The 57,671-nt window shown below is 41.3% G+C and carries 50 protein-coding genes (2 of these 50 cut by a window edge); 14 read left to right on the forward strand and 36 right to left on the reverse strand.

The features are described 5' to 3' along the window. Positions 1–1,138, forward strand: partial view of a glycoside hydrolase family 78 protein gene (locus tag EZ444_RS11020; protein WP_205945255.1) — the 3' end only. 1,547 nt of this gene lie to the left of the window's left edge; the window shows 1,138 of its 2,685 coding nt (coding positions 1,548–2,685); its start codon lies beyond the left edge, outside the window; the stop codon is at positions 1,136–1,138. 64 nt (positions 1,139–1,202) lie between these two features. Here EZ444_RS11020 and EZ444_RS11025 read toward each other — a convergent pair whose 3' ends face one another. The 19 genes from EZ444_RS11025 to EZ444_RS11115 all read right to left on the reverse strand — a co-directional run bounded on the left by EZ444_RS11025 (position 1,203) and on the right by EZ444_RS11115 (position 20,501). Then, positions 1,203–2,720 (reverse strand): RagB/SusD family nutrient uptake outer membrane protein, encoded by a 1,518-nt coding sequence (locus tag EZ444_RS11025; protein ID WP_131608803.1) that lies wholly within the window; start codon positions 2,718–2,720, stop codon positions 1,203–1,205. A gap of 18 nt (positions 2,721–2,738) precedes the next feature. Beyond that, a complete protein-coding gene (locus EZ444_RS11030) occupies positions 2,739–6,167 on the reverse strand; it encodes a TonB-dependent receptor (protein WP_131608804.1) in 3,429 nt (1,142 codons plus the stop codon). A 202-nt stretch (positions 6,168–6,369) separates the two neighbouring features. Beyond that, positions 6,370–7,527, reverse strand: a complete 1,158-nt coding sequence (locus EZ444_RS11035; protein ID WP_131608805.1) for a FecR family protein — start codon at positions 7,525–7,527, stop codon at positions 6,370–6,372. A 100-nt stretch (positions 7,528–7,627) separates the two neighbouring features. Further along, a complete protein-coding gene (locus EZ444_RS11040) occupies positions 7,628–8,212 on the reverse strand; it encodes an RNA polymerase sigma-70 factor (RefSeq protein ID WP_131608806.1) in 585 nt (194 codons plus the stop codon). Positions 8,213–8,428: 216 nt separating this feature from the next. After that, positions 8,429–9,049: a cysteine hydrolase family protein gene (locus EZ444_RS11045; RefSeq protein ID WP_205945256.1), complete on the reverse strand. Its 621-nt coding sequence runs from the start codon at positions 9,047–9,049 to the stop codon at positions 8,429–8,431. Between the two features lie 2 nt (positions 9,050–9,051). Continuing rightward, the gene (locus EZ444_RS11050) at positions 9,052–9,615 is read right to left on the reverse strand and encodes a hypothetical protein (protein ID WP_131608808.1); all 564 of its coding nucleotides are present in this window, start codon (positions 9,613–9,615) and stop codon (positions 9,052–9,054) included. A gap of 16 nt (positions 9,616–9,631) precedes the next feature. Beyond that, on the reverse strand, positions 9,632–10,717 hold the full coding sequence (locus EZ444_RS11055; RefSeq protein WP_131608809.1) for an NAD(P)H-dependent flavin oxidoreductase: 1,086 nt from the start codon (positions 10,715–10,717) through the stop codon (positions 9,632–9,634). An 11-nt stretch (positions 10,718–10,728) separates the two neighbouring features. After that, positions 10,729–11,100 carry a nuclear transport factor 2 family protein gene (locus tag EZ444_RS11060; RefSeq protein WP_131608810.1) on the reverse strand — a complete coding sequence of 124 codons (372 nt, stop codon included), beginning with the start codon at positions 11,098–11,100 and terminating at the stop codon, positions 10,729–10,731. A 2-nt stretch (positions 11,101–11,102) separates the two neighbouring features. Then, complete coding sequence (locus tag EZ444_RS11065) at positions 11,103–11,837, reverse strand: SDR family NAD(P)-dependent oxidoreductase (protein WP_131608811.1); 735 nt, start codon at positions 11,835–11,837, stop codon at positions 11,103–11,105. A 20-nt stretch (positions 11,838–11,857) separates the two neighbouring features. Continuing rightward, positions 11,858–12,076, reverse strand: coding sequence for a tautomerase family protein (locus EZ444_RS11070; protein WP_131608812.1), 219 nt, complete (start codon positions 12,074–12,076; stop codon positions 11,858–11,860). Between the two features lie 27 nt (positions 12,077–12,103). Next, entirely contained in the window at positions 12,104–12,622 is a 519-nt protein-coding gene (locus EZ444_RS11075; RefSeq protein WP_131608813.1) for a YceI family protein, read from the reverse strand. 108 nt (positions 12,623–12,730) lie between these two features. Then, a complete protein-coding gene (locus tag EZ444_RS11080; protein WP_131608814.1) occupies positions 12,731–13,303 on the reverse strand; it encodes a Crp/Fnr family transcriptional regulator in 573 nt (190 codons plus the stop codon). A 63-nt stretch (positions 13,304–13,366) separates the two neighbouring features. Continuing rightward, positions 13,367–14,347, reverse strand: coding sequence for an alpha/beta fold hydrolase (locus EZ444_RS11085; protein WP_131608815.1), 981 nt, complete (start codon positions 14,345–14,347; stop codon positions 13,367–13,369). A gap of 121 nt (positions 14,348–14,468) precedes the next feature. Then, positions 14,469–14,975 (reverse strand): TlpA family protein disulfide reductase, encoded by a 507-nt coding sequence (locus EZ444_RS11090; protein WP_131608816.1) that lies wholly within the window; start codon positions 14,973–14,975, stop codon positions 14,469–14,471. Positions 14,976–15,012: 37 nt separating this feature from the next. Beyond that, positions 15,013–16,113, reverse strand: a complete 1,101-nt coding sequence (locus tag EZ444_RS11095) for a tetratricopeptide repeat protein (RefSeq protein WP_131608817.1) — start codon at positions 16,111–16,113, stop codon at positions 15,013–15,015. Between the two features lie 690 nt (positions 16,114–16,803). Continuing rightward, on the reverse strand, positions 16,804–17,952 hold the full coding sequence (locus tag EZ444_RS11100) for a porin family protein (RefSeq protein ID WP_131608818.1): 1,149 nt from the start codon (positions 17,950–17,952) through the stop codon (positions 16,804–16,806). Continuing rightward, a complete protein-coding gene (locus EZ444_RS11105; protein ID WP_225874694.1) occupies positions 17,939–18,577 on the reverse strand; it encodes an RNA polymerase sigma factor in 639 nt (212 codons plus the stop codon). Before EZ444_RS11105 ends, EZ444_RS11100 begins: the two co-directional genes overlap by 14 nt. A gap of 29 nt (positions 18,578–18,606) precedes the next feature. Then, complete coding sequence (locus EZ444_RS11110; protein WP_131608819.1) at positions 18,607–19,317, reverse strand: DUF4397 domain-containing protein; 711 nt, start codon at positions 19,315–19,317, stop codon at positions 18,607–18,609. A gap of 182 nt (positions 19,318–19,499) precedes the next feature. After that, a complete protein-coding gene (locus EZ444_RS11115; protein WP_131608820.1) occupies positions 19,500–20,501 on the reverse strand; it encodes an NADP-dependent oxidoreductase in 1,002 nt (333 codons plus the stop codon). A gap of 128 nt (positions 20,502–20,629) precedes the next feature. On the opposite strand from EZ444_RS11115, the gene EZ444_RS11120 reads away from it, so the two are divergent. The 3 genes from EZ444_RS11120 (at position 20,630) to EZ444_RS11130 (ending at position 22,763) form a co-directional block, all read left to right on the forward strand. Continuing rightward, complete coding sequence (locus EZ444_RS11120; protein ID WP_262710997.1) at positions 20,630–20,995, forward strand: winged helix-turn-helix transcriptional regulator; 366 nt, start codon at positions 20,630–20,632, stop codon at positions 20,993–20,995. Positions 20,996–21,232: 237 nt separating this feature from the next. After that, positions 21,233–22,294, forward strand: a complete 1,062-nt coding sequence (locus tag EZ444_RS11125) for a cation:proton antiporter (protein WP_225874696.1) — start codon at positions 21,233–21,235, stop codon at positions 22,292–22,294. 115 nt (positions 22,295–22,409) lie between these two features. After that, positions 22,410–22,763 (forward strand): hypothetical protein, encoded by a 354-nt coding sequence (locus EZ444_RS11130; RefSeq protein WP_131608823.1) that lies wholly within the window; start codon positions 22,410–22,412, stop codon positions 22,761–22,763. 146 nt (positions 22,764–22,909) lie between these two features. Here EZ444_RS11130 and EZ444_RS11135 read toward each other — a convergent pair whose 3' ends face one another. The 3 genes from EZ444_RS11135 to EZ444_RS11145 form a co-directional block, all read right to left on the reverse strand. Next, a complete protein-coding gene (locus EZ444_RS11135; RefSeq protein WP_131608824.1) occupies positions 22,910–24,265 on the reverse strand; it encodes an ATP-binding protein in 1,356 nt (451 codons plus the stop codon). Positions 24,266–24,665: 400 nt separating this feature from the next. Next, positions 24,666–25,160, reverse strand: coding sequence for a hypothetical protein (locus tag EZ444_RS11140; protein ID WP_131608825.1), 495 nt, complete (start codon positions 25,158–25,160; stop codon positions 24,666–24,668). Between the two features lie 208 nt (positions 25,161–25,368). After that, positions 25,369–25,725, reverse strand: coding sequence for a winged helix-turn-helix transcriptional regulator (locus tag EZ444_RS11145; protein WP_131608826.1), 357 nt, complete (start codon positions 25,723–25,725; stop codon positions 25,369–25,371). 114 nt (positions 25,726–25,839) lie between these two features. Between EZ444_RS11145 and EZ444_RS11150 the strand changes: the two genes are divergently transcribed. Together EZ444_RS11150 and EZ444_RS11155 are read left to right on the forward strand one after the other, a co-directional pair. Continuing rightward, the gene (locus EZ444_RS11150; protein WP_131608827.1) at positions 25,840–26,814 is read left to right on the forward strand and encodes an alpha/beta hydrolase family protein; all 975 of its coding nucleotides are present in this window, start codon (positions 25,840–25,842) and stop codon (positions 26,812–26,814) included. Between the two features lie 389 nt (positions 26,815–27,203). Then, complete coding sequence (locus EZ444_RS11155; protein ID WP_131608828.1) at positions 27,204–27,734, forward strand: antibiotic biosynthesis monooxygenase; 531 nt, start codon at positions 27,204–27,206, stop codon at positions 27,732–27,734. A 41-nt stretch (positions 27,735–27,775) separates the two neighbouring features. On the opposite strand, the gene EZ444_RS11160 is transcribed toward EZ444_RS11155, so the two are convergent. Then, positions 27,776–28,069, reverse strand: coding sequence for a hypothetical protein (locus EZ444_RS11160; RefSeq protein WP_131608829.1), 294 nt, complete (start codon positions 28,067–28,069; stop codon positions 27,776–27,778). 156 nt (positions 28,070–28,225) lie between these two features. Between EZ444_RS11160 and EZ444_RS11165 the strand changes: the two genes are divergently transcribed. Next, positions 28,226–28,480, forward strand: coding sequence for a hypothetical protein (locus EZ444_RS11165; protein ID WP_131608830.1), 255 nt, complete (start codon positions 28,226–28,228; stop codon positions 28,478–28,480). A 112-nt stretch (positions 28,481–28,592) separates the two neighbouring features. On the opposite strand, the gene EZ444_RS11170 is transcribed toward EZ444_RS11165, so the two are convergent. The 5 genes from EZ444_RS11170 to EZ444_RS11190 all read right to left on the reverse strand — a co-directional run bounded on the left by EZ444_RS11170 (position 28,593) and on the right by EZ444_RS11190 (position 36,570). Next, a complete protein-coding gene (locus EZ444_RS11170; RefSeq protein WP_048905418.1) occupies positions 28,593–28,784 on the reverse strand; it encodes a cold-shock protein in 192 nt (63 codons plus the stop codon). Between the two features lie 430 nt (positions 28,785–29,214). Then, positions 29,215–30,468 (reverse strand): TlpA family protein disulfide reductase, encoded by a 1,254-nt coding sequence (locus EZ444_RS11175; protein ID WP_131608831.1) that lies wholly within the window; start codon positions 30,466–30,468, stop codon positions 29,215–29,217. A 12-nt stretch (positions 30,469–30,480) separates the two neighbouring features. Continuing rightward, positions 30,481–31,920, reverse strand: a complete 1,440-nt coding sequence (locus tag EZ444_RS11180) for a RagB/SusD family nutrient uptake outer membrane protein (protein ID WP_131608832.1) — start codon at positions 31,918–31,920, stop codon at positions 30,481–30,483. 12 nt (positions 31,921–31,932) lie between these two features. Continuing rightward, positions 31,933–35,244, reverse strand: coding sequence for a SusC/RagA family TonB-linked outer membrane protein (locus tag EZ444_RS11185; protein WP_131608833.1), 3,312 nt, complete (start codon positions 35,242–35,244; stop codon positions 31,933–31,935). Between the two features lie 153 nt (positions 35,245–35,397). After that, positions 35,398–36,570, reverse strand: coding sequence for a FecR family protein (locus EZ444_RS11190; RefSeq protein WP_131608834.1), 1,173 nt, complete (start codon positions 36,568–36,570; stop codon positions 35,398–35,400). Positions 36,571–36,777: 207 nt separating this feature from the next. Between EZ444_RS11190 and EZ444_RS11195 the strand changes: the two genes are divergently transcribed. Then, on the forward strand, positions 36,778–37,344 hold the full coding sequence (locus EZ444_RS11195) for an RNA polymerase sigma-70 factor (protein WP_165503591.1): 567 nt from the start codon (positions 36,778–36,780) through the stop codon (positions 37,342–37,344). Between the two features lie 54 nt (positions 37,345–37,398). On the opposite strand, the gene EZ444_RS11200 is transcribed toward EZ444_RS11195, so the two are convergent. The 8 genes from EZ444_RS11200 to EZ444_RS11235 form a co-directional block, all read right to left on the reverse strand. Beyond that, positions 37,399–38,532, reverse strand: coding sequence for a TlpA disulfide reductase family protein (locus EZ444_RS11200; RefSeq protein ID WP_225874697.1), 1,134 nt, complete (start codon positions 38,530–38,532; stop codon positions 37,399–37,401). Between the two features lie 40 nt (positions 38,533–38,572). Next, positions 38,573–39,709, reverse strand: coding sequence for a TlpA disulfide reductase family protein (locus EZ444_RS11205; protein ID WP_131608836.1), 1,137 nt, complete (start codon positions 39,707–39,709; stop codon positions 38,573–38,575). 32 nt (positions 39,710–39,741) lie between these two features. Beyond that, positions 39,742–40,713: a discoidin domain-containing protein gene (locus EZ444_RS11210; RefSeq protein ID WP_131608837.1), complete on the reverse strand. Its 972-nt coding sequence runs from the start codon at positions 40,711–40,713 to the stop codon at positions 39,742–39,744. A 15-nt stretch (positions 40,714–40,728) separates the two neighbouring features. Continuing rightward, positions 40,729–42,108: a RagB/SusD family nutrient uptake outer membrane protein gene (locus EZ444_RS11215; protein WP_131608838.1), complete on the reverse strand. Its 1,380-nt coding sequence runs from the start codon at positions 42,106–42,108 to the stop codon at positions 40,729–40,731. A gap of 11 nt (positions 42,109–42,119) precedes the next feature. After that, positions 42,120–45,668, reverse strand: a complete 3,549-nt coding sequence (locus EZ444_RS11220; protein WP_225874698.1) for a SusC/RagA family TonB-linked outer membrane protein — start codon at positions 45,666–45,668, stop codon at positions 42,120–42,122. 364 nt (positions 45,669–46,032) lie between these two features. Beyond that, positions 46,033–47,208 (reverse strand): FecR family protein, encoded by a 1,176-nt coding sequence (locus EZ444_RS11225; protein ID WP_131608840.1) that lies wholly within the window; start codon positions 47,206–47,208, stop codon positions 46,033–46,035. 76 nt (positions 47,209–47,284) lie between these two features. Next, complete coding sequence (locus tag EZ444_RS11230) at positions 47,285–47,863, reverse strand: RNA polymerase sigma factor (RefSeq protein ID WP_131608841.1); 579 nt, start codon at positions 47,861–47,863, stop codon at positions 47,285–47,287. Between the two features lie 81 nt (positions 47,864–47,944). After that, positions 47,945–48,178, reverse strand: coding sequence for a hypothetical protein (locus EZ444_RS11235; RefSeq protein ID WP_131608842.1), 234 nt, complete (start codon positions 48,176–48,178; stop codon positions 47,945–47,947). 366 nt (positions 48,179–48,544) lie between these two features. Between EZ444_RS11235 and EZ444_RS11240 the strand changes: the two genes are divergently transcribed. From EZ444_RS11240 to EZ444_RS11265, 6 genes are all read left to right on the forward strand, one after another. Continuing rightward, positions 48,545–49,126 (forward strand): RNA polymerase sigma factor, encoded by a 582-nt coding sequence (locus tag EZ444_RS11240; RefSeq protein ID WP_131608843.1) that lies wholly within the window; start codon positions 48,545–48,547, stop codon positions 49,124–49,126. Positions 49,127–49,220: 94 nt separating this feature from the next. Next, positions 49,221–50,339: a FecR family protein gene (locus tag EZ444_RS11245; RefSeq protein ID WP_131608844.1), complete on the forward strand. Its 1,119-nt coding sequence runs from the start codon at positions 49,221–49,223 to the stop codon at positions 50,337–50,339. Between the two features lie 194 nt (positions 50,340–50,533). Continuing rightward, complete coding sequence (locus EZ444_RS11250; protein ID WP_131608845.1) at positions 50,534–54,085, forward strand: SusC/RagA family TonB-linked outer membrane protein; 3,552 nt, start codon at positions 50,534–50,536, stop codon at positions 54,083–54,085. Positions 54,086–54,097: 12 nt separating this feature from the next. Continuing rightward, entirely contained in the window at positions 54,098–55,558 is a 1,461-nt protein-coding gene (locus EZ444_RS11255) for a RagB/SusD family nutrient uptake outer membrane protein (protein ID WP_205945257.1), read from the forward strand. A gap of 101 nt (positions 55,559–55,659) precedes the next feature. Beyond that, on the forward strand, positions 55,660–56,601 hold the full coding sequence (locus tag EZ444_RS11260; RefSeq protein ID WP_131608846.1) for an ABC transporter ATP-binding protein: 942 nt from the start codon (positions 55,660–55,662) through the stop codon (positions 56,599–56,601). Continuing rightward, positions 56,594–57,671, forward strand: partial view of a Gldg family protein gene (locus tag EZ444_RS11265; protein WP_131608847.1) — the beginning only. The gene runs 1,130 nt beyond the window's last position; only the first 1,078 of its 2,208 coding nucleotides appear in the window; its start codon is at positions 56,594–56,596; its stop codon lies beyond the right edge, outside the window. Before EZ444_RS11260 ends, EZ444_RS11265 begins: the two co-directional genes overlap by 8 nt.

A 57,671-nucleotide genomic window follows, 5' to 3' on the forward strand; every position in this document is an offset into this window, starting at 1 on the left:
CGCTATAGAAACGGGTCTGTTTAATTTTGACGGGATCACTGTTTATGAGAAATGGCTGGCAGACCACAGGGATGAGCAAAAGCCGGATGGTGTATTACCAGATATCATTCCTACCGGTGGCTGGGGATATGGAACCGCAAATGGAACCGACTGGACAAGTACCATTGCGATCATTCCATGGAACATCTACCTTTTTTACGGTGATAGCCAACTTCTGGCTGATAGCTATGACAGCATGAAAAAGTATGTGGATTACATCACACAAATCAGTCCAGAGGGACTCACTACTTTTGGCCGCGGAGATTGGGTACCTGTTAAATCTAAATCCAACCTGGAATACACTTCATCTACCTATTACTTTGTGGATGCAATTATTCTTGCAAAAACAGCCAAAATACTGCACAAACAAAAGGATTTCGACTATTACAGTAAACTCGCCGAAAAAATCAAAGCTTCGATAAATAACAAATATTTTAACGCTGAAACGGGAATTTATGCTTCGGGAGTGCAGACTGAATTGAGTGTTGCCCTACAGTGGGGACTGGTACCAGAAGGACTCAAAGCTAAGGTTGCGCAGAATCTGGCTAAAAGAGTTGCAGCAGATGGCATGCACCTGGATGTTGGAGTGCTTGGTGCCAAGGCGATATTAAATGCCCTTAGTGACAACGGACAGGCAGAAACGGCTTATAAGTTAGCTGCGCAGGACACTTACCCTTCCTGGGGATGGTGGATCGTAAACGGAGCTACTACCCTTTATGAAAACTGGGACATTAAAGCAGAAAGGGATATCTCTTTAAATCATATGATGTTCGGTGAAATAGGTGGCTGGTTCTTTAAGGGATTAGGTGGCATTCATCCTGATGAGCAGTATCCTGGATTTAAGAGGATCCAGCTGCGTCCAAATTTTGTATCCGGGCTTAACCATTTCAAGGCAGAACATGAAGGCCCTTATGGTAAAATCGTCTCCGCATGGAAAAGATCAGGAAATAAGGTCGTTTATACCGTTACCATTCCAGCCAATTCGGATGCAGTGATTAGTTTTCCGGTAGCCGATGGTAAAAAAGTATACCGCAATGGTAAGGTCATCGCTTCGAAGGTCAAGCTTAATGCTGGTGTATATCAATTTGAAATCGCTTAAACATAGACCATAAAAAAAGCCGACGGGAATTTCCGTCGGCTTTTTATGTTTACAACTATACCTGTTATTGTGGGTTCTGCGGTAAATTATCCAATGTCACTTCCCGTTGTGGGATTTGAAGCAACAGTTTATTCTGCGTTACCTGGTAAGAACCTGCAGGGAACTGGGAAGGCGCTTTCAGGATTTCCCTTTGACCATGCGCATTCATTACTGCTATGGCCGTTCCTGTTCTAACAAGGTCATACCACCGGTGGTTCTCAAAAGCAAGTTCGATTTTCCGTTCTTGATAAATCGCATCTCTAAAGGCAGCCTGCGAATTCACATTCAGTGCAGGTATCGGATTACCAGAAGTTTTAAACGGAAGTCCAGCTCTTCTTCTGATTTCATTTAGCAAAGTAAAGGCCTCTCCGTTAGCAACAAATCCACCTTCGTTCAAACACTCCGCAATCATCAGCATTACATCAGCATACCGAATAACGGGAAAGTTGACATTGGTCTGTCCTGGTTGAACAAATCCCTGGTTGTATTTTTTAACATAGGGTACCGCCACAAAACCAGATGCATCTGTAAAACCCTCGCCCAGCGACACATTCTTCCTTAAGTCTCCTGCTTCATAAGCACTGATCAAATCAGTTGTTGGGGTATTCCATCCACTTCCAAAGCTAAGATTGGTCTTACTATCCCCTGTTACCACAGACCCGGAATTAAATGGGGCAAACTGGTACATAAAATTGCTCGACAGGTTAGTACCGGCAGTAGAATAATACTGGATTTCGAAAACAGATTCTACATTGTTCTTCTCTGTGGTAAGAAATATAGATGCATAGGTAGCCATTAAACTATAGCCGGTTACTTTTCTTAGCGCAATCAATGCGTCCGAAAACTTTCTTTGGGTCATGTAAACCTCGCCTAAAAGTGCATTTGCAGAACCTTTTGATACCCGTCCTTTATCTCCCGAAGGATATGAGGATGCATCAGGCAGATTGTTAGCAGCATCGTTCAGATCGGTTATGATCTGATTGTAGACTTCATCTGCACTTGCCCTGCCTTTGGACGGGGAATCGCTTGGCGACTTGGTTACCGACAGTCTTAGCGGCACGCCACCAAACTGTCTTACCAGGTTAAAGTAATGAAATGCTCTTAAAAACTTGACCTCCCCTATAGCCTGATTTTTTGCAACGGCCGACATTTCTATAGCGTCTACGTGATCCAACACATCATTACATCGCATTATTGCAGTGTAAGAATCTCTCCAATAATCCTGAAGAAGCGTATTTGAGGAGCTCGCCAGAAACTGATCTACAAGTTCCCTGTTTTCCTGGCCTCTTTGAGGGGCATTGTACTGGAAGGTTGTATTGTCAGACCTCATTTCACCAAAAAGCCAGTAACTGAACGACCCCATGCCCCGAAGAGAACTGTAAGCCCCATTTACGCCTTGTTTGAGATCAGATTCTGTTTTCCAGAAATTCGTTCCACTTAGGTTCGATTCAGGAGGTTGTTCTAAAAAACCCTTTTTACATGATTGCATATTAAGCAATAGTGTCAGTGATGCCAGGACAATATATTTTGAGTTATTTTTCATTGTTGATTCGATTAAAGTTTAAAAAGTCATGTTTATACCAGCTGTAATAATCCTAGGAATTGGGTAACTGGTAAAATCACGCCCTGGAGTTAATGCAGAAAACCCATCGTTCGTTCCTGCCTGCGGATTGGCACCGCTATACTTTGTAAAAGTGACCAGGTTCTGAACACTGGCATATAATCTGACTGCTTTTACGATTCTGGAATTTGTGATAAAAGGCTGCTTAAAATTATAACCTAGTGTAACATTTTGAATCCTTAAAAAGCTGGCATCCTCTATCCATTGTGAATTGACCTCGCGATATAGTGTCCTTCCGCCAACTGTCGTTGGCACTAAGCCGCTACCGGGCTGTGCCGTTGACCTGAACCTATCAATAACTTTGCGATCAACATTAAAAACACCATCTATATTGGTTAAAAATTCATTACCAGTCCTCATGATCTGTCCGCCTTGAACGCCAACAACAATCACATTGAGATCAAAATTCTTATAACTAAAACTGTTGGTGATGCCATAAGTAAAATCTGGCTGGGTATCTCCTATTACCGTAAAATCCTTAACAGCTTCAATAATTCCATTGCCATCAACATCCTTATAGCGAACAGAGCCCACAATAGAAGAATTGTGCTTGGGCTGGCTCGACAGTTGCTGCGCGTTTTGGTAAATACCATCAAAAACGAATCCGAAGAACTGACCTATAGGTTTGCCAACCTCCGTTTTATGGGTAAAATTACCCTCTCCACTTCTACCACTATATACTGGAGCGTTGTTATTTCCCGGGTTAAGTTCAAGTACAACATTTCTGTTCAAGCTTAAATTAAGATTGGTGTTCCATCTGAAACTACCCGTAAGGTTTTTGGAGTTGACACTAAATTCAAAGCCCCGGTTTCTTACCTTACCCAGGTTAACAATAGCGGATGAGAAACCAGAAGCAGAAGGCAGCTCGGCATTTAGCAGCAGGTCGCTTGTAATCCGGTTATAATAATCTACCGTCAAGCTCAACCTGTCGTTTAAAACGGCCATATCAATCCCCAGATCTAACTCTCTCGATTTTTCCCAGGTCAGGTTTTCATTGGCAATTGAACCAGAAACCCTTCCGCTGGCCAGTTGATCTCCAAAAGCATAGTTTGAGGGTCCTACGCTGGAGGCATAGGCATAATTTCCGATGTTAAAGTTTCCAGTTTGACCGTAACTTGCACGTAATTTAAGGTCGTTTATCCATCGGATACTTTTAAGGAACTTTTCCTGGGAAGCCCGCCATGCAAAAGCAGCGGATGGAAAAGTACCATATTGTGTATTCTTACCAAAACGGGAAGATCCATCTGTTCTTATGGTTGCGGTAAACAGGTACTTATCTTTAAAGGTATAATTAGCCCTTGCCAGGTAAGAGAGCAGAGACCATTTCTCTATACCGGCCCCGGCGCCATCTAGCAAAGTGGATGCATTTATAGTTTCGATGAGGTCATCGGGGTAATTTGTTGCGCCAAAAGAATATCCATTGTAACGTTCTTTCTGTGCTGTGTAGCCTAAAACTGCATTAACCCGATGGTCCGTACCAAATGTCTTATCGTAGCTAAGGGTTAGTTCCGAGAGCCAGTTTGTTGTTGTGGTTTGGGCAGTATTAGAACTTGGAATCGATAGACTAGGATTTGATGCTCCTGTTTCCCCGATCACAAATGTAGGATTAAACACAAAAGAGCTGTTGTTGGAATAATCCACATTGAATGCATATTTTGCCTTTAGTCCGTCGATGATCTTATACTCGGCAAAAGCTGTTGCCAGACCACGAAAGTATTTGGCTTCTGTTCCGCCATACTCCAGGGTATTCAGTGGATTCCCTGCTCCGATTGCCCCTGGTGAGTGGATAAAAATTGTCCGGTTTCCGTTTGCATCAGTGATAGGAACGATAGGGCTCAGCCACAATGTACGTGTGAGCACATCCCGCTGACCACTCTCAAATCCATTACGATTCTGTGTCCCTGCTGTTGGTGAAAGACTGATACCGAGTTTTACTTTTTTGCTCAGATCCGATTCCAGATTAAAATTGCCCGAATAACGTCTGTAATCTGTGTACTTGATGGTTCCTTCCTGCTCCAGTCGGCCAATGGACACAGAATATCTTGTACTTTCGCTACCGCCTCTTAAACTGGCATCCACATTAGTTTGTATTCCTGTACGCAGTACAGCATCATACCAGTCTGTGCCTTTCCCATATTGTGCAGGATTTCTGAACGGGGCGGGAATATCTGCATCCGTTGGAACAGCACCCCTGGATGCGAATTCATCGATAATGATATCTTTCCTGAACTGGGCATACTCAGTTCCGTTCAGCACTTTTGGACGTCCTTTCTGCGGCACTTTTTGTGCACCGATATAACTGTTTACACTTACTACCGGATCACCTGGCTTTCCTTTTTTCGTTGTAATCACAATGACCCCGTTAGAACCTCTGGAACCATATATGGCTGTTGAGGAAGCATCCTTGAGTACAGTCACGGATTCTACATCATCTGGATTAAGCAAATTCAGCGGATTATAGTCGTGCCCCCCTGTATTTGATATCGCAAATCCATCAAGGACGAATAACGGACTGTTACTAAAAGAAATTGAGCCTGTTCCCCGGATCTGAATATTGACTCCCCCACCGGGTGCTCCCGTAGGTGAGCTGATCTGGACACCGGCAATCTGACCCACTAGTTTTTGATCCACCGAACTTACCGGAAGATCTTTTATCTGTGCTGAAGATACACTTGCAACGGAGCCTGTAAGATCTTTACGTTGTGTAGTTCCATACCCTATCACCAACACTTGCTCCAGTTGAGACACTTCAGCCTTGAGCTGAAAATTAGCTTCCAATACTTTTCCATCGGAAATGAGTAGCTCTTTAACCTGCGACTCGAAGCCCAGATATGAAGCTGTCATTTTATAGGAGCCAGTAGGCACATCTTTAAAAGCATAATCTCCATTGGCATCCGTCATTTTACCAATATTGATGTTCCCGCCAGTCAGCCTTACGGTTACTCCCGATATTGGAAGGCCTGTACCTGACTCCGTAACCTTTCCTTTAACGTCTCCTGTTACTGGTGGCTTTGGCGTTACAAGGATGGTTTTATTCTTAATCGAATAGGTAAAAGGCTGGTTGCTGAAACAAAGATTCAGTACCTGCATAAGGTCAGCATCGCTAACCTTTAAACTAATTAATTTGGCATCTTTAATAATCGGATTGGTGTACAAAAAATCATACCCCGTTTGCTTATTTATTTCCTTAAACAACTGCACAATGGAGGCATTGCTTTTAGAAATTGTTACTTTTTGGCCGTAGCCAGTAACTGCGTTGGCTTGCAGAATAAAAACAGCCATGATCACGACAATTAATCGCATAATCAGTATTATTTTAGGGGGCAGCAACAGACGTGGCATACCTTGTTTAAAAGCATTTAAATTCATACTTTTGAGTTGGTTTGAGTTAACAGATATAGTTCGATAAATTATTCTCCCGGCTTTGCGTCGGGGTTGGTCACTCAAATCAATTGTCGGGTAGTGCTAGAACACTGCCCGGCTTTGTATCTAAGTAACCCAGCGCTAATAGCGCTAAGTTCGTATTGGTTTGTTCATATTTGGTTAGGTTAGGTTTAGTAATTTATATTTATTAACGTGTTACAATTATCTTTTTTCCTTCAATTTTAAAATGCCCCACTCCTGTTGCTTCCAGTAACAATAATACTTCTGAAACGTTTTTATTTCTGGAAATCATTCCTCCCATCAAGGTGGTTGAAGGTGTTTGCTGATAAATTATTTCTGCATCGTACCAGCGTGAAATCTGACGCATAACGGTAACAATATCTTGATTTGAAAAAACAAACTTGCCATTTTTCCAAGCCACGGCCTGCTCAAGGTCATATGCCTCCTGCACACTTAGTTCAAAATTACTGTTCACTATCGATTCCTGCCCAGGTACAAGCGTTCTACGCTGCATTATTCCCGGAGGGCGCGTACCAACACGTACAGAACCTTCTAATAAGGTAGTTTTAATGTCCTCTTCATCTGTATAACTGTTGATGTTGAAATGTGTGCCAAGGACAGTGACCTCCTGTCTGGCTGTTTTAACGACAAATGGATGTTTTGCATCTTTACGAACTTCAAAATAAGCTTCGCCAATTAGATCAACCTTACGACTATCCTCTCCTGTAAAACTCGAAGGGAATTTAAGCACACTGGCGGCATTGAGCCATACTTTGGTCCCATCTGGTAGATGAACCTGATATTGGCCACCTCTAGGCGTTGTTGCCGTTAACATTTGAACAACTCCCCCGACGTGGCCGCTACCCCCGATCGGAATCAACGACCCGTCGTTATAGCTCAACTTAGCAGCGTCAATTATCACTCCATTCTTAGCATCACTTAATTTTATGATTTTACCGTTCGCTAATGTTAATGTGGCGGTATTTTTACCCGGGGTCATATCATTCTTGAACCGGCCATTGATCTGAGCTATTTCTTTATCTGCTTTTTGCAAAGTAAAAAACCATAATCCTGAACCTATCGTCAATAGTATAGCCGCCGCCGCCGCTATACTCGACCAAAGCTTATGGCGTTTTAACGGTTTAATCATCCTAGTCCTAGAAATTTTCGAAAGCATTCGTTGTTTCACCAACTGCTCTTCCTCAGTCGCATCAGTTGGCCATACAATATCCTTTTCATTCTCCCTGTTATACCATTCTAATAATTCGTACTGTTCAGTAACTGTCGCAGTCTTTAGGATATACTTTTCTATGAGGTCATTTAGCCGCTGGTTCTCCATCTTCATATTTGGTCTGTACTGTAATGTACCCGGCCAGATAGGATTACCCTTAGTCTAATTGAAAATATTTTCAGTTTTTTTTTTACCTCATTTCCTCAGCGGTATTTTAGTTCTTATTTAACAACGTTGACAAGAATAGGAGCAAAGCTCCAGTATCGGTAAGATTCCCTTTTACTACTTTTATGGCTTTACTTAAATGCGCCTCAACTGTCTTTTCAGAAATCCCCATTTCCCTCGCAATTTCATGATTTTTTAATCCAGCTTCCCTACTGTATTTAAATACGAGCCTGCACTTTTCCGGGAGTGTAGTTACAATCGAATCAATCTGCTCTTGTAGAAAACGAGCAGCTATTTCTTCTTCAATCTCATAGCTTTCCTGATAAGGCATCTTGCTCACCATATGATCAATTCGTTTTCGTTTACGGTAGTAATTATTGAATACCGTAAATTTCACGGCAGTTGCTAAATAGCGATCCAAAGCATGTACGTTCAAAGCCTCTCGTTTATTCCAAAGACTGAAAAATACTTCCTGCACAATCTCTTCACTATCCGATTTATCTCTGGTATGATTGTATGCTACTCCCAATAGCATCTTCCAATACCGATTATAAATCTCGGTAAAGGCAGCTTCATCTCCTGAATTTAATAAAGCAGTCAATTTGTGATCAGAATATGTGCTGTGAACGTTCATTACTATTTGGTCATTTCTTATGTAATTTATCAAAGAAACTTAGCAAAGACAAATACACGGTTGAAATTCCTCTCTCAAGTAAGTAAAATCAGGCCATTCTTTATATTGCCAATTATACATATTGAGCCGATTATTTTGTCTAATCAGCTCAAATATAAACAAATTCTGAGCCGATTAGGTAAAATAATCGGCTATCAAGCCTCGGGCAATTGAGGTCTATTTTATGGTTAGCGCATTAATCAGTTCACTGGTCGTTAATATGGCATGGGCATAGGTCGGACCATTGAGTGCATGGGCAGCGTGCATCATTTCCGCAGTAAAAGCTGCAGTAGCATCCTTGATGAGCGTAACATGATAACCCAATTCCATCGCAAAACGAGCAGTACTTTCCACACAGGTATTCGCTAACAATCCGATAGCGATGACATGTGTGATCTCTTTTTGTTTAAGTAGCATATCCAAATCGGTATTCGCGAAACCACTTTGTGCCCAATGCTCCTTAACAATGATATCTCCTTGCTGGGGAGTAAAGTCAGGATGCCACTCTCCACCCCACGTACCCTTAGCAAAGGTGTGACGTTCCATGATGCCCAACTGTGTTGGGTTAGGATGCTTCCAATATTGATAATCTGTTGCTTCCCACCGTTTATGTGGAACAATAAACACTTGAATACCGGCTTCTCGCACCGTTTTGACAATTGCCTTTAGATTATCCAATAAGTGATTAGCCTCGGCAACTTCTTTTACCCGAGGCCATATTTTCCCACCCTCTGACAGAAAATCGTTGTAGGGATCGATAAACAGCAGTGCTGTTTTTTCTCTCTGATAAGATTGCACTTTCATTTTATCCGTCTTATTTGTTTTAGATTTTGCTTATTTTTTCCTAAAGCGTGACGCTCGATACTTTTTGCAAACAGCGGCGTCTCTGTCTGATTGTGATAGATGGAGGCCGGTTGTCGCTGAGCTTTGAACTGCTCAAAAGGAATCCCCTGCTGGTCAATAAACTTTATAAATTCTTCCGTAGCCCTTGATTGAACCCTGTTTGTAAATTCGCTGGTGTGATCATCAATTTTTTTAACGCTCAATTCCCAGTGAACATGAATAGTGCTGCGACCAGTTGGTGTAAATACATCTGAAACTGATTCCAGGACCAGATGTGTAGGTTCACCCAAATGCTCTACATAGTGCTGAACCATCAGGCTGCCTCCAATTACCTCTACATTTATGGACATACGTTTCCCCTCCGGCGAGGTCGTAAATCCTGCTGCGATATGGGCCGGAGAACACGACTGGTACTCCTTCTCCGGAAGTGTAAAGCACCATTCCGGAATGTTAATTTTTTCAATTGGGGCGTTGATCATCGCTGAAAAGCTCGATTCAACGATAATTTGTTCATTTTCCATGACAATTATAATTATTTTAAGATTTTAAATGGTCAAAGTGGGCCTGCGTTTCTTCCAAAATAGATTTCATCAACTCAGCAGCCCTGGTATGTTTCAGGATAGGTGCAATCTGACCGCCCCAAAATAATATCATATCCCATTTTTCTTGTTCAATAGCTGCTTTCCTTAAGCGCGACATAAACTGTGTTTGCAGTGGGAACGGTAAAAATCCTTCCTCCCGGGACACCAAATCCTTTGCAATGCGACTGGTTATTCCTCTGCCAAGCCGGCCAGTAAATGCCCGTGATAACGTAGTATATTTCGCTGCATCCGAAAATAGCATTTGTTTATGAATGGCTGTGGCATTAGATTCCTCAGTCGCCAGAAAAGCGGTGCCAATTTGTGCGGCATCTGCCCCGAGGGCCAACGCAGCGGCAACACCTTTTCCATTAGCAATTCCGCCTGCGGCAATCACTGGTGTCTTTACCTTCTCTTTAATCAGTTGGAGCAATACAAATGTTCCAATTGTAGATGTTTCCGCCGACGACAGAAACGATGGACGATGTCCCCCAGCTTCAAACCCGGATGCGATGATCATGTCCACCCCGGCAGATTCCAAAACAATAGCCTCATCCAGCGTGGTTGCAGCACCAATAGTTACAATACCAAGTCTATGGCACTGTTCCAGAATATCGGCTGTTGGAGCTCCAAACATAAAGCTGAACACAGGTGGCCGTTGATGCAAGATCACTTCGACCTGGTTTTCGAACCTGCTTTTGAATGGTGCTGGCTTTTCTGGAAGCGCTATGCCCAACTCCTCAAAATAAGGCTTAAACAACTGCTGAGCCCGATTAAACTGCTCGTCTGAAACAGTGCCGTCCACCGCATCAGTATCCGAAACCCATAGGTTAACATTGTAAGGCTTATTTGTAGCTAACTTGATCTGCCGGTCTACGGCTATAATCTCCTCAGGGCTCAAATTATAGGCGCCGAAGCCCCCAAGCCCTCCCAGATTTGACACTGTCGCTACCAACTCAACAGACGACAAGTTGCCTCCGAACGGCCCTTGCAGGATGGGATATTGAATGTTCAATATTTTGGATGCTTTTGTTTGATACCACATAACTTCTCTATTTACCTAGCCACATCGCTGAGCATTTTATTCACAATCAGCCATTGGTTATTGATTTTATGAAACGACAGGAACTCGTCATAATTGAAATCATACATTTTAACATGAACTTTTGCAACCGCTATTGTATTGACCACATCTATCGAGATAATAGTCCCCTTAAAAGGTTTTCCCGAATCTTTCACACTTTGTCGGTTCTTTACCGCATCAAGATACTCCTCACGGGTTTTGGCATAAGGCTGCCCCTTTACATCCCCAAACAACAGGGTTCCCGGATATATAATACGGCCTAGTTTTTCTACATCACCTTCATAAATGCCTGGAAAGTAATCGCTTTCCAGGGCAGCTGTAATAGCTAATGAATCTTCTTTCATAATTAGTTCAGATTATGGCCGGCGCCCATGCCACCGTCAACATTAATAATAGCACCATTGACAAAATTGTTTTTCGCAATGGTATAAACCATTTGTGCAACGTCCTGGGCTTCGCCCACCCTGTTCAATAAATGTAAACCAGCACTTTGATCAGCTTTATCACCATGCATAGGCGTACGAATGACACCTGGAGCTATAGTATTTACCCTGATGTTATTTTTACCAAACTCAGCTGCCAACTGTAAGGTGAGTGCGTGTATTGCACCTTTCGATGCAATTGGTGCTGTCGATGGTGCGCCACCCAATGCGTGATAGACCAAAGGAGTGCCAATATTAATGACTACGCCACCTAGCTGTTTAAGCATTTGTGGCAAGATAGCCTGGGTGGTAAAAAAAGTTCCCTTGAGGTTGGTATCCAAAAAGCGATCAAGATAGGCTTCGTCCACTTCCAGGAAGGGTTTGGTTTCATAAATCCCGGCATTGTTTACCAATACATCCACACCGCCAAACTTTTCAATAGCAGTGGACAGTAACTGCTCACCAGTGCTTTTATCTTTTACATTCCCTGCTACCTTAGCCAGGCGATCTCCTGCACCTAATTCCCGATACACCTCTTCCAGTTTTTCAGCTGTTAAAGAATTGATGATCACATTATCACCCCTTTCCAAAAAATAGCGGGCTATTTCTTTACCTATACCTGAAGAGGCACCGGTAACAATTATGGTTTGTGTTTTCATTTTATTTTTCTGTTAAAGCGTTATTTTTTATCCGCTGTAATTCCCCTTGCCCTCAGTTCTGACACCTGTTCTCCGGCATAGCCCCAGTCGTCAAGGTCATGTTCTTGTATTACTACGTGGGTCAAGTGTGGATCCTTATTCAGTACCTCAGTGATCAGGTCTGTTACCCCTTTTATCAGGGCCTGTTTTTGCGCTTTGGTAACACCTTCACGGGTTACTTCTATTTTTACAAATGGCATAGCTTAAAATTTATGCTAATGAGCCGATTACTCAGCTTTAGCGGTAATACTTACATTTAATTCAAAATCATTATATATCAAGGTGTCTCCCAGGTCTAGGAAAAAGTTTCCAGATCGGAACTTCATACCATATTTAGTGCGATCTACCAGGAGCTTAGCCTTTGCAGTCAACGTATCGTCAGTTTGACTGATAACAGCGTCAAAATCTATAGGATGTGTTATACCTTTAATGGTAAGGTCAGCGGAAATATGATTCCCGGTAACAGTGTTGATCACCAAATTTGCTTCCTGGAACTGTTCTGTACCAAAGAAATCGTCGGAGATCAGATGTCCCAGGAATTGGGCATTTGTATCAGGATCCGCAATATCGAGTATATTAATGGAGGTGGTGTCGACGATGAAATTACCGCCTGTGACTTTACCCTCATTCAAAATGATTTTACCGGCTTTAATGGCTATTGTCCCATTATGTGCGCCAGTTACTTTTTTTCCTATCCAATCAATATTGCTCTGTGCAGGATCGATGATGAATTTTTGATTTTCCATGTGATTTGTTTTTTAATTACACCACAAAGTACGGAAGGAAAAACGGTTGGCAGGCGTGACCTAGATCACATTTGAAACTGGCAATAATTATGTGATCTACATCACATTTCAGGTATGATAAAGTCTGCTTAATGTTTCCCGGGATACGCCAAGATAAGCAGCGATCAGGTTTTTGGGCACAATATTATAAAGTTCCGGATATAAGCTCAGCAATTCTTCGTATCTGAATTTGACGTTATTATTCATGAATGATAGCAATCTTTTCTGACTAGCTACATACCCCCTATTGGTTCGCCAACGGAAGAAGCTTTCTACGGAGTGGATTTCTCTGCAAATTTTTTCCCGATTCGCATTACTAAGGCGTAATACTTCTACGTCGGTAATGCAATCTAATGATATACTTGCTTTAGTATGGTTATAAAGTGCATCAAAATCAGAAGCCCACCAGGAGGGCATGGCAAACTGCAGGATGAACATCTTCAATTCGTCATTAATGAAAAAAGATTTCAAGCACCCGGAGATCACGAAATATTCATAATCGACAATGCTCCCCTCGGAAATGATTACCTGCCCTTTTTTGAAATTCTGGAGCTCAAAATGGGAAAAGAAATATTCGAACTCTTCATCCGTAAGTGCAACATTTTTTGCAACATGTTCCTTTAAAACTTCTTTAGCTTTCATCTAAATAGTCGTATTTCTAAAAACTACTGTTACCCAAAGTTAACATAAAAACGATTCCAAATATTATTTCTCATTAACAACGCTTTTCAAGAATTGTTGCATCAATCTTAAGATTTCAGGTTCGGCTTTATCTAATGCAAAGTGCCCTCCATCGACTATGTGTACTTCCGCTTTCGGAACATCATCCTTATATTTCCAAGCTCCTGCAACAGTAAATGAGGGGTCATATTTACCCCAAATAACAAGCATCTTAGGCTGATTCGTTTTTAACCATTTCTGCCATTTGGGATATGATTTAACATTGCTCTGGTAGTCGTAAAAAAGACTTAATTGAATATCTGCCATTCCCGGTTTATTTAGGAATAAATATTCGTCAACATACGTGTCAGGGTTAATTTTTTCAGGTGTCGGCGTACTTCCTATGTGTCTTTGCTTGGTCGCCTCTAAGCTTATAAAATTCTTTTTTACGGCATCATAATATTTCTCTTTATCAGCCCAAAATGCCTTTCTTGTTTCCCACAAAGGCGAAAGCCCCTCTTTATGGCTTACGGCATTCTGAACAATTATTGCCTTTACTTTTTCAGGATATTTTTCAGCAATCCGCATTCCAATCGGCCCGCCATAATCCTGTTGTACCAATACGAATTTCTCCAGAGATAATTGAATAATGAATTTACCTATATATTCCGCTAAATTATCAAAAGTATAAACAAAGCGATCTGCTGCTGGCTGGCTACTATGTCCAAACCCTATGTAGTCTGGTGCTATGACATGATAATCCGCCGATAATTTTTCCAATAAGGGTTGCCACATACGCGACGATGATGGAAAACCATGTAGAAAAAGAATTGTTGGCTTATCTAATTGCCCAGCTTCTCTATAAAAGATAACCCGACCGTCTACTTCAATCGTCTTGTAAAAAATTGAATGGTTATTTTGTTTTTCCAATAAATTTTCTGTTCGGGTCTGAGCCATAGCTTGATTTTTTGATGTGGCAGGCATTAAGGCAGTATATAGTAGTGCAATGTATATTAGTTTTCTCATAGTATTCACGATTAACAGTACAAATTTATCTGTATTTTCTCACCATTAAAAACAATATATAGTGATATATATTTATCACTAAAAACGATTGCAGGCTTATTTTGGGATGTCAATACCCAATCTAACTGCTCTTTTTGATCAAGTCTATCATTGAGGATAGTTCTGCAACCGCAGCATCATCTCCACCTGCAAATCCGGTTATTTTAAAACGGGTTTTACCTTTACCGTCAATTACGAACTTGGCAGGGATGCCCTTTACATCAAATGCACTTACGGCGGGATTGGTCTTTGTTTTCGGATCTTTTGTGTCCATATAAAGATCAAATTTATAATTGTTGCTATTCAAGTAGGATTGTGCATCTGCAAGCGGCTGATCAACCTTTTCCCAGGTATGAATAAACAAGAACTTTACGTTTGGATCATTTTTATATTTATTTACGGCCATCTGCATCGCCGGAAAGGATTTCTTACAAGGCCCACACCAGGTTGCCCAAAAATCGAGCACAATGGTCTTCCCTTTAAAATCAGCTAGTGAAACGGTTTTCCCGTTCACATCTTTAACTGTAAAATTTGGGGCCACCTCATCAATTAACATTTTGGAAACTTCAGCTTCTATTTTGGAGCTCACTCCCTGTTCTAAAACAAGCAAATAAGCTGCCGCATCCTTAAGGGGATTTAAAGCCGAGTAGGATCAGCAGCAGACAGATTGCTACTACAGATCCAGTGGAGATCAGCGTGATCTTTTTATCAACTTTCAACTGCTGGATTTCGCTATCTTTTCTTTCTACTTCAAAAAAGATTTGCAGTAAATTGATTTGCTTGCTACTTTCTTCCTTAAAGGTCTGGTGGTAATTTTTACTGGCAGTCTGACTGTAATAATAGGCGCTGTCGGTATTACCGATAAGCTTATAAGTTTGAGCAAGGTTGTCACAGGCGCTGATTAATTCTCTTTTGCTTTTGAGTTCAATTGCAAGTGATTTAGCTTGCATGGTCGCTGAAAGTGCTTTTCTGTAATCCCCGGTTTTGAGGTAGAAGTCACCAATATTATTGATATTTCCAATCTGCCCTAGACGGTTGTCCAAAGACTCATTGATTGATAGTGCCAATGTAAAATACTTCAACGCATCATTGTATTGACGCTTGCGCTCCAGAATAGATCCAATATCGTTGTATACTTTGGCCAGGCCCAGACTGTCGTTTATTTTTTTATAGTGCTGAAGAGCGAGTTGTTGATACCCAAAACTAATATCATACGTACCTTTCTTTTCAAAAAATTTCCCAAGAATGCTGTATGTTTTAGCTATTCCCTTGTCATTCCTAAGCTCCTGGAAAATTTTCAATGCTTCTTTAAACATGGGTAGAGATTTCTGTTTAAGATGGGCAGAACTATAAGTTTGGGCAATATTGTTGAGGTTTTGGGCGATAAGTAGGCGATCCTTTTCCTTTCGAAATATCTTGTCTGCCTTGAGGTAAAAGGTTAGCGCCTGGGCGTAGGCTCCCTGATAATGAAAAATCTTGCCCAGTTGCTGGTTACATACAGCCAAAGCATGCACGTCTTTCCGATCGGAATATTCTTTTCGAAGTTTTTGTATCAGTAAAAATGCCGAATCAGGATTGGTGAGTACTAATCTTTCTGCATAAGAGAGCGTTTCTTTGGGGCTGTTCTTTACATTCGCACTCAAACAGCTACTTCCACCGAAAAATGTGAATAGGAAACAGCATGCAATCGAAACACCGATTACAAAGAACTTATTATACACGTACATTTTAACAGGATTAATTGAACATTTATATAGTTGACACTATTCCATAGGAGACAAGCAAGTTTAAGCTTCTACTATGAACTTAAGTTTATCAAATGTTAAAATTCCAATCCTAATGAAATTTACTTGTCGAGACTCTGAATTAATACCTCATTTAAGAAGTATGATCTGTTATTGTCGTTTCTTTATTTCATTGGCTATCAGTTTAGGTGATTAATTTTGATATTTTTATCAGGTTATTTCAACAAACATCTCGAAACAATTAAAGATAAATCTACCCGGGCTCAAATTTGGTTGAAAACGCATCGGAATTGCATTTAACCCAAATAAAATACCTAAAAGCATCAAAAATCGAGTCAAGACCAAATTAAATAAGCTCCCTTCAAATTGATACTTTGTTCCATTTTATATTCTTTACGAGAATAATTGCTACATTTGTTAAGAGAGCGTTAATTTAACGGGGTAAGTCTTCGGATTTATCCCGTTTCTTTTAATGTTTATTTTTTAGGGTATAATATAAAAACTATATACCCTTTTTATATTATAATATTGATTTTGGCTAGCTAGAACAGGTTTTACATCAGTATATCATTCTAAGAATTGAAAAGAAGTCCGCTGGCAATATGATCAACAGCCTTTGCTATGCAGTTTATAAAAAACTGGCGATGGTCATTCAAATAAAAAAACGGCTTCCTAAAGATCTACTTTTAAGCGGATACCTCCAGAGATGAGTTTGACCTTTTCCGATGAAAAAGAATGCATCGGCAGCTTAACAAAGGGTTCAATGGTAATGTATTGTTTGTTGCTGATCTTCTGGTGCCGCCCTATAGAAAGATTATAAAAGCCCAAGTAGTCGTTTGCAGATAAATCGTCGTTTCTTACGGTCTCCTTTGTATTTTCAACAACCGTTCGGCTCTCCGTCCTTACTTCCCCCTGTTCATCGGTATAAGAACTCACAACGATTTTAGTATCAATATAATTCCGGGTCTGATGCTGTTTTAAAACTGCCATCGCCGACAAACCAAAACCAATTGCTGTATTTTTATTTAGGCTGTATTTTATTTCCAGGGGAATATCAATTCCGGAAACGCTGGTATAAACAGACGCTAGTGTTTTTTCCATGTCCGCTGCCCCCATCATTGAATTATCACTGGTCTTCTTCGATGCTAGCTGATTGTAACCAATACCCGAGGTCAATGCAATACGCTTTGTGATGTGTACATCTACTGCTGCCGCAACACCAAAGGTTAAGCGGTCAGCTGCATTATAACTATTGTTAAGCGCTGCGCTAATTTTCCAGGAGCTGCCCTGATCAAATCGCATTGCCAGATTCGGCCGTTCGTTTGCTATCGGATTATATGGCTTATTATTATTATTTCTTGTTCCCTGTTTTACTTTCTCTTTTACATCTTGTGCTATTTCATTTGCTTCAGCATACCCAGAGCCGATGGAAGCGGCCAATCGTTCAGCCACTGTACCCGGAGTCTGAGTCACCGCTTCTTTTTTTATTTGATACGGCGGCCTCCTATTTTTTTTCAGGACTATTTTTTTTGTTATTGCTTGCGCCCGTTTTGGCTGCGCGGCACCTGTCGCCGATTGACCTGTCCTCAGCGATGTAATTTTTTGTTTCACTTCAACGAAATGATCTGCCTGCGGCCAGAAATAAATCATACAACACATCACTATAACTGCCGCTGCAGAAATCATTGGAAAAAGCAAAGCACGTTTGGTTTGTTTTTCCTGATTCTTAAAACTTTCCCAGGCCCCGGCCCGATATGGAACCCGTTCCTGTTGGATTACAGCTTTCAGCCTTGCAAAAAAATCGTCTTCAATAGGTTCCATCTGAATCGACTGTTGATTTTTGATATAATAATCTTAACTTTTGTTTCGCCCGTCCCAGGTATACCCTACTGATATTTTCCTGGACATTTAACGTTCTGGATATCTCTTCGTGTGAGAAGCCCTCAATTTCATACATATTAAAAATCAGGCGCTGTGTTTCAGGAAGATTATTGATCATTTTTAAAATATCCTGAGCATTCAAATGAGGCATCACATCCGGATTAATCAGCGGATGAACATCATCATACAGTTCCTCATCCACGGTCAACAACTTGCCTTTCCTTAAAAAATCAATCGCTATTCTGCAGCTGATTTTCACTATCCATCCCATAAAGGCTTTCTCCAGATCTGCACTTTGTGTGGGTGGACAAAACTTTGATAAATTTTGGAAGATTCGGATAAAACTATCGTTCACCAGTTCCTCCGAATCATTGCTGTTCCTGGTATATCGCATAATTACAGCCATGAGGTAGCCATAATAAAATTTATAAAGGGCTTCTTTAGCGGATTCCTTTTGATCTTTGGCAGCAGCTATAAGCTCAGCAAGACCGGTAGACTTTTTTAACACTTTTAACATATATCGGAACTGGCAGACACCAGCTTCAAAATCCGGTACCATTTGCATTCAGGCGCATATGGTACCGGTTCTGATTCCTATTTGTTAGTCATCACTGCTAAACCAAGTTTGGTGTCATCAGTAGCATCTTTCAAACCTTTAACCCAAATCGTATAAACTTTTCCCTTTTCAATTTTAACCTTGTCAAGCGTAGCCAAAACAACCGTTTTACCATTCTCTACAATTTCAAATTTAAGCTCTGCAGCCGCGGCTACATTCACAAAAGCAGTAGCTTCTTTAAATGCTTTTTTAGTCAGTGCCGCTTCCGCTTTACCCCCAACAATCAGGTCAAGTGCAGGCGCATCAGGACTTAAGTTTGCGAAACGAACTTTGGCATTCTCACCTGTTGGCGCCGACAAATCATCTTCAAACAAAGCAAATACAGCCTTAGGTGCTTTTTCTGTCACAAACGCCGTGTAAGATTTTTGTTCCTTTAACGTAAACGGAGTTTTTACAATGATATCCGTAGTTCCTTTTTTAACCAGGCTCAATTGTTTATCACCGGCTTTTACATCCTGGTAATCCAAAACTGTGTTATAGGTGAATGCCTTTGGCGTAGCTGCAACATCGTTGATCAGGAATGTGAATTCAGGGCCACCTGGAGAAGCATGAACCACAGTAAGTCTGGCGGGTTTCAAGACAACGGGAGGTTTAACCTTGTCCTTTTTGCAAGAAGCAAAAATAGCGGCTGCTAAAAGTAAAACCGTCCCTTTTTGTATTAACGATGACAAATTATTTGATGTTTTCATGTTTTAATTTCTTTTGTTTTTAAATGTATTCCAGTTAAATGGCCATTAACTCTTTTCTATTAAAACGGGATGGAAATTTAAAACGCAACAGGTCTGTTACAAAATCAGTTGTAGTACTATTTGCAATAACCTAAAAAGAAGGGTTAAGGTCAAAACAATTTAAAGACGAAAGAACCTGTGGCTTACTTTATTTTCACCACTACTTTTCCCTTGGCACGTCCAGTCTCTACATATTCCAGAGCCTCATTAATCCGATCAAAAGGAAACACCTTATCCACAACAGGTCTGATCACATTCTGTTTAATCAGTTTGGAAATTTCCTGTAATTGTTTACCATCTGCCCTCATAAACAGAAATGAATAGTCCACCTCTATTTTTTTAGCCCTCTTGCGGATTCCATAACTAAGCAGTGATAAGGCAATCTTTACAAACCGGCGGGCTCCGATTGCTTTGGCAAAATCCGGTGTGGGTGGCCCCGAAATAGAGATGGCCTTTCCTCCCGGTTTTAAAATTCGTAGTGATTTTTCAAGTGTCTTGGTATCCTGGCTGTTCAATACTACATCATAATCTTTCAGGATAACTTCAAAATCTTCCTTTTTATAATCAATCAAAACATCTGCTCCGAGTTCCTTTAACATTGCAAAACTTTTTTCACTTGCAGTTGTGGCGACCGTTGCACCAAGGTGTTTCGCCAGTTGAATGGCAATTGTACCCTCTCCTCCTGAACCAGCCTGAATAAATACTTTCTGGCCTTTTTTCAGATTCGCCTTTTCTACTAACGACTGCCATGCAGTTAATGCCACTAAGGGAACTGAAGCCGCCTCTTCCATGGTGATGTTGCTGGGTTTGAGTGCTACATCGTCCTCTTTAATGGCTATATATTCGGCAAAAGTACCGATGTTAAAATCGGCAACACGAGCATAAATTTCATCACCCACTTTGAACTGTATCACTTTTGTTCCTACCTGGGTAATTATACCCGCTACATCATGTCCCAAGATGAGTGGCAACTTATAAGGCAATATTAACTTAAATTCACCGGACTTTATTTTAGCATCAAGCAGGTTTAGACCTCCAGCATGAATCTCAACCAGCACTTCATCTTCTTTTATGATTGGAACAGGAAGATCGGTAAGCTTTAGCGCTCCTTTTTTATCATATTTTTGTATTATGAATGCTTTCATATTATGGCTGTTTGGCAAGTGCCGTAGCATCTTCTACCAGCGCATGTATTTTTTTAGTATCACCAACCGGAACTTCGAACTGATCTTTCGCCAAGGCAACAAACAGCTCATCAGCCACTTCACTAGATATTTGGGGAGATAAGTGGTCATTGCTTATCGTTAGGGATCTAATGTTTTCAAAACAATGTACCTATGGTGACTTCCTGAAATCAGATGAGAAAATAGCCACCAACATTTTAGCTTCCCGGTTACAAATGTTAGAAACGACTGGCATAATTATCAAACAAGACCATCCCCAAAGCAAAGCAAAAGTATTATACAAGCTTAGTCAGAAAGGGATTGACTTGCTTCCTGTGATGATAGAGATAAATTTATGGGCCGATAAATATTTTACATTGCCTGAGGAAAGAAAAGAAATGCTTGCGGAAGTAAAAAAGGACAAAGAAGCATTTATAAAAGAAAAAACAAAAGAATTGACGGGGGATACTGAGTAAGAAATAACATAGAACATATCAGTGGAAGAATTGTTGTTTATTATTAAACACGCTGATGGACCACTATCTTCCGGTCATATTGATTGCTGGCCTGGCCAGCCTGGGTATGGCTTTTATGCCAGCAGTATCAAAACGCACAGGCATTTCTTACGCTCTGATTTATGTAGCCATCGGTATGCTCACCTATCTCCTGACTGAAGACTGGCTACCATCACCCCTACCTAATCAAATAATGAAGTGACTCTTCGTTTGACGGAGCTCATCCTAATTATATCACTGATGGGAACCGGCATTAAAATCGACCGAAGTTTTTCTTTCCGGAATTGGTCTAGCCCGCTTAGGCTAATCTCAATCGCCATGCTCTTATGCATTGCAGCTTGCGTACTTATGGGAATTCTGGTGCTAAACCTTGCATTGCCGGCTGCACTACTTTTGGGAGCAGTTCTGGTACCAACAGATCCGGTTTTAGCCTCTGATGTACAAGTCGGCCCACCGAATGAAAAATACAAATCCGAAACCAGGTTCGCGCTCACCTCGGAGGCAGGATTGAATGACGGATTCGCCTTTCCCTTTACCTGGTTGGCCATTCTTGCAGCAACGATGGGATTACAATCCGAGTCCATCATCCACTGGCTTGGCTACCATCTTTTGTATAAAATTGCTGCCGGAATATTTCTTGGATGGCTTTGGGGGAAACTAGCAGCCTACCTCATTTTCAATTTCTCAGAAAAACACAAATTACTCAAACCCACTGATGGATTTCTCGCCATTTCTTTGACGCTCTGCACTTATGGATTAACCGAACTACTTCATGCCTATGGTTTTATTGCGGTGTTCATTGCGGGATTAACGCTGCGTCATGCTGAAAAAACTCATGACTACCACAAAGAGCTGCATTTATTCACCGATCAGATCGAGCGCCTGCTGTTAGGGGTCTTACTCATCTTTTTTGGAGGAGCACTAGTTTCAGGCATATTAAAGCCGCTTACCTTTGAGATGGGTATCTTTGCATTTGCCTTTTTGCTCGTAGTCAGACCGCTGTCAGCCTACCTGTCTTTGTTAGGTACAGAAATTCACTGGAAGGAAAAATTAGCCATCAGCTTTTTTGGAATACGTGGCATGGGCTCAGTTTACTACCTGGCTTTTGCCTTTGGCCATGCCTCCTTTGGCAGCGAAAGCCAATTATGGGCCATTGTTGCCTTCACCCTGATGCTATCTATTGTGCTGCACGGACTTACAGCTACCAGTGTTATGAAGCACCTGAAAATAAACATGCCTAAGGAGCCTGTTCCGGAATAGCACTAGTCACAAAATACATCCAAAACCGCTATAGTTTCGTTTGCGGCATCACCTGGAAATAATTGGCACAATTGATGCATATCCGAAACGGGATAATTTCACATTTTATTAGCGTATGAACGGACTGATTGATTTTGACTGCCACGAATTTCTTGACAACACCAACCTAGCCATCCTGGAGATTTCTCTGCCGGAGGATGATGGCAATGAGCGCCGCTATGAATGGCTGCTCATCAACAAACAAAATCTTTGCATCAAAAGGATGCTGCTTAAAACCAGGGACAGTTCCTCATCAGTTCAGGAGCGATTTTTTGACTTAGGATTTCTCAAATATGCCTCCTCGTCCGGAGTTTTTATTGAAGCAGCGGCAAAAGACCTGCATCACCTGGAGCACAAAGGTTGCGAAGATATCCCGGAGGAATATTTGTCTGCTGTTACCGGCTACCTGCTTGAAAACTTAGTCATGTAAAACACCCAGGAAAGTGAAGCCAGGCTGTAAAGCAGAAAGGCGTACAGACTTGACCACTTGGGTGGGCCATGATGGGCGCTTCTCGAACCATTTCCTATCTGATTTATGTTTAATCAGCGATTTGGCTGGCAAATGATATATAGGATTTAAACTTCCTGCCGAACAAACCACTCCACATACCGTGGCAGAGAGGTACCAGCATAGTAAGGCAAATTCATGAGTAAATATGGTTTTTGACTCGGTGTGATCGCTTTCTCAATGTTGAAAGTACCAGCATACATACGTATAGCATAAGGATGATCTGAAGCATCTATGAACTGGTGAAGTGATTTCAGACTCCCTGTGCTCCCTGATTTTATTTCAATGGGAATAACCAAATCCTGGTGGGTAAAAAGTAAATCAACTTCTGCATTCGATTGAGATTTTTCCCTAACCCAAAAATTAGGCTTATGCGCTGAAATACTTTGAAGGGATATAAGTTCCTGTGTTACTAAATGAGGTATAACAGCACCTTTGTAAGCTCTATTCAAATCATCCATAGCGAGCATTTCTAATTGGATACCAAGAGAATAATTGACTAAACCAGTATCTAGAAACTGTAGACGTGGCGACTTCTTTAGATCTGTTTTTATAGGAGGTTGCAAATCTGTTGTAGGATAAATCAACCGTATGATTTTTGCATCATCAAGTGTTCTAAATGCTTCTCCGACCTCCCTTGATCGGTAACTGGAATTTCCAAAACCCTGAAACTTTACACGTTCGTCGAGATACAATGGGGCGGTATCCATCAGATGTTTAATAATTTTCCTTTCCGTATCATTAGATGTATACTTCTCTACATCATTTTTATAAGTCCCCCAAATACTTTCATATATCCTAGGTAAATCTGAAAGGCTCTGCTGCTGAACATCCATTTTTATTATTTCTGGCATTCCACCAATAATTGCATAACGATGGAAAGCATCCATTAACAACTTATGAGCAACTGGTTTTATTGGAACAGACTGCAAATATCCTAATAGCTCTTGTTTACCTACGGCTTCCAGATATTCCTGGAAATTTAATGGATGGAGGTATAGAAATTCTACTCTTCCCACCGGGAAGCTTTGCACCTTTTGCATTGCAAACTCTAAAAGAGAACCAGCACTGATCACATGAAGCTCCGGCAATTCTTCATAAAAATACCGTAATAACTGGATGGCTTTTGGACTTTCCTGAATTTCATCGATGAAAAGAAGCGTATTAGCCATAGCAGATGAAGGTATGGTATGAGCTAAAAACAACGCTTCTAAAATCGTTTGAACATCGTCAAAGTCTTCAAAATAACGTCGATCGCCAGGCTTTTCCAGATTGAGTATAATTCTATGCTGATAAGCCTTGGCAAAATCTCGTATCAGTGTAGTTTTCCCAACCTGACGTGCTCCTCTAATGATGAGCGGCTTACGACTATCCCTTAATTTCCAGCTATTAAGATAATTTTCAATGTTTCTTTTAAATGACATGACCGGTATGATTTTTATTTTGTAATAAAACCAACCCAAATTTACTTAAATAATGTAACAGAACAAATCCATATTATCTCATATTTTGTAACAAACCAAACTCAGTTAAAATACCGTGACATGTTTGTTACGGTTTTAGGTATAGGAAACATAAATCTTGCAGCCGACAAATAATACTTAGAAACTAAAAAAGCCGTTTTTCTTATCGAAAAACGGCTTTTTAAGCAGTGGGCCATGATGGGCTCGAACCATTTCCTACTTTTAATAGGGGCAGGTAATCCATCTACTATTTAGTTTTATATTTGTTTATGCGTGAACGTTTTCTACCAGGCATATCCCTAATTGGGAAGGTTAGATTTATTGCTATCGGTTTAGCGAGGTGTTAATAAATCTTAATATATCAATTCTTTAACATGTCTTTTCTAAAAAGAGTACCTAATCCTGTGGCATCTTTGGAAGTGAAGTTGACTGTGTCAAAGTTTTTAATTACCCTGATATGATACTGCATTTGGAATGTTATGGGTCGTGTGAGATCTCTTTTTTTTTCTTCTATTAGCTTTTCTATTAATTGTTTTGCAGACACCTGATAAGTTGTATCTAATTGAATTGGGTAGTCTGCATTTAAAATATCCTGACCTGGCGCAAGGATGATATCGTTGTGGGTACTAAAGTATTGAACTTGGCATTGATCCTGTGATTTAGTAATAGCTGCGACCACTTTACCAAACATTGTTCTATGACCGCCTACTATCTCAATTTTTATATGATCCCTTTTACTGAAACTTGGTTTTATCATATCAACAATTTGGTCGTAAACGGAGTCTATTGATGTTTTTTTATTACAGGAAAAAAAAAGAATAGTGTAAAGAGCAGTAATAAATAATCTTTTATGCATTAGATGTTATTTTATGTTCTTTAATAGGATTCAATTTCTTTTGATTTCCATAATTTCTACCTCATCTATTCAGAACCGTTACTAATCAAATAAATTAAGTATAGTCTATTATCTATGTGGTTTTAATTTCAAAATATTAGCAGCCTATATCAAACATCGAAAGCAGATAGAATCCTTTATTCATGATATGTCATTAAACCTTAGTATTCTAATCCTTATCCCTCAATTTTCTTCTGTGCTGCATTCCCCAGGCAACTATTTCGTCAACTAGAGGTTGTAACGAATTTCCATATGATGTAAGCTCATATTCAACCGTAATCGGCTTGGTGTTGTAAACAGTTCGCTTAACAAGGCCATTTAACTCCAAATCTTGCAGCTCTTTAGAGAGCATTTTTGCACCAATACCATCAATATGCGCCATTAATCCCCCAAAATGCTTTTTACCTAAACTGAGGGAACCCACAATCTGTAATTTCCATTTTCCAGACAAAATATCCATGGTATCACGGATTGCTCTGTGATGTATATCGCATGCTTCTTTACTATTCTCTAGTTTTTTTAACATATCCAGTTATAGGTTTACTCCAGGAAAGTAGTTTCCTGGAGTAAACCTATAACAAAAATAAACTTTGTTACTAATAACTTTGTCTTAGTTTAAATAAGCAAAACCTATATTTACATGATTTTTACAACGGATTCCAACATACTTGCTTCCTCCCCCATTATTTCTGTTAGCCCGATAGATATACCTTCTCCTGGACGAAGTCATACACTCCAACTTCGCGTATCTGCTCCTATTAATGGTACTTCATTACCAATTATTATTTTTTCTCACGGCTTTGGATCATCCATGGATGCATATGCTCCTTTAGTTAAGTATTGGGCTGCTCAGGGTTTTGTGGTGATTCAACCTACATTTCTGGATTCCAGAACATTAATCACTAACCCAAAGGCAGATCATCATGAAGCTGTTAAAGCATATCTGCAAAACCCTGACAAAATACACATGTGGCGGTATCGTGTTAATGATGTAAAGCGGATACTAGACCATTTAGATATGATTGAGAATTCCGTCCCTCATTTAAAAGGACGCCTGGATAGAGATCGCATAGCGGCAGTAGGACATTCATTCGGGGCACAAACCACCGCAACATTGTTGGGTACAAGAGTAATTGATGATCACGGCGGTTTGACAGAAGATCTCTCGGATGTGAGAATTAAATGTGGCGTTGTGCTCAGCATAGGGGGATGTGGCGGTGCTGCCTTAAGTGAATTTGGAAAAGAGCATTTTCCTCATCTTAATCAAAATTATACCCAAATGAACAAACCAAGTCTTGTAATTGCCGGCGACAAAGACATTTCTCCATTGACTATTAAAGGGCCGGAATGGTTTACTGATGCCTATTATCAGAGTCCAGGTGCTACTGATCTACTACTTTTGTACGGAGGTGAACATATGTTAGGAGGAATTTCAGGATACCTTGTCACAGAAACTACAGATGAAAATCCTGAACGGGTTCATATTGTCCAGCGCCTTACTTTAGCTTATCTTATAAACAAGCTCTATGATGAATCCTCACACTGGGATAAAGCATCAAAGTGGTTAAAGGAAAGCATAATACCACAAGCTGTAGTGATAAGCAAAGTATTTTAATATTGTCGCCTAGATAAACTAATTCATTCATGTAACATCGCTCTTATAGTCCGCCGCAAGAGTCGTTTATAGCTTTCAAGGGCTAGTTTTCAGGATAAGATTACTTTATCTTTTTAAATTGAATAGTTGAAATATTTTCCGGGATTATAGAGACTGTCTGCTGATTTTCAAGAAAGAAGTCAACCAGCTGATAAGCGATCAGCAAACCTTCAAACCCCTGTTTATTTCCTAGTGTTACTACAGAAAACTGTTAAGAAGCCCTCCATTTGTGCCCAGTTTTCAGGATTTTGAGTTAGTTTTTTTTCCAGACCAACCAATTACCAAAACCCTAACTGAATTAGGTTTGCTGAATCAAAGCAATTCTTTAAATTAGTAACATATCAGAAACCATGGCCATACACGTTGCAATCACGCGCAAAATCCTTCCTGGAAAAGAACAGGAATTCACAGAATCCCTGCGAAATTTTCTAGGGCAATCGTTTATCCACGATGGCGTACATGGGGCAGCAATCATTTCCTCCTTTCCAGGAGCGGACGATAACGAAATTGAAATCTTAAGAACTTTTAAAGACGAAAAAGAACGTGATGCATTTTATAATTCTGAGCAATTCAACAGGTGGGAAGCCTATGCTTCCACCCTAACTGAACCAGCTGTCTATAGGCAACTAACCGGTCTGGAGGCATGGTTTCGTTCCTCAACTCCACCGCCAAGATGGAAGATGGCAATTGCAACGTTATGCGGTGTATTTCCAACGAGCCTTTTCCTGTATTACGCTACTGGCTGGTTACTAATAGACTTGCCCGCTCCATTCAGGTTACTCATAACCGCCGCACTCATGGTCGGGATATTGACATGGATAGTGATGCCAATGGTTACTAAAATTCTGAAAGCCTGGCTAACCATTCGTAATCCACATTAATTTTCGAGAATCGAATGACATCGCAAAAAAAAGCAGCCTGGCTAACCTGCCTTTAAGGTCAAAAATTCCATGAGGTGCTGTTCCAGCAATTCGGTATTGTAAGTGCCTTCTGTAGTATGGTCTGTAATCTCAAGGTTATTGTCACCCACTGTAATCGTGTACGCATTTCCGTCAATAATTTCTGGAAAACTGATATTCACAATATCAGCTACATGGGCAAATTCCACAGCCAGGTTGCTACCAAGCTGCTCATTCACGTAAGCAGGAAATTCCGTTTTTAAAAGGTCAAATAAACTTTCAGGGCTTAAAGGTTGTACATTGTCAATCGCTATCATAGGTTTTCCTATAAGCTTCCAATAATGATGCCCCGAAATCATAAACCATCAATCAGCCACCACAGGCAGATAATGACCGTCGGCTTTCAAAACAGTGTACGATTTCGACTAACTATTTCGGCTTGCAGGTGTTTACCCTATAAAACATAACAGGTCATGCAAGAAGAAGAAGAAATATTTAACGTATCCGTAACCATCAACACCGGACTAGAACCCTTAACATTCACGATCACCACAGACCACCCAGCCTCTGATCCAAAATATCAGCGGGATTACCGCGTAACCCGTGACAACGAGATGCTCGGCGTCCTTCGTCAGGATACAGACCACCGCTGGCATTTACGGGAAGGCAACCTGGAGCAGGAAGAAATCGAGGCCATCGGACAGGCAATTGATGCACATTACGCCTAGCCAGTCCTCACATGCAAACCAATCCTTGACGCTTCCAGTCACGCAAAATTCCGGGCAAAAAAAAACACCCGCAAAAAGCAGATGTTTTCACCAATTTATGAAGGAAATCTAATTAGCTGATTTTAACATTAATTGCGTTCAAGCCTTTTTTACCTTGCTCGATGTCATAGCTTACTGAATCATTCTCACGAATATTGTCCATTAAACCAGAAGAATGAACAAAGATTTCGCTATCACCATTAGCTGGCACGATAAATCCAAAACCTTTTGTCTCATTGAAAAATTTTACTGTTCCTTGTTGCATTATATTATATATTAATTAACCAAAGATAGTTAAATTTCCGATAAATAGAATTTTATTTCAAAATTAAAATAAATATAAAATTTTATTTTACTCAATAAATAAGTAACAAAATATTTTTTCGATAAAAAAAACTATCCCGCTTTCAGATTCAGACGCTTAAATAACTCCCTTGTAATGACCTGCACATCCCTGGCCAATTGCTCATATCCGCAATGGCGAAGCTCAAGCGGAAAAAGATCACTACTATAAAAATTTAACTTACAATAAATTAAGGTAGAAATACACCCTTTTTTTGTCGTAAATCCCACTGGAAATTTCCTTAGCAACAACCATCTTTACAGGTAGATTCGTCAATTGTATCATCAATTCTTTTTTTATTGACAAAAGAGGCTATCATTTTGCTGATAGCCTCTTTCTATGATGGTAACAACTATTTCATTACCGATTCAATTTTATCCGAAAATCCTTCTCCTCCCTTTCCATTCCCTACATATTTTGCTATGATGTTCCCTTCTTTATCCAATAAAATTTTGGTAGGAAAAGCACTCACGCCAAATTGTACTACTGCATTAAATTTGTCGCGGTGCTCATTATCAAGCACCTGAATCCAGGGCAGGCCATCTTCTGCTATGGCTTTTGTCCATAATGTCCTGGCCGCATTCAAATCTGTACCCATTTCCTGTGAAATACCGATAATTTCAAACCCTTTGTCTTTATATTTTGCATATAATTCCTTTAAGTGAGGGTGGCTGTTTCTGCAGGGCCCACACCAGCTGCCCCAGAAATCTAGCAACACATATTTACCTTTCAGCCCATTGAGGTTGATCGCTTTTCCATTCACATCCCTTTTATACATAGAGAAGGCCTGGAGCTTATTACCTGTTACCTGCACCAAAGAATCCTTTAATTGCTGGTAATAGGCCTTGCCCCCCTTAAACTGACCGGACAAATCGGCCACCTCCGCTTTCAATTCTGCTGAATTGTAGATGGCACTCATATCCATTCTTGTTAATATCTTCAACGCTTCTTTTTTTCTCCCTTGGGCTGCCAATGCCTGCGCATACATATAAAAAAGATCGTCTTTGATGTTGTAATCGCCCGATTTCACACTAGCTATCGCCCGTATATCGGGCTGTATCGTGTCTTTGCCTGTCTTGTACAAAGGATCAAGGTATTTCAGGATCTGGCCCTGCAGGTTTTTCCCTCTCAGTATTTTACTAAAAACTTCTATTGTTGAGCGGTAGGTCTGGGCAACTTTACCGGTACTTACATACAGTTGGTACAGGCTATCGGCCAATGGCCGGATCTTTGAATCTGCATAATCAAAATCTCCCCGGGCCACCATTTCCTTACCTACACTTAGCAGTGCTAGATCGTGGGACTCGCTGGTGCTGGTCCTGCTGATCCACAATTCTGCAGATTTGATGTCGCCTATTTTGGCGTAGTCACCCGCCATGCTGATCCGGGCATAATTGTAACTAATACTGGCGCTGCGGCCGGTATCCGGATAGTTTTTTAAGGATTCTTCGTAAATGGCAATTCGTTTCTGTAACTCAGGCACCAGGTAAAATCCTTTAAGCACCGGGCTGGGCACATATGCTTTGGCTACTGGCGCTGGTGTTTGGCCAATTGCCTGCATGGCAATGAGCGTAAACAACAACGCTATTAAGTTTATCTTTTTCATTTGACCGTATTTTTAGTTGTAACCAGGACTTTGTTTTAAAAATGGATTTTTGTTGATGTCATCCAATGGAATTGGATACAGCTTAGCTTCCGGTCTCCAGTTTGGCTTGTCTTTCAACACCTCATCAGCCGTACCGGTACGTTTTAGATCCATCCAGCGATGACCGTACTCAATAAACAGCTCAACAAAACGTTCATGGGCAGTCAGGTCTAAAAGCTCTGACTGTGTAGCATTTGGCTTTGTTACCGAAATCAGGCTAATGCCCGATCGTTTTCTGATGACATCCAGGTCGCTGATGGCGTCGCTAAGTTTATTTTGATGTGCCCTTGCTTCTGCGCGGATCAGGTAAACTTCAGACAGGCGAAGGAAAACATTCGATTCCGTTCTGGTTGTGCCGGTACCACCATTAAGTTTATACTTGTAAGGATAGCTGTAGTTTTTAGTTACCCCGCCAATGGTTAATGTTACAGTTTTAATCCACTCCGTTTTTCTTAAATCGCCTGTTTCAAAAGACTGGAATAACTTGTCAGTAATTTGATATTGAGGTGCATTTGTTGCAATGGAAGGAACAAAATTAAAGCCATCATAGGTATACAGATTACTCCCGGGTTGTTGTAACTGCAGGATCACCTCTTTGCTGCTCGTTAAAAAAGTTTTTTTCAGGTCTGTTTCCATATCGTATACCGTTTTGCCAGCAACGTCTATCACTTCCGAGGCTTGGATCTCTGCATTTACCCAGTCTTCCTTATATAAATATACCCTGGCCAGCAATGCATTTGCAGCATATTTATTGGCACGAAGGCGTTGCGTACCCAGGTAAGCGGGACCAAGATTCGCTACCGCATATTTCAGGTCGTCCAATATTAAATTGTAGATGACTTCCTTACCAACCTTCGGAAGGTTGGCATTAGTCCTATAGTCGCTGGTAAGTGGCATGGGTACATCACCATATATATTGATGAGGTAAAAATAGTTGGCGGCACGGATGAACTTTGCTTCAGCAAGAAACTGCTTTTTGCCTGCCGCTGTGATACCTGTTGATTTTTCTACATTTTCGATAATGGAATTTGCATTAAATATGAGGTTGTAAATACTCCCCCAGATGTCGCCGCTACTTTTACCATTGGCGGCACTAATAGAATTGGTATAAAACTCATTAAAAACATTGGTTACTGAAGTGTTCATGATCTCGTCGGCACTAAGGCCCATAGAGATCTGCACTGCTCCGCTGTAAGCCAGTGTGGTCGTAAAAACACCGGTACTTCCTACCATTATGCCATAAAGTGCCCTAACTGCTGATGCGGCCTTCGTGTCGCTGCCAAACGCAAGATCTGAAGGGATCTGGTCTATTGGACTAGGTACATCCACAAATTTTGTACAGCCCGATACAGTTAAAAGTATGATGACCAAAGCAATCAGACCGTTTTTTTTATATATGTTATTTAGATTCATGATTGTATTTCTTTAAAGTGTTAACTGTAAACCTGCTGTAACGGTGCGTAATGGGGCCATCCTGGTGTAGCTTTGTGTTTCAGGGTCTGCACCTTCATAATTGCTGATCACAAACAGGTTTTGTGCCTGCACATAGAACCGGCATGATTTGATATGTACAACGTTTAACCAATTAGCCGGGATACTGTAAGAAAGAGAAACGTTTTTCAAACGGAGATAAGAAGCATCCGTGTAGGTACGGCTGGAGAAACTCATCGGGTAAAAGCCCGAAGTACCTGAAATGGCGCCCGGGGAAGTAGTGAATTTCTGAACCCCAGTGATGTCGTTCTCTTTCTGCCATCTGCTGAGTACCAGTGTTGGGGAGTTAAAAATCATTCCCGGAGGATTAAACAAATTGCCACTTCTCCAATCTTTACCCAGTTGTTTGCTGAACTGGAAGAAGAAACTTGCGCTGAAACGTTTATAACTGAAAGTGTTGTTTAGTCCGCCGAAGAATTTGGGGTCAGACGATCCCAGGGTTGCATAGTCGTTCGCCGAATTTACTATTTTATCACCATTTACATCTTTCACAGTATATAGACCTGTGATGGGATCTACTCCGACAAACTGACTGGCATATATACGGTTTAAGGATTGTCCTATGGCGTAGCTGGTGGCATAGCTTGATTTTTCAAGATCAGGGAATTTCATCAGTTTGTTTTGAGGAAAAGTAATGTTGAAATCTGTGCTCCAGGTAAAACCACCTTTAACAATATTTTGTGAGGTTAGTGTCAATTCTAAACCTCTGTTGCGAACTTCTACACCTGCAAGGTTGTCTACGATAGTAGAAAAACCTGTAGTTTTAGGCAATGGGTAATTCACAAGGGGCTCAGAAGAAATGTTATTATATCCGGAGGCTGTGAACAGGATCCTGTCTTTCAGGAAACCCAGTTCTAAGCCAATTTCCATTTTGTTGTTGCGTTCCCAATGCAGGTTGGGGTTGTACAACTTGGTTGGATAAAGCGTTGCCGAATCGGCATAATTTCCGGCAGAAGCCCAGGCATCAAGATAGGCATATTCACCAATCTGGTCATTCCCTGTAGAGCCGTAACTCGCCCTTAGTTTACCATAGCTTAATATTTTATTGTTTTTCAGGATCGCTTCTTTAGTGAAGATCCATGCTGCACCTACTGCACCAAAATTAGAAAAACGGAAGTTTGGTCCGAAACGGCTTGACCCATCTCTTCTCCCTGTGAAGTTAACGATATAAGTATCTTCCCAATTGTAATTGACCCTGCCGAAAAATGCCTGATATTTATATACTGTTGCTGTATTGCTAGGTGTAATTGCTGTACTGGGCAGCCCTTTTAGGGAGCCGATCAGTTCATCACTGAGGTAACCTTTTGCATTGATCACCTGTCCGGCTGTAGAGCGCTGGTTATAGGTTGCTCCTAACAAAATATTCAATTTACCTTTCTTAATCTGCCCGGTATATTCTGCCTGAGGCTCAATGATCCAGTTTTTTAGCTGGTTATTGCCAAAAGCAGCAAATCCACTTAAATCAGGTCTTAATGGGTTTTGTGCTGAAAGTGGTGTTAGCCTTTTTTCATCATTTTGTGTGGTGTTGTAACCAAAGCTGCTTCTTACCACTAAATTCTTTAGGATTTTGTAGTTAAGGATCATGTTGGCATTGAGACTGCTCATTTTAGAAAGGTAGGTCTGGTTCAGGAGCGCCAAAGGGTTATCTTTTTGCAGGTAAAGTCCGCCTTCGTTCCATGCCAGCTTGCCATTTTGATCATATAGTTTAAAATTAGGTGGCAATATGACCGAACCAGATAAATCAAGCGCAGTAAGGTTGCTTTCGTTTGCAGAATAATTTGCCGAAAGGTCCAGTGTAAATTTTTCATTATCACTCATGCTGTGGATGTTCGCACTCATAGAAGCGCGGTCGGTATACATATCGCCTGGCCAAACCGTGCCTTCTTTGTGATAACCACCGCCTAAACGGTACTGCGTATATTTGTTACCTCCTGAAAAAGTAACCTGGGCATCGTTGGTATGGGCGTTATTGCCTACCAGCAGCTTCGCAAAATCGGTATATCTATTGTTGTCCCATAAAAGGAGGTCGTAAGCATTGGCGTTCGTTTTCGTGAGTTTGTCGTTTGCAAATGCCTCATTTCTCATAGCTATATACTGTTGGGTATTTAGCATTTTCGGCATACTGGATACCTGGCTGACACCGGAATATACATTAACGTCCATATTCATTTTACCGGCTTTACCTTTTTTTGTGGTGATCAGGATTACGCCATTTGCACCCCGGCTTCCATAGATGGCGGTGGCGTCGGCATCCTTGAGTACGTCAATACTTTCAATATCCGCTGCGTTTATACCAGAGAAGGCGCTTAAACCATCCCATATTCCGGCACCAAAAGGGCCGCCCACCTGGCTTACTTTATCATTGGCAGCTGCCATAGGCACACCATCAAGAATATATAAAGGCTGATCGGAAGTCAGGAACCTGTCGAAATTTGCTCTTCCACGGATCTGTACACTTAAACGGGCGCCGGGTACACCAGTACTTTGACTGACTACCATGCCTGGGACGCGTCCAATCAATCCTTGTATAGGATCAAATACAGGCTGTTTCATCAGTTCTTCTCCTGTTAGTCTTGATTTATTGGATGTGGAGGTACGCTGACTTCCCTTGCCATAGGCCTCGACCGATACCTCATCAAGTTTAGAGATATCCTGCTCAAGACTAAGATTGATCTTTTTGGTGTTCTTACCAACCAGTACTTCTGCAGTTTTGTATCCCAAATAAGAAATTTCGAGTAAGGTCCCTTCCTGAACATTGATGCTGAAATTCCCGTTAACATCAGTTGTGGCAATTACATTTGCACCCTTTATCTTAATTATTACGCCTGGAATGCCATTTCCCTTCTCATCAGTAATTGTTCCGCTGACAGGCAGGGCAAAGATGAACAGGTCGACCAGTTTGCTGATGATCGTTTTTTCTTTCTTTTTAATGATGATTGTTTTTTCCTTAATCACATAGGTCAGGTCCTGGTTTTCAAGGACAGTCTGCAGCCCTTTTTCCAGCTCTGCATTTTTCAGGTTTACGCGAATATTTTTCAGACCTTTCAGGTCAAAATCATTGTAAATAAAATCATAGCCACTCTGTTTACTGATGGTATTGAATATGGTTTCCAGCGGTGCATTTTTAAGGGAAATGTTCAGGCGCTGAGCATACCCTGCAGCAGAGGTTTGGATGATCACAGAGAAGATCAGTATAGCGGTGAGCTTCATAGCAAGCACAAGTCGGTTAAGTGTATAAAAATTCATACATTTGAGTGAGTTTGGGTTAAAAAGTTGATTGATTCTAGCGGATAAATAAACGAGTAAGCCCGAACGTACGATCAATTACAAGTTGATGGTAGCCAGGGTTCCGGTTACAGCCGGAATCCTGCTTTATGTTCGGATTACCTTAGGGTAGCATTATGGCATAACGGTAATCCTCCTTCCTTCAACTTTAAAATGTACAGTATTGGTAGATTGCAGTACGTCTAATATTTTCGAGACGTGCGCAAAGCGGGGCACGCTTCCCGAGAAGTCTTTATTGGTCATCTGACCATCGTAAATGATTTCCACATCATACCACCTGGCCAGTTTGCGCATCAGATCTTTAATATTCTCATTGCTGAACTTAAATTTTCCATTTTTCCACGCAACGGCTTCTTCGGTATCCGTCTCCTTAACCAATATGCTATTGCCTGAGTTTACGGCCTCTTCGCCCGGTTTAAGTAAAGTGCTGTGGTTAATGTTTACACTTCCTTCCAGTAAGGTAGTGCTGGTCATATTGTCGTCGCTATATGCACAAATGTTAAAGTGGGTACCTAAAACTTCCACTTCCTGTTTATCGGTAACGACGAAAAATGGCACACGCCTAGTTTTTCTATCTCTGGTATTTATTTCCTGTTCTAGTTTTGTGACTTCAAAATACCCTTCACCGATCAGTGTCACCCTACGTTCTTCCAGTCCGGCAAAACTTGCAGGGAATTTTAAGGAGGACATCGCATTGAGCCATACGTTTGTACCATCTGGCAATTTAACCTGGTATTGTCCGCCGGCGGGAGTGGATATGGTATTGTATACTGCTGCTTTGGAAGTAGCATTGCTGGAGGGATTTACTTCGTAAACCAACTGCCCATCTGTAGTTTTAGTGATCTTAATTCCAGATTGACTGGCAATTTCTCCCTGGGCAGCATCGTCGAGCGCTATTTTTGAACCATCGGCCAGCGTAAGAATTGCTTTATTTTTACCCGGGGCAATATCATTGGCATAGAAGTTTGCAGATCGGGACTGATAATTATTGTAAAATAGCAGGGCCGCTGAGCAGGAAATCAATAAAATGGCTGCAGCGATAAGCCTTTTTGGCCAGACTTTTTTTACAGGCACTTCGACCTGGTCATTGGCAGCGTTGATCTTTTCCGTTAACCCGGATAGCGATTTTTCAAGGGAGCCACGCAGCTGAGCAGTATCACCGTTATAAAACTCCTGATCAGTAACGCTGTATTTTTCGTACCATTGCGTTACCAGTTCTTTTTGAGTAGGTGAACACGCTCCTTTAAGGTAAAGATCAATTAACTCTGATATTTCTTCGGCGGACATATTTAGTGCTTATATGTAGGTATTGCATCAGAATGATTCTACCGCCAGTCCTTTAAGAAATATTTTATTTTTTTTATAATTAATGCAGTTTTCAGATATTATACTGGATGATTTTACATTATTTTGGAGACAATTAAATAATATAATTAAGTTTACCCTTGGGGAATATGTATCATCAGACCTTTTAGCGAATATTCAGACCAGGATTTGCTTGAACAGTTAAAATCAAGCAACAGCAAAGCCCTCGAGGCATTGTATGAGTTATATTATGTGCAATTGTGCCAAATTGCATTCAGAAAACTGGGGGATGAAGCACTCGTAGAAGAATTGGTTCAGGACGTATTTTTGAACCTTTGGATAAAACGAAAAGAGCTGGACGCCAATGGAAGTTTATTTGCCTATTTATATGCTACTTTAAGAAATAGGGCATTGCATGAAATACGGGCCAGAATAATCAAAGAACGACATTATTTGCACATAGCAGAACTGGGTAAAGGCCATCTGCCCGACCCGGAAGATGATTATGTGGCCAAAGAAACCGAGCTTAAGGTGATGAAGGTGATTGAAAGTTTACCAGCCCAATGCCGTGAGGCCTTCAGGTTATCAAGGGAGGAACAGCTTTCCTATAAAGCCATTGCAGCACGAATGAATATTTCTGTAAACACGGTAGAGAAACATATCGGAAAGGCACTTAAGATACTTAAACGGGAACTGAAAGATTACGATGCGCCCGTAATCACGATCATAGGACTTCTAGCACTGTATAAACTTTAAAGAGTTTGTAAATCACTGAAAAAACAGATCATTACAAACTCTTCATTTTGGTTTTTATTTTATAAAAGCCGCAATTTTCTGGTCTACATCCTCTCCTCTTAAGTTCTTCGCTACAATAATTCCTTCCGGATTAATCAGGAAGTTCTGTGGTATGGCACTAATACCGTATTTTACCGCAATCTCTGTATTAAACCCTTTAAGGTCGCTCACCTGGATCCATGGCATACCATCATGCTTCACCGCATTCAGCCAGGCCGCCTTGGTTTCATCCAGAGAAATACCTACAATTTCAAAACCTTTAGATTTCAACTGGGTATAGGCTTTTAACAAATGTGGATTCTCTGCGCGACATGGCACACACCAACTTGCCCAGAAGTCAACCAATACATATTTGCCTCTCAATGATGATAATTTAAACGCATTGCCCTTATCGTCTGTTTGTGTAAAATCTATTGCTTTTCCAATGGATATTTGCTTTGCCTTGTCATATTTAGCTGTTAACCTTTGTCCTGTAAAACTAGCCAACACCTTTGGGCTAAGTATCTTGTAATAAGGCTCAAAAGTCGTAGGGTCAATAACAGCTGTCTTATTTTCGCTAATGAGGTCGATTGTTACATAGGAATCGGGGTGGCTGAAAATAAAGGAATCCAAAGCTGCTTCTATTTTAGCATGTACAGGTCTTGCTTCTGCCTGGATGGTTTTAATTGCCACGGTATCTTTTACTTTAGCATAGTAAACTTTGGTAAAGCGCTGTGTGATATCCTTGAAATAGGTCAGCAATGCTGATGTTTTAGCCGTGTAGTCCAGAAAATCCTTCTGAGCCTGGCCTCCGGTAATGCTTGCATTGACCATACTGTCTGCCGCAACAACCTGGTACTTACCCTTCTCCAGGTAAAATTCTTTATAGTCCGATTGGCCACGTTTCCGCGTGGTGTCTTTTTTCAAAGGCACCAATGATAAGTAAGCTTTATTTGCAAAAGCTGTTGTACCGCTCAGCGCAAACTTACCATTTTTCACTACTGCGCTATCCTTTGCGTCTTTTCCTTCGCTGTTTTTGTAACTCAGCATCACCATCTTGTCTGCACCGGCTTTGGATAGTTTCCCGGCTATTTCAAATTTATCCTGTGCCATACAGAAACTGGCAGGCAATATCAAAAGTGCACCGATAATTGTTTTTATGTTCATCATTCTTTTATCATATTAATTTTTGAAGATTACTTCCGTCAGTCTATTTAATCAATTCCTTCAATTTCTCCGTCAATGCCTCACCCCTCAGATTTTTCCCGATAATCATTCCGTTCGGATCGATCAGCAGATTTTGAGGTACTGAATTGATACCATACATCACAGCTACCTCATTTTTCCAGCCTTTCAGGTCGCTCACTTGGATCCATGGCAATCCGTCTTTTTTAACCGCTTCCGCCCAGACTGCTTTACCACCCGGATAATCAAGCGATACGCCTACTATCTCAAAGTTCTTGCCTTTCAATTCGTTGTAAGCCTTTACTACATTCGGGTTTTCGGCCCTGCAAGGGCCGCACCAGCTTGCCCAGAAATCAACCAATACATATTTGCCTCTTAAAGAAGACAGTGTAAATGGATTACCATTCAGGTCATTCTGCGTAAAATCGGTTGCTTTGGCACCGGTCTGGCGTCTCTTCCCAATTTCCAATTTCTCTATAGTGCGTTTACCAAGCGGAGAAGTTTTTAAACTGGCCGAAAACCGGTTAAATAAGGGCTCCTCCTTTGCAGGATCAAATTTACTGTCAAGCACATACATATTAAACGTATAAAGCCCCATAAAAGAGTTTAAATGGTCTTTTGCAAACTTCAGATTGATATCCTTATTCGTAGCCACCAATTTTTGTATGCTATCTCCAGCCATTTTACGTTCTTCTGAGGATTTTACATAAGCTCCATCAGCAGATTTTTTCCCGAATTCGTTTTGCAGTTTTACGATTTTAGCGGTAACGGGTTTGATCATTGCCTCCCTTTCCCGGTTTTCTCTGTCGGATATAGAGCCAGTGATGGTTGCATTTTCGACAGCATCGTTACCAACAATTGAAATATTGGAGTTTTCAATAAAAAACCCCTGCGAATCCCGTTGGTTCCCCGCATCCGGGGCACCCTTACGCCGAACTGCTATAATTGCACCCTGCGGTTCCTCTACACTTCCTGTAAAGCGAAACTTTCCTTCTTTGATATCAGCAGAATCGATTTCCTTCCATGCATTGTTTTTCAAAAGAACCAGGTAAGCTTTGGCCGGACTTTTTACAGCGGGCAGTTGACCTGAAATGGTGTAGCTTTTTTGAGCTGCTACCACAAAAGGCAGCAGCATCAAAATTGAAAATATTGATTTTTTCATTTTTAATTATATATATAACGAGTTGCCATAGTTTAATTCAACAACAAAATCCCGCCCACAAAACATATGTTGTAAGTGATTGTCGCTGAGGCTACATATGGATTTGCAGCCAAAACGGTGAAGCGTAAATACCTGGCCGTAGTTAATGAAGGGAAATTTATAGTGTGCACTCTTGCGGTATTGTTGACATTTATCGCATATGTACCTTTATCTACCCAGGTTATGTTATCTAAACTCGTTTCCACTTTAGCAGAAGTTGTCTGGGCTCCATTGGCAGCGGTTAAACCTGTCGGGAAGAAATAGTCTAATCCAGAAAAGGTAACGTTCCTTGCAAAATCAATATTCACCCATTGCGGCAACGGCACGGTATTGGAACTTGCCCAGAAGGTTGTCCCTGTAGCCGCATCCACTGCTCTGAGCGCTGTATTAGCTCCAAATACGGAAGACGCGGTGGCTCCGAGGGTGAACCCCGTATGGCTCACATACCGTGGTTCTTTTGTGTTAAAAACATAATAAACAACTTTACGTGTCTTTGGATCCTGCGGTATACCATCTATAGATGCGATAGTCAACGGAAGCACATAGGTAGTGAAAGGCTGTAACGTTGTCTGAAAACTAAGATTTAGTACTGCGGCTTCGGAAAGGTTTGTCCCGGCAGCGATGGCTACCGTTGGTTTATAATAAAGATAACTTCTAGTTGGAAGTAAAAGAGCATTACCGCCATACTTCAGCCTATAGTCAACAATCTTAGTCGTATCGGCGGCAAAAGTAACATAATGAACATCCGATGCCGTAGTGCCTTGAAGTGCGGCTTTCATTTCCACGCTCACCACCGACACACTTCTGATGTCATAATCTCTCGCCACAACATCTGTTGACGCCGGCACATCAAAAGTTACACTACCTTCTGGTAAGGGTTCGCTGCCGGTTTTGTCTTTTTTGCAAGCCATAAGCAATAGCACTACCGTGCATATTGCCAATAAATTTAATTTGTATGTCTTCATCTCTTAATTTTATAGTTATGGATTTTGGGGCATATCCGGGTTAAAGGCCGTCACCTGAATGGGTATTTGCAGCGTGTATCTAGGGCTGTGTGGCTCAAGTGTGGCAAGAACTGTGTTCTGCGCATTGGTGCGGGTTACTGCTGACATCCTGTTTTCCATGTCAAATCTCCGCATATCAAACCAGCGTAGGCTATGGAAAGGCAATTCACGCCTTCTTTCTGCCAGTACTTCAGTAAATACAGCATCCAGACTGGTTGAAACGAAATCTCTGCTCTCAACTGGTGTGCCCGTAAGTCTTTTCCTGCGCACCTGATTCAGGTGGCTGAGCGCCGTAGACAGGCTATTGGGAGCAGTACTGCGCGCAGCACATTCAGCCGCGATTAAGTACATTTCCTGCACAGTTGTACCGGAATTGGTTAGCTGGAAAGTTGGTGTAACCGCAGCTGCGTAAAACGCAGTCACCCCTCTTGCGGTACTGGTCCAGCTTGAATATAAGATTGTCCTCCTTGCGTCGTTACTGGCGAACGAACCTTTTAAATCTAAGGCTATCGGGATACCAGCGGCAGCATATCCCTTGCCGTAAATCGCGTCCGGATGAGACACTACATTCAGCGTGGCGGGAAAGGAAGCAGGAGTGGTATAATCAATCATGGTGGCACGGGTATTGGCCAGCGCAAGCTCAGCATAACGCAGCGCTTCACTATATTCCCTTCTGTATAAATAAACGCGTGCCAGCACGCTGTATGCGGCAGCTTTAGAGCCACGAAACCTTGCAGTGCTGTTGTCAGCAGGAAGGTTCGGGATAGCGGCATTGATATCATCCAGGATGTGTTTATAAATTTCAGCTGTCGTAGTTCTTGGCGGAGCTTTCTGACTTACATTGTCTGAAGTTACAAAGGGCACAGCCAAATCGGTGGCTGCGGTTGCCGCGTCGTAGGGCCTGGCATATTCATTTACCAGGTAAAAATACGAAAACGCACGGCCAAGTAAGGCTTCCGCCTTAAGGCTGTTCTTCTGTGATGCGGTCCCCCCTTCAGCAGCGTCAATACCTAACAACACCGTATTGTACAGACTAATACGTTTATAATGGTCAGCCCATAAATGGGCGGTTGCTGCCGCGTCATTTGTAAACTGCGGGGCCCAGGTATAAACGAAGTCAGTAAGCGTAATTGGCGGAGTATTAACGCCTAGGTAATCTATATTATCCGTCATATAATCCAAATAAGGACTACTAATTTCAGTTGTGAATGTTTGTGCGTTTAACCAAAGGTCAAAGTCATTCGTTGTTTTCAGCAACTGCTTGCCCTTTGGTTCAACATCCAGATATTTATCGCAACCGCTGAAAATCATGCAGCATAGAAGCAATTGGGCGGCTATATATTTAAATTTCTTCATCAGTGTAAATTTTAAAAATTAGTGAACAAACCAAGCGTATACGTAGGGGTTAAATACGATTTGGCATAGCTTCCCGTAGCCATACTAAAGTTATAGCGGTTAAATCCGACAGAGTACAAGTTTGAAGCCTGGGCTTTGATCTCAAAGTTCTTAAAGCCGGCCTTTTTTATGAAATTAACATCATTTAAGCGGTACGAAACTGTCACATCACCTAGCGTCATGTAATCACCGCTAACCACATAGTTGCTATTGTAACGGTACGCCAATCCCGGAGCAAAGCTATTCAGGTCAGTTAAGTTTGGAATATCTGTTTTCGCCTCATCACCGGCAACCCTCCAAAAGTTATTTGACCCTAGCAAAGGTCTGGTCTCTGCCGGTGTAGGTCTTGGCACCCGTACTTTAAAACCACCATAATAGTTGATCATCGCGAAGAAATAAAAATCGCCTACATCAACCCGGTTACTTAGTCCACCGCTAATAGTCGGAATGGTTGTTCCCGAATACTGTACCAGTCCTGAATTCTTATCCGACATCGCGGTAACTAAAGGCGTTCCAGTCGTACTGGTGTTTACAACATATGACGCCCCGTTCTGATCGTAAATAATCGGATGACCTTCATTATTGAGTCCACGTGTATCATAGGAAAACATAGCACCTACCGGATAACCACTTACATAACCCAGTAAATCAAGAATCTGCGGATCATAGCGTCCCGTTCTATACACATCAAGTACCTTGCTGTTATTTTTGGCGACCACAATACCTGTATTCCAGTTAAAGTTTTTAGTGGATATCCAATCTGTTTTCAGGCTAAACTCTAAACCATTATTTCTGATGGTGGCATAATTAACCAAAGCGGAGCTTGCGCCAAGCGTCGGGTCAATACTGGAATTACCCATCACATCGGTTGTTTTTTTGGTGTAATATTCAAGACTACCAGTGATATTTTTGAAGATATCATAATCAAGCCCAAAGTTTAAGTTTTCAGTCTGTTCCCACCGAAGGCCTGTATTGGCATTCGAGAATAAGACCAGCGATGGAAGTGTAGGTGTATTCTGTGTATTGTTCTGTGCCTGGGCGATTACCTGCGGAAGCGAAAGCTTGGCTACATTTCCATTAAATCCGTAAGCAGCGCGTAGTTTCAACTGGTGAAGCCAGTTGATATCATTCATAAAATCTTCCTTATGAATGTTCCAGGCTGCACCTAATGACCATAGTGGTTTGTACTTATATTTCGGATCACTACCAAAAAGGTTTGATTGGTCAATGCGGATACTTCCTGATAAGGAATAGGTATCTTTAAAGGAATAGACAATATTAGAAAAAGCCGATACATAACGGTCGTCATCATAGGTCTGGTTAAATAATGTATTCAAAGCCTCAAGTGGATTAGAAGTAACTAAGGTGCCTCTAACTCCCGTTACACCGTTAATTATAGAAGCGTAATCTACAGGCTGATGCAGCAAACTCTGATCATTATAACCAAAATATGAGGCTAAATTACTTTTATTTAATACGCGGCGCATTTCAGCACCTGCTATACCATTTAGGGAATGGTTACCAATTCTTTTATTATAATTTAATTGCGTCCGTGCGGTATAACCAGTTGAACTGGTATTCTGCTGACGCAGGAAATCCCCGTCAGGAAGATTCCTTTTGAATACCAATGAAGGGTTAGCGGTAGTAGGCGTAACCGTGTAGGTATTAACCATGGCGTTCACTTCATTCGAACCCTGGGCGGCCAGGTGCCTGAACTCTGTACAGGACGTTTCATATACCCCGCCGAACAACAGGTTAAATCCTTTTCCAATGTTATAGTTAAAATTGGCAATGGTCTTGTAATTCAGCGTCCGCGTTTTATTGCTTACTTTATTCGCTTCAATTAGTGAGTAATAATTTTGGTCTAAAAAGCCTTGCGACAGCAGTACATTATTATATACCGGTGCGTAGCTTTTTGAAATGATTGCGGCAGGGTTACCGTTTACATCTTCATAGCGTTCATAGCCAGCAAACTCAGCAGCCCCCGGTATCGGAGCACTGTTAGCACGATTTTCCTGGTATTCTGTGATCAGTTCCAAGCTCAGTCGTTTCGCCAGTTTAAGGGTAGTTCGGCCTGTCAGTTGAAATCTATTGTTGTCATTCAGGATCGCGTTATTACGGTTCCCCGTATAATTTGCCGTGATGTAATATAGTGCGTCTGGCACGCCACCTGAAATGTTCAAGGTATTTGTCTGCGAAACTGCCGTTCTTTGGAATAAGCGACTGTAATCCTCAAGATTGTCATAGTTAGCCAGTTCCGCAAAAGAGCTTTCCGCCTGTGCAGGTGTAATAATGCCGGCGACAAGCTGAGCCTGGATATAGTAAGGGATAGAACGACCTATATTACCTCCTGTTATTGGTCCTGGCGCAAATAAGGCATTCCAGCTGGATGGATTAACAATTAACGCTTGTCTTTCACGTGTATAACTGGCATTGATGCCCGACGCCTCCGGATCCCAACGGTAGCGGCTGTAATTTTCTTCTGGTGTAAGGCCCAATGTGCTCCTGAAATTGAACTGTGCGGCACCGGGCGTGGCTTGCTTACGCTCAATGATGATCACACCATTAGATGCCCTCACTCCGTATACCGTAGCAGAGGCGGCGTCTTTAAGAATCGTCACCGATTTGATTTCATTCGGATCTATCATATCCAGTGTCAGTTCTGTCGGGTAACCATCCACTACAATTAACGGACTTTGGTTAGCCGACATCGTAGAAATACCCCGGATATTGAACAAAGGCCTGGTAGTTTCTCCAACGCCAGGAGTAGTACTGGTAAACTGTACGCTGTTATTAATCATCAATCCCGGCAACCTGTTTACCAAACCATCAAGGAAATTGGAACTTACCCTGGACTCATACTCTTTGGTACCGATCTGCGCAACAGCGCCCGTACTCTGTTCAGGCTTAATCCGCTGGTATCCTGTGTTTACCGTTACCGCTACTTCCTCCAGGTTTCCGATGGCAACTTCCATACGGATAGTTCCAAGTTCTTTAGCTGCAGGCACTTCTTTGGTTGTGTACCCGGTATAACTAATAACAACTGTCACATCCTCCTCCACATTTTGCAGCAGGAACGTTCCATCTGTACCGGTCCTTACCCCTTGTCTTCGTCCCTTAACACTCACCGTGGCACCTGGTAAAGGATTGCCCGTTACCGAATCAACTATTCGACCACGCACATCGATATTTACAAAAACGGCGCGCAGGTTATCTATAAAAGAAGGCTTAGCGGCTTCTATGACAATGAATTTGTCCTTTACAGAATAAGTAAGATCCTGATCGCGGAACAGCACCCTCAGGGCTTCTTCCAGTTGAACATTCTTCAGGTTTACGGTTACTTTTTTCGCATTTCCAACCTCTTTCGAGTTAAACACAAAGTCGTAGCCGGTTTGTAATCTTATTTTATTAATTATATTTCCAAGAGAGGCGCCTGTTTCATTTAAAGTTACTCGTTGGGCATACCCAACAGCACTTGCCTGAATCAAAAAGGTGGTCATTAGTACTATGATTAACTTCATAATCAATAGGAGTTTGGCTGGCAGCCACTTAAACGGCTTACCACAGTTTAAAGCATTGTTATCCATACTTCGTCATTGCTTTGTATTCAAACTAAAGGGTCGACGACAGACCATCAATATTGCTTTGTTGCACAATATTGCCTAAGTTTGAATTGGTTTGAGTTGATAAATGATTGTACACAAATAATTGTTCTTCCTGATTTTTTTTCAGGAATGGTTGCTCAAACTTCTGCCGGAAAGTGTTGGTAGCACTTTTCGGCTTTTTATTAAAAGCTACCGTTTCTCTTGTAATCTTAATAGCGTAGCATTTCTTTCATAATTCGGTTCTTTAGTTTTTATTAATATGATTGATTTAGGTTGATGTTTATTTTGTAACTGTTATTGTTCTACCTTCTACTTTAAAGCGTACGCTTCCTGTGGTCTGCATACGTTCCAGTACAGAAGATATATTCCTTGTTCTCGACACCGCACCACTAAAAATCTCGTATTTTGGTGCGTCGGCCATGTATACAACATCTACCTCATACCAGCGGGACAATTCGCGCATAATGCTTTCTAATGTCCTGTCCGTAAACACGATATTTCCATTTTTCCAGGCCACGGCTTCCTCCAGATCAACTTTCTCCACCCTAATATTTCCGTTATTTATAGCTTGTTCTCCTGGTTTTAAGATGTATGAAAAAGCAGTTGAAGCACTTTTAGTACCAGCAACAACAACACGTACGCTACCCTCCAGTAATGTGGTTTTGGTGGCTGCCTCATCGCTATAACTATTGATATTAAAGTGCGTGCCGAGCACAGTTACTTCCTGCTTGTCTGTAGCTACAATAAAAGGAATAGGCTCCGATTTAGACTGATCGCCTTTAGCTTTTGCGCGATGGCTTTTTGCTACTTCAAAATAGGCTTCACCCTTTAATAATACTTTACGTTCAGGTCCAGAAAATTTTGAGGGGAAAGAAAGCTTAGAATCCGCATTCAACCAAACATGGGTGCCGTCTGGGAGCGTTACCTGATAAGTACCACCACGTGGGGTGCTTGCGGTAAGCATTTGAGCTTGGGCTGCTGAAGCAGCTACTTCCGTTCCATCATTGTACTTCAAACCTTCCTCAGCAATTACCACTCCTATTTTTGACTCACTCAATGTGATCACCTTTCCATTTGCAAGTGTGAGCATTGCCGTATTTTTCCCTGGAAGAATATCCTTAGCAGAAACGAAGGGGTTTTCTGAACTAATACCGGAATATTGTGAATTATATAACCAAATCCCCAACGTAATTAGTGCAAGTACAGCTGCAACCCCACCTATACGATACCACAACCTCCTCACCGTCATTTTATTTACGGACTTGGGTTTGCCGATATGCAATGCTAATTCTGCACTAATTCTTTCATCAGTTCTTTCAAAAGCCTTTTGATCGGGCAATATCGTACTCATCTCCAAATCAATTAGAAACCATTGCTCCACAAGTCTACACTCTTCCTGGCTTGCTAAACCCTGACGATATCTAGAGATCAATTCTTTTGCTTTAAAACTATCCATATTAAGATGGGAATATAGTCCCCCTTATATACATGTAGGTTAAGTCAGTAAAACTCCCAGATGAAATGAAAAAAAATTATGGTTGAGCTAAAAACAAGAGAATCGCAAACATGCCAAGCTTTATTTTTAAAAGTTTTAGCGCATTATTAACCTGATTATGAGCCGTTTTTTCGGTAATATTTAAGCGTTCACTAATTTCTTTATAGGACAGATTTTCTTTATGACTCATTAAGAAAACTTTTCGCATCTTCTCTGGGAGTTGTGCAATTTGTTGTTCTATAAAAGCCATCAACTCATTTTCAGCAACCTGATTGTCGGTAATCCATTCGCCTTCATCAATAAATAACTGGAAAGAAGCCGCATAATCAGCTCTTACTTTCTGTTTGTCTATCCAATCAAAAAATCTGTATCTGAGTGCTGTGAATAGATAGGCCACAATACTACCCTTTAGGTCGACTACCGCTCTCCTATCCCATAGAGAAATCAATACCTCCTGTACCAAATCACCTGCAAGATCTTCATCCTTTACCAGCCTCAGCGCATAAATAAACAATTCCTTTTTGTGTCGGTTATAAATCTCCGTAAATGCAATACCGTCCCCCTCCTTTAACAAGGCCGTCAATTCCTGATCGGTATAAGCACCATAAGCAGCCATGAAATGAGTTCCTTGTTTAGGTTACTGAAAATTTTCATGTAAACATATAGAGGAAATCTCAAACGCCTTGTAAAAACTTAATTATTTTTTTGGTTTACATTTGATGAACTTCACATCTTCGTCAGAAGCGGCTACTACATTTAAACTATCCCCCGGTACAAGAAATTGTACATTTTCGAACGTTAGTTTTCTTACACCAAGTAAACTGATTTTGGAATCTTTTGTCTCAATGATAGCATTTTTTACGGAAAAACCATTTATATCCGCTGCGGTAAACAACTTATCTGATTTAACATCTACCTGCTCTATTCGCACATCCCTTAATGGGCTTTACAATTAAAAGGCAATGATACTTATTTCCCTAAATATATTGATGCTCTATGGCCCATAATGACTAAACAGGTATTGAATAAGATGTACGCTTCAGATGGAAATGAGGAATCGTCTTTTCCAGTGCAATGATTCTGCTGGGTGTTTTTAGCTGTAGTCCGGCGTAGTTATTTTAGTATTTACCTTTTTCTCTAAAACACTTATTTTCTGTTAAAAAAAGCCATACAAGTTACTGTATGCATGTTTTATGAATAAATAACTGAGTAATTACATTAGAAACCCGGTTTTTTAATTTGAACTTGTATAAGTTTGTAAATATTCATAAAGTAAGATGGAGCTAAACACAGGGCAATGAGTGCTAGCAGGATATATACTGATCAAGAATTGATGGCTTTACTGAAGGCCGGAAATGAAATGGCCTATGCAATAATCTATAAAAGATATTGGGCTGTCTTGTATCGCCACGCCCGAAGGATGCTCCACGATGAACAGGAATCTGAAGATGTTACGCAGGAGGTGTTTTTTTCGCTTTGGAATAAAAGTAGCACACTGCATCTGGAAACTTCTTTATCTGCTTACCTCTACAAAGCTGTAAGGAATAGAGTTTTTGATAAGTTAGACCGTGACAAGGTTAAAGCCAGATACATGAGCTCATTGGGTAAATTTATTGAAGAAGGTGAACCACAAACTGATTACCTGATCAGAGAAAGGCAGTTAAAAGAACTGATTGAGCAGGAAATCACCGCCCTGCCAGAGGCCATGCGGGTGGTTTTCGATCTTAGTCGGAATGCACACCTATCGTACCAGGAAATAGCCAATACGCTCAATACTACCGAAGGAGCTGTTCGGAACCACATGAGCCGTGCATTAAAGCTATTGCGGTCAAAGTTGGGCCCTACTATTGTCATTATGATGATTTTTAATCGCTGGTAAGCATCAGGTTAAACCTGCGTTAGAAAAATATTATTTTTTTTTGAGAGTCCCTGCCGGGGAAACCGTCTTATCCATATATAGCAGTTAAAGGATAATGAAAAACTCAAAGGCAGAAGAATTATACCAAAAGTACCGCAGGGACGAAGCTACTGATGAGGAAGCTGCATGGATAGAAAGCTGGTATCTGGCTGAAGTTAGCAAAACAAAGTTGCTCGATGAAGATTTAGACTATAACAATATAGAAGATCGCATATGGAGTAAACTCGAGGAGCAACGTACTGTAAAAAGTATACGCTTATGGCCCCGTATGATAGGCATTACCGCTACGGTAGCTATAATCGGGTTTGGTATTTGGTTTTATACAACTCAGTTGGAGGTACATCCAAAAGCAGAGATACTAGCCCACAATGATATTGGTCCCGGCAAGACTGGCGCAACACTGACCCTTGCGAATGGTCGGAAAATTATTCTAAGTAACGCACCCACAGGAGCGATAGCTGAAGAAGATGGTGTAGTTGTTACAAAATCCGCAGATGGACAATTGGTATACGAAATAAAAAATTCTGCGACCAGGACAAGCAAAATAAATACCCTATCTACGGCCAACGGAGAAACCTATAAGGTAATATTGCCTGACGGGTCATCTGTTTGGTTGAATGCCACTTCTTCGATAAATTATCCGGCAAATTTCGCTTTGGCGAAAAAACGCATCGTCCAATTGAAGGGCGAAGCGTATTTTGAAATCACTCAAGATAAGAAACATCCTTTTGTAGTACTGAGTACAGGTCAGGAGATTGAAGTACTAGGTACACACTTTAACATTAACGCTTATCCTAATGAGGCAAATATAAAAACAACATTGTTGGAAGGATCTGTTCGTATAAGCCGAAAGGATAAACAGCAGATGCTGGAGCCGGGACAGCAAGCTATCGCTTCCGAAAACGGAATAGCAATCAGGGCTGTCGATACTGATGAGGTGATCGCATGGAAAGATGGTTATTTTGAGTTTGTAAAATCAGATATCCAGACGGTTATGCGGCAGATTTCGAGATGGTATAGTGTAGATGTCCAGTATGAGGGGCCGATCAGCAAAGAGACTTTTACAGGCAGGATATCCAGAACAAAAAACATCAGCCAGATATTGAAGATGGTCGAATCTTCAAATGCAGTTCAAGTATCAATAAAGGGAAGGAGGATCATGGTTAAGAATTAATACTTACACTACATGATCCGAAATAAATAAGCCGGCTGTGCGACTAACACAACCGGCTGTTGTTCAGATTATGTCAATAAAATTTCGCAGTCCTATCAACTTAAACCAGACAAACAAACTTAGGCAATATTGTGCATTAAAGCAATATTGACGGTGTTCATCCGCCGCTAAGATTTTGTCACAAACCAGATGAAATGAATATAAAAAAACTATTACTGATCATGCGACTCACCACCGTTTTACTCTTATTGGTTATTATGCAGGTCAGTGCAAATTCTCTTGCACAGAAAATTACTTTATCCGAAAAAAATACTCCCTTAGAAAGCGTATTTAAAAAGATCAGCAAGCAAAGCGGCTACGATTTCCTGTTCACTGGAACCATGCTTAAAGAAAGTAAAAACGTCACCGTTAATGTGAAAAATGCAGACTTCATGGAAGTACTTCACATGATCTTTAAAAATCAACCCATTGAATTCAGGGTTGATGATAAAACTGTTTTCCTGTCAAAAAGAACAACTTCCCTAATCGACAAGCTGATCTCCCGGTTTTCATCGATTGATGTGCAGGGAATAGTTGTAGACTCATCGGGTTCTGCCCTATCCGGCGCCACTGTGACGGTAAAAGGAACGGGCATGTCTGTAAGAACCAACGAAGACGGAAATTTTTACCTGGAGAACATTGACGAAAACTCGGTGATTGTAATTTCGTATCTGGGTTACGGTACCAAGGAGGTAAAAGCCCAACCGAAAATGGGTAAGATCATGTTGTCAATGGATTCCCGGCGACTGGAAGAAGTTAATGTGATCAATACAGGTTACCAGGTCCTTTCGAAACAAAGGGCAACAGGTTCTTTTTCCAAGCCTGATATGCAGGTCTATAAAGACCGGAACGGTAGTATGGATATCATCGGACGTTTAGAAGGGCTGGTACCCGGTCTTACCATTACCAGTACAACCGCACAAACGGGCGAGACCTATAAAACACCCGTTATCCGTGGAAAGAGCAGTATTGAACTGGATAATTCGCCGCTTTATGTGGTAAACGGAGTAATTGTGACGAACCTAAACAGTCTCAATCCGAACGACGTAGCTGATATTACAGTTTTAAAGGATGCCGTTGCCGCTGCCATCTGGGGTGCGAAAGCAGCCAATGGCGTTATTGTGATCACGACAAAATCGGGCACTAAAAATCAGAAGCTGAACATCAACTATTCGGGCTTTATTAACTTTGGGGGAAAACCGGATTTTAACTATGGCAGGTTGCTGAACAGCCAGCAATTTATTCAGGCCGCAAAAGAGACATTCGATCCGCAACTCAACCAGTGGGACTATTTGTATAATTCTGTTATCGCCCCACATGAACTCGTCCTGTATAACCAATATCGTGGCCTGATTTCCGAAGCCACGGCAAACAAGAGTCTGGATAGCTTATCTGGTATCAGCAACAAAGGTCAGATCAAAGACCTGATGTTTCAAAATGCCATGACAATTAACAACACCCTCTCTCTGTCAGGTGGTAATAACCAGTACTCTTTTTATGGCTCTGCGTCCTATACTAAAATAAAGTCAAGTACACCTGGTGCGGACAACGAAACTTACGGTCTAAATTTCACACAGGATATCGCCATTTCTAAATTTCTCAAGATAGCTTTAAATACGAGTCTGAGTGCTGATCCGGGCAGGGCGAAAAGACCTGTAAGCATACAAGATAGATTTTTGCCTTATCAATTATTCCAGGATCCTGCTGGCAATCCAATCAATATGCCCTACGTTCAAGGTTGGTCAGCCGAGACAAGAGCAGACTTTCAGGCAAGAAGCCGCATCAACCTTGACTATATCCCACTGAATGAAATCAATTATGGGTACAATAAGGGAAATAATCTTTCTGCGAACCTGGTGGGTAATGCATGGCTTAAATTACTACCAGGATTAACCTTTCACGGAACTTACGGCTACACCAAAATTCCGGGTACCATCAGATCTTATGATGACCATAGACTGTACCGTGTCAGAAAGGAATTGTTGGGACTTACCGAAGCGGCCTCGACGAATGTGGAACCCGTTTATTACTTGCCTACCACCGGCGGCACTTATTCCCTCACCCATCGTGATCAACAGAATTACACTTTAAGAAATCAACTTGAATACGTGCTGAATCCTCGAAAGGGGAGTGATCGTTTGACCTTACAGGTAGGACAAGAGGCGAATGAGCAGTTCTTTAAGTCCAATACCAACACTTTATATGGATATGATGAAGCACTACAAACCTATGCACAATTGGATTTTAATGCAATCAATAATATTTCAGATCCGGTTGATCCGGAAGGTGGATTTTTTGGCGGGGCAAATCCATTTGTCGAAAACGAAAGTAAAAGCCGCGCTATTTCCTATTTCGCCTTGGCAAGTTATACACTGAACGACAAATACAGTCTTGACGCTAGCTGGAGGATAGATCATAGCAACCTTATCGGTTCAGATAAATCTTCGCAGAATAAGCCCATCTGGAGCATAGGAGGTAAATGGAATGTGAGTAAGGAAGATTTTATGAAATCTGCCGGGCTGATCAGTGACCTTGGCCTACGTGCTACCTATGGCGTTACAGGAAACTCACCTTTTGTGGGTGCCTCTTCCTCTTATAATATTCTATCCAGAGAAATGGGCAATTTCGGGGCTACTTATATCGGTGGACCCGCTTTTTTACTGAGCAGGCCGGCCAATAGAAAACTCAATTGGGAAAGTACGCAAACCATAAATCTTGGAATCGATTTTACCTTATGGAAAAGAATCAGCGCAAGTATTGATCTATATCGAAAAAAAACAACGGATCTCCTGGGCGAACGCAAATCCAATCCTTTGACCGGCTACTCCAGCTTTTTAAGCAATATTGGCAATCTGGGCAACCAGGGAATTGAACTGAGTATCCACAGTCGTAACATTGAGAATGGAGCGTTCGGCTGGTCTTCTGATTTTATATTTGCCTACAATAAGAACAAACTGGTTAGCTATAGTGATCCAACAGATTTTGATAAGACGGGCTATAGTAGAATTTACGGCTCTAATGTGGTGGGCTTCCCTCTAAATGCTTTGTTTGCTTACCAATATGCGGGACTTGACAACTTAGGGGATCCTATGATCCGTTTGGCAGACGGAACAGTAACTAAAGAACCCGAAGTGGCTAAAGCGGAAGATGTGGTTTATAAAGGATCTATAAACCCTAAATTTAGCGGCGGGCTAACCAATAACCTAAGGTACAAAGGATTCGGATTGACAATAAACATGATCTACAATCTTGGTCATGTGATGCGGACGGAGGTAAACGAGTTTTTCACAGGCAGACTTACTTTAAACAACCCGGGACAGTTTATGGGCAATATCCCTGCTTTATTTGCAGATCGCTGGAAAGTTCCGGGAGACGAAACCACAAAAACAATCCCCTCTTATGTAGCTGATGGAGATGAAAGTTTAAGTCGCAGAGACATTGAGTACTATACTAAAGCAGATATCAATGTGGTGAGTGCCTCCTATGCAAAAATACGTGACATCACCCTATCCTATAGCTTAGCCCCTACTTTGCTTAAAAGCTTAAAAATCGCAGGCGTACGATTCAACGCGCAGGCCACAAATTTTATGCTATGGAAAGCTAACCATAAAGGGCTTGATCCTGAGTTTCAGGATTTTTACAGCGGGGCGCGCCGGTTACCGCAAAACAGACACACTTTCAGTCTTGGCGCTAACATAACTTTTTAAACATTTAATAAAATGAAAATGTATAATTCTATTAAATTAAAAGCCACTTATATACTCCTGCTCACGCTACTGATTTCCTGTAAAAAAGATTTCTTAGAAATCGTTCCTAAAGGGAACCTCATTGCTGCTACTGCAGATGACTACCAGCTACTAATGAACAACAATACCTTCTATAGTTATGGTATCCAATCGGGCTGGCACATACCCATGCTAATGGGTGATGAACTGGCAGCTGAGGGCGTCTACTTTAATTCTACCCAACCCATTGTGAAACGAGCGTTTAAGTGGGAACCGGTGATCTTTGATCCCCTGGTGAACGGCACCGAACTAAGAGAGTTTTTAAGTAACCTCTATACCTGTAATGCGGTCATCAATGAGGTAATGTCGGCCGAGGGCAGCACCGCGCAGAAAAAATCTGTACTAGCACAGGCATTGGTGACCAGGGCATGGATCTATTTTCAATTGATCAATTTTTATGGAAAACCTTATGCTGCCGCAACCGCGGCGCAGGATCCCGGGTTTCCCATTATTACCAAAGACGACATCAATCAAAATTCATTTGACAGGAGCAACGTTCAGGCAGTCCATGATTTTATTGTAAATGACCTGCTTACTGCCATACCGGATCTTCCTATCCAAAACGGAGTTCGCACAAGGGTGTCAAAGGCTGCTGGTGAAGGATTGTTGGGTAAAGTCTACCTTTTTATGGGTAAGAATGCCGAGGCTTTGGTACAATTAAATGCGGCGATGGGCTCTATTGCATTGCAAACAAATGGTCCGCGCCTTTATGACTACAATCTAGAATTTGGCCCTGGCGGATCCTTCCTGCCCATTGGCAATGCTGGCCCGGCAGGACCACTGACCAATACCAATGATTATACCGAATCCGTATTATTTAAAACTTTTCCAAATTTCAATAGTGCGAGTTATGGCAATATCGGAATGGTCATCAAGCCGGAAATCGCCGCTTTATTTGCTCCATCTGATCTACGATTGAAATTTTACACCAATAAAAATCCCAATGGTTCCGCCAATCCCGGGGACAGGTTACGTAAATATGTAAGGTATTCCAGGTTTGGACTGGAATTGCCGGATGTATATATGCTTTTGGCAGAATGCAAGGCAAAACTGAACGACCTTCCGGGCGCAGTGACCATACTGGAAACCTTTCGTAATCACAGGATGCCAGTTGCAGATGCCCGGGTACCTGCCCCGGTTTCAACTAATCGTTCCGCACTGCTTCGTTTCATTTTTGATGAGCGGATCAGGGAATATGCCGAAGAAGGTTATCGTTGGTTTGATATGCGCAGGCAATCGGTAGATCCGGACTTCAGCGGGCAAACGTTTACACATCAAGTATTTGCCGCAAACGGCACAACAGAAACTTTTACGTTGGATCAGCCAAACCGACTAGTAATGAAGATTCCACAGCCAATTATTGATGCCAATTCGGGAATGGCAAACAATCCATAGTTCTGTCACAAAATAACTACCTGTCCCATCTCTCCGAAAGAAAAATCCGGAAGGCGATGAGACAGGTATGTTTTGAATTTTAAAATAAAACAAAAGAAAAAATGAATAAAAGTTTAGTAAGGATTGAACACCTGTCACACCGCTATGGCAAAGACTGGGCAATTCAGGATATCAATTTCGAAATTGACGAGGTTGGTGTATTGGGCTTGCTTGGATCAAATGGAGCCGGCAAATCCACCACGATGAATATCCTTTGCGGGGTGCTGAAACAAACTTCAGGCAAAGTATTCATAGATGGAATGGATCTGGCTGAAAACCCGGAATCAACAAAACGCTTATTGGGCTTTCTTCCTCAGAGTGCACCTTTGTATTATGATTTTACTGTAGATGAATACCTGAACTATTGTGCACATCTGCGGGATATAGACAAAAAGAATATTAGAAAGGCTGTGGAAGAGGTAAAGGAAAAATGTGGCGTGACCCATTTTAGTAAACGATTGCTCAGCAACCTCTCCGGGGGGTATCGCCAACGTGTAGGTATTGCCCAGGCTATCATCCATAAGCCGAAATTGGTGGTACTGGATGAGCCTACCAACGGGCTTGATCCGAATCAGATTTTAGAAGTAAGAAAACTCATTAAAGAAATCGCAGAAGAGAGATCGGTGATCTTCTCCACACACATTCTTTCAGAAGTTCAGGCCACCTGTAAAAAGATCAGAATGATTGAAAAAGGGAAAATGGTATTTGCTGATACGATTGAAGCTTTCAATAATTACATTGAACCGGATGCGATGTTGGTTCATATGCAAAATCCACCAGCTACTGATGCTTTAATGCAGATTCCGGGGATTTCTGGGGTTGAATGGATTTCAGACCAAAGCCTTAGGATAAGGTTCAAGCCAGGCAATCCTATTTCTGAAAAAATTATTGAGCAAAGTGTGCAACAGGACTGGCACCTGAAAGAACTCATACTCGAAAAAAGTTCAATGGAAGAAATATTTGCCCAACTATCCAACAAAGCCAAATCCCGGAACCATGAATAAAATCCTTAAAATTGCCGGGGCAGAGCTGAAAGTTTTATTCTACTCTCCCATTGCCTGGCTGGTGCTGATCATATTTACTGTTCATAACGGCATTAACTTTTTTGAACTGATTAGTTCTTTGAGAAAGCAGTTGTTGTTAGGGGACAATATGTCTATGATTACCGCCGAAGTCTATAGTGGAATCTTCGGACTTTTCACCAAATCCCTAGCTCATCTTTATTTGTATTTCCCGTTGCTAACAATGGGTTTGATGAGTCGTGAAACCAGTAGCGGATCAATCAAATTATTGCTATCTTCTCCTGTTAAGACAAGAGAGATCATTCTCGGAAAATATCTGGCAATGGTTATCTATTCATTTTTATTGCTATGTCTGCTATTGTTATACGTATTGGCCGGCAATATTGCGATCAAAGACATGGATTACACCCTTGTTATTTCAGGGCTAATTGGCTTGTTCCTGCTCATGTGTACCTTCTCCGCAATTGGGCTATTTCTGTCTACACTTACCTCTTATCAAGTTGTCGCAGCAATTGGTACACTGCTGGTACTGGCGGGCTTACAATATATCGGCCGGGTATGGAAAGACATTGACATATTGAGAGACATTACTAGTTTTTTGTCTATACAATCCAAATCGAATATCATGATAGCCGGAATGTTGACCAGCAGGGATGTCTTTTACTACCTCCTGATCATTATTCTGTTTCTTTGTTTTAGTCTCTTCCGTTTACAGTCCGTCCTGGAGCGAAAATCTTTCTTTTACGTCGCGGGCAAGTATATAACCATTGTTATTGTCATTCTTTTGCTTGGGTATGCAAGTGCCAGGCCCGAGTTTATTTACTATAAAGATATGACGGCAACCAAAGCAAGGACCATATCAGTAAACAGCCAAAAAATAGCCAAACAAATTGAGGGTGACTTAACGATCACTACTTATGTAAACCTGCTCAACAATCACTTTTCCTATGGTATGCCTGAAGAAAGGAACGCTGATCTGGAATCGGTTGAAGGGTTCAGGCGCTTCATTCCAGGTCTTAAAATGCTTTATGTGTATTATTACGATTATTCGA

Origin of the sequence: Pedobacter hiemivivus, from assembly GCF_004331685.1 — a bacterium.
In the GTDB taxonomy this organism is placed as follows: domain Bacteria; phylum Bacteroidota; class Bacteroidia; order Sphingobacteriales; family Sphingobacteriaceae; genus Pedobacter; species Pedobacter hiemivivus.

Excerpts from the sequence above, each read along its gene's own strand:
- EZ444_RS11190 (WP_131608834.1), bottom strand. The coding sequence starts at position 36,570 with ATGTCCGCCGAAGAAATATCAGAGTTAATTGATCTTTACCTTAAAGGA.
- EZ444_RS11245 (WP_131608844.1), top strand. The coding sequence starts at position 49,221 with ATGAAAAACTCAAAGGCAGAAGAATTATACCAAAAGTACCGCAGGGAC.
- EZ444_RS11250 (WP_131608845.1), top strand. The coding sequence starts at position 50,534 with ATGAATATAAAAAAACTATTACTGATCATGCGACTCACCACCGTTTTA.
- EZ444_RS11055 (WP_131608809.1), bottom strand. The coding sequence starts at position 10,717 with ATGTGGTATCAAACAAAAGCATCCAAAATATTGAACATTCAATATCCC.
- EZ444_RS11215 (WP_131608838.1), bottom strand. The coding sequence starts at position 42,108 with ATGAAGAAATTTAAATATATAGCCGCCCAATTGCTTCTATGCTGCATG.
- EZ444_RS11100 (WP_131608818.1), bottom strand. The coding sequence starts at position 17,952 with ATGGAACCTATTGAAGACGATTTTTTTGCAAGGCTGAAAGCTGTAATC.
- EZ444_RS11200 (WP_225874697.1), bottom strand. The coding sequence starts at position 38,532 with ATGATGAACATAAAAACAATTATCGGTGCACTTTTGATATTGCCTGCC.
- EZ444_RS11155 (WP_131608828.1), top strand. The coding sequence starts at position 27,204 with ATGGCCATACACGTTGCAATCACGCGCAAAATCCTTCCTGGAAAAGAA.
- EZ444_RS11035 (WP_131608805.1), bottom strand. The coding sequence starts at position 7,527 with ATGAAGATGGAGAACCAGCGGCTAAATGACCTCATAGAAAAGTATATC.
- EZ444_RS11150 (WP_131608827.1), top strand. The coding sequence starts at position 25,840 with ATGATTTTTACAACGGATTCCAACATACTTGCTTCCTCCCCCATTATT.
- EZ444_RS11130 (WP_131608823.1), top strand. The coding sequence starts at position 22,410 with ATGAACGGACTGATTGATTTTGACTGCCACGAATTTCTTGACAACACC.
- EZ444_RS11220 (WP_225874698.1), bottom strand. The coding sequence starts at position 45,668 with ATGAAGTTAATCATAGTACTAATGACCACCTTTTTGATTCAGGCAAGT.
- EZ444_RS11230 (WP_131608841.1), bottom strand. The coding sequence starts at position 47,863 with ATGGCTGCTTATGGTGCTTATACCGATCAGGAATTGACGGCCTTGTTA.
- EZ444_RS11175 (WP_131608831.1), bottom strand. The coding sequence starts at position 30,468 with ATGAAAAAGATAAACTTAATAGCGTTGTTGTTTACGCTCATTGCCATG.
- EZ444_RS11240 (WP_131608843.1), top strand. The coding sequence starts at position 48,545 with ATGAGTGCTAGCAGGATATATACTGATCAAGAATTGATGGCTTTACTG.
- EZ444_RS11255 (WP_205945257.1), top strand. The coding sequence starts at position 54,098 with ATGAAAATGTATAATTCTATTAAATTAAAAGCCACTTATATACTCCTG.
- EZ444_RS11170 (WP_048905418.1), bottom strand. The coding sequence starts at position 28,784 with ATGCAACAAGGAACAGTAAAATTTTTCAATGAGACAAAAGGTTTTGGA.
- EZ444_RS11110 (WP_131608819.1), bottom strand. The coding sequence starts at position 19,317 with ATGAAAACATCAAATAATTTGTCATCGTTAATACAAAAAGGGACGGTT.
- EZ444_RS11105 (WP_225874694.1), bottom strand. The coding sequence starts at position 18,577 with ATGCAAATGGTACCGGATTTTGAAGCTGGTGTCTGCCAGTTCCGATAT.
- EZ444_RS11180 (WP_131608832.1), bottom strand. The coding sequence starts at position 31,920 with ATGAATCTAAATAACATATATAAAAAAAACGGTCTGATTGCTTTGGTC.
- EZ444_RS11165 (WP_131608830.1), top strand. The coding sequence starts at position 28,226 with ATGCAAGAAGAAGAAGAAATATTTAACGTATCCGTAACCATCAACACC.
- EZ444_RS11095 (WP_131608817.1), bottom strand. The coding sequence starts at position 16,113 with ATGTACGTGTATAATAAGTTCTTTGTAATCGGTGTTTCGATTGCATGC.
- EZ444_RS11050 (WP_131608808.1), bottom strand. The coding sequence starts at position 9,615 with ATGGAAAATGAACAAATTATCGTTGAATCGAGCTTTTCAGCGATGATC.
- EZ444_RS11075 (WP_131608813.1), bottom strand. The coding sequence starts at position 12,622 with ATGGAAAATCAAAAATTCATCATCGATCCTGCACAGAGCAATATTGAT.
- EZ444_RS11025 (WP_131608803.1), bottom strand. The coding sequence starts at position 2,720 with ATGAAAAATAACTCAAAATATATTGTCCTGGCATCACTGACACTATTG.
- EZ444_RS11040 (WP_131608806.1), bottom strand. The coding sequence starts at position 8,212 with ATGAACGTTCACAGCACATATTCTGATCACAAATTGACTGCTTTATTA.
- EZ444_RS11210 (WP_131608837.1), bottom strand. The coding sequence starts at position 40,713 with ATGAAGACATACAAATTAAATTTATTGGCAATATGCACGGTAGTGCTA.
- EZ444_RS11205 (WP_131608836.1), bottom strand. The coding sequence starts at position 39,709 with ATGAAAAAATCAATATTTTCAATTTTGATGCTGCTGCCTTTTGTGGTA.
- EZ444_RS11225 (WP_131608840.1), bottom strand. The coding sequence starts at position 47,208 with ATGGATAGTTTTAAAGCAAAAGAATTGATCTCTAGATATCGTCAGGGT.
- EZ444_RS11160 (WP_131608829.1), bottom strand. The coding sequence starts at position 28,069 with ATGATAGCGATTGACAATGTACAACCTTTAAGCCCTGAAAGTTTATTT.
- EZ444_RS11085 (WP_131608815.1), bottom strand. The coding sequence starts at position 14,347 with ATGAGAAAACTAATATACATTGCACTACTATATACTGCCTTAATGCCT.
- EZ444_RS11070 (WP_131608812.1), bottom strand. The coding sequence starts at position 12,076 with ATGCCATTTGTAAAAATAGAAGTAACCCGTGAAGGTGTTACCAAAGCG.
- EZ444_RS11080 (WP_131608814.1), bottom strand. The coding sequence starts at position 13,303 with ATGAAAGCTAAAGAAGTTTTAAAGGAACATGTTGCAAAAAATGTTGCA.
- EZ444_RS11030 (WP_131608804.1), bottom strand. The coding sequence starts at position 6,167 with ATGAATTTAAATGCTTTTAAACAAGGTATGCCACGTCTGTTGCTGCCC.
- EZ444_RS11065 (WP_131608811.1), bottom strand. The coding sequence starts at position 11,837 with ATGAAAACACAAACCATAATTGTTACCGGTGCCTCTTCAGGTATAGGT.
- EZ444_RS11260 (WP_131608846.1), top strand. The coding sequence starts at position 55,660 with ATGAATAAAAGTTTAGTAAGGATTGAACACCTGTCACACCGCTATGGC.
- EZ444_RS11140 (WP_131608825.1), bottom strand. The coding sequence starts at position 25,160 with ATGCATAAAAGATTATTTATTACTGCTCTTTACACTATTCTTTTTTTT.
- EZ444_RS11060 (WP_131608810.1), bottom strand. The coding sequence starts at position 11,100 with ATGAAAGAAGATTCATTAGCTATTACAGCTGCCCTGGAAAGCGATTAC.
- EZ444_RS11185 (WP_131608833.1), bottom strand. The coding sequence starts at position 35,244 with ATGAATTTTTATACACTTAACCGACTTGTGCTTGCTATGAAGCTCACC.
- EZ444_RS11145 (WP_131608826.1), bottom strand. The coding sequence starts at position 25,725 with ATGTTAAAAAAACTAGAGAATAGTAAAGAAGCATGCGATATACATCAC.
- EZ444_RS11115 (WP_131608820.1), bottom strand. The coding sequence starts at position 20,501 with ATGAAAGCATTCATAATACAAAAATATGATAAAAAAGGAGCGCTAAAG.
- EZ444_RS11135 (WP_131608824.1), bottom strand. The coding sequence starts at position 24,265 with ATGTCATTTAAAAGAAACATTGAAAATTATCTTAATAGCTGGAAATTA.